This is a genomic window from Chryseosolibacter indicum (assembly GCF_018598585.1).
Classification (GTDB): domain Bacteria; phylum Bacteroidota; class Bacteroidia; order Cytophagales; family Cyclobacteriaceae; genus Chryseosolibacter; species Chryseosolibacter indicus.
In genome coordinates, this window is the sequence record NZ_JAHESD010000008.1 from 1 (window position 1) to 57,671 (window position 57,671).

Below are 57,671 nucleotides of genomic sequence, written 5' to 3' on the forward strand. Positions count from 1 at the left end.
CTAGACTCCTATCTTAATTCGGAATTTCATTGAAATTGCACTTCTGACCTTACTTCTGATGAGGGATTTTGAGGGCAGAGCGGTATTTTTGCCCTTCTTATGAAATTCACTTTAGTCGCTAAAGATCAGCAGTCGTCAGCCAGGGCTGGTGTATTGGAAACTGATCATGGCAAGATTCAAACGCCTATTTTTATGCCTGTTGGTACTGCAGGATCAGTAAAGGCAGTACATCAGCGGGAACTTGAACAGGACGTACAGGCTCAAATCATACTCGGAAATACATATCACTTATATCTTCGGCCGGGTATCGAACTGCTGGAGAAGGCCGGAGGACTGCATCAATTTAATGGATGGAAGAAGCCTATTCTAACGGATAGCGGAGGATACCAGGTCTATTCATTGGCTGAAAACAGGAAAATAGTTGAGGACGGCGTAACCTTTAAGTCACATATAGATGGCTCACGTCATCTCTTTACACCTGAATCTGTCATGGATATCCAGCGCACTATTGGTGCTGATATTATCATGGCTTTTGATGAATGTACTCCTTATCCGTGCGACTACAGTTATGCCAAAACATCTATGGAGCTAACCCATCAGTGGTTAAAACGGTGTGTCGCACGTATTAATTCTACCGAACCTAAATATGGATACGAGCAGGCATTGTTTCCTATTGTACAGGGCAGTGTTTATAAAGATCTTCGGGAGCAGTCGGCAGAGTTTATTGCATCACAAAATCAGCAAGGTAATGCTATTGGTGGCCTATCAGTAGGTGAGCCCCATGAAGAAATGTATGCAATGACAAGCCTGGTGTGTGGTATTCTTCCTGCTGGTAAACCTCGGTATCTGATGGGGGTAGGAACACCCGAGAATATTCTCGAGTGCATTGCACTTGGTGTTGATATGTTTGACTGCGTAATGCCTACACGCAATGCGCGTAATGGCATGCTGTTTACTACACAGGGTATTATTAATATCAGGAACGAAAAATGGAAAGATGACCTTTCACCAATTGATGAGACCCTGGGTGGTTATGCAAGCACGTTTTATTCAAAGGCATACTTGAGGCATTTAATTATTAATAAAGAAATATTAGGCGCACAAATTGCTACCCTACAGAACCTTACCTTCTACCTATGGTTGGTTAAAGAAGCGAGGAAGCAAATTGAAGCAGGCACCTTTACTGGATGGAAAAACCAAATGGTGAAGAAGGTTTCGCAGCGGTTATAATTTAGATAACGGATGAAATTACTTGACAAATATATTATTAAGCAGTTTTTGAGTACCTTCTTCTTCGTGGTGCTCATCCTGCTATCTGTTATTACCGTGATAGACATGACGGATAAGATGGATAAGTTTGCCAAGGCTAATCTTAAGGCTGCTGATATTCTAGGTTATTATGCAAATTATCTTCCCTGGATCGGAAGCTTAATAACGCCGATTACCATTTTTATAGCGACAGTGTATGTGTGTGCACGAATGGCAGGAAGAACAGAAATTATTGCTATTCTTAGTAGTGGCGTGAGCTTTAAAAGAATGCTGTTGCCATACTTTACGGGTGCATTTGTTGTAGCTGTTATCAGTTTTGTGCTGGCAGGTTGGGTTATCCCAAATTCAAATAAGAAAAAGCTGGCTTTTGAAGTTCAATACCTGAAAGGAAAGTTCTACTACGACAAGCGGAATATTCACATACAAGTTGCCCCGGAAATTTACCTTTATCTTCAGAGTTACAATAACACAACCAATACAGGTTATCATTTTTCTCTTGAGCGTTTTGAAAATAATAAGTTGGTGGAGAAGCTAACAGCAAATCGCATTGAGTGGGATTCTGTAAAGCAGAAATGGAAGGTAAGAGACTATACTATAAAGAAAATAGATCGGGTGTTTGAGATGACAAGCTTATCCAAACCAGGTGGAGGTACCATAAGCAAGCTTGACAGTATGGAGCGTAAGGGTAGTTCTATGGATACCGCACTGGTAATTCATCCGAAGGAATTTGAGAGTGATTACCGGAAGTACGATGGTATGACTTTGAATGAACTTAACGATTACATTGAGACACTTCGCTCGAGAGGCTCAGCAGGTGTTGAGGTATATGAAGTTGAAAAGTATTCAAGGTTTGCCTCACCTGTTGCAATTTTTATCCTGGTGTTTATGGGCGTGATCGTATCCTCAAGAAAGAGCAGAGGAGGGACTGGTGTTCAGATTGCGTTGGGATTCGTTCTTTCGTTTATATTCATTTTGTTCTTTACACTCTTCCGAACTTTTGCTGAAAATGGTCAATGGTTACCGGAGATCTCAGTATGGATACCCAACATTGTTTTTGGGGTCATTTCTTTAGTCATGTATAAATACGTTCCGCGATAAATGGCGTCACAAGGCGATTACCTGAAACTTCACTTTATAGTTTTTTTGTGGGGCTTCTCAGCAATACTGGGAAAATTGGTGACAATACCTGCGGTAGAGATGGTATTATTCCGGTCTCTAATTGCAATTGCAGGTATGGGTCTCGTTATATATTATAGCAAGGGCATCTTTAAAGTTACCGGCAATCAGCTTATTAAACTATTGCTTATTGGTTCTGTAGTTGCGCTTCATTGGATTGCTTTTTTTGGATCAGCACGTGTTTCTAACGTATCGGTAAGTCTTGTTGGCTTTGCTACTAACTCGTTATGGGCGGCCATTCTTGAGCCGTGGTTTAACAAGACCAAAATGAAGAAATTTGAAATTGTACTTGGTTTCGTTGTATTAACGGGGCTTTATATCATATTTTCATTCGACTTTCAGTATAAGCTGGGTTTGATATTTGGAGTATTGGCTGGCTTTACATCAGCGTTGTTTTCGGTATTTAATTCAAAGATGGTAAAGGGAATTCCGGCAAGAACAATTACTTTTTATGAGATGATAGGTGTGTTTGTGACAACTGCGCTTTTTCTACCAGTGTACAAGCACCTCTGGGCCGCGAATAACCAACTTCAGCTTATTCCTGGCGCATGGGACTGGGTATGGATAGGCTTGCTGGCTGTTGTATGTTCTGTATACGCCTATACCGTAGCAGTAGAGCTAATGAAAAGGATTTCTGTTTTTATGATCCAGTTAACACTTAATCTTGAGCCAGTTTACGGTATCATCATGGCCGTGATCATCTTCGGTCAACAGGAAAAGATGACTTTAAACTTTTATGTTGGCACGCTGGTGATCCTAGGTGCAGTAGTCTCTTATCCGCTGTTAAAGCGAAGATTTGATCGGGTTATTTTGCCCATGGAGTAGGCAATACTGCTCTGGTAGATGTTGGCATTAAGATAGTTCTTCTGAACTATTTGCTTCCAGGGATGGAACTGACCATATCATATCACTGTGCTCTGATGTAAGTTAGGCATACCTTGCCATACCCTAGGTTAACCCTAGCTAAAGCCTGGGCAAAGGGTCTCTCCACTCTTCCTACACTCTTTCTCCACTCTCTGTGCACCCTTCGCTGTGATTTTTGAATAATTATTGAAGGAATATAATGCGGTTAATTAATGGGGAAATGCCTTCAAGGAAATGAAGAGATAAGATACGAAATAATCGAAATAAATTAAAGGTAAAAGGCAGAATTAAGATCAGTAAAGAAGTTGGCCGGACCAGTGCGCCATTGACTTAAATTTCTCAGGGATACTTTGATCTTTGGAGAATATTCCAAATACGGAAGCTCCAGAGCCACTCATGCTAGCATACAATGCTCCCAAGTTATAAAGCGCTTGTTTGATCCTTTCTATTTCAGGATATTTTTTGAACACACTTACCTCAAAATCGTTCTTGATTAAGTCCTTCCAGGATTGCAAAGGAGTTTGTATAAGTAATGTCTCTAAATCTTGTTCTGGTTTAGCAGGAGACACACCTGCGTATGCTTCTGCAGTAGAAACGTGTATCTCAGGTTTTATGAGAATAAGAAATTTATCTTTCAGCGTGAGTTCTATATCTGAAAGAATTTCTCCGCGTCCCATGCCGAGTTGCGGTTTGTCCTGAATAAAAAATGCACAGTCACTTCCAATTTGAGATGCATAAGCTTGAAGTTGTTGCTGCCCAAGATTCAGATTAAAGATGTTGTTTAGAATTCGGAGACAATATGCAGCATCGGATGATCCGCCTCCAAGGCCAGCGCCGGTAGGAATAGTCTTATGAAGATGAATTTTGACCTCGGGTATTGAGAAGTCTTTTTTAAGAAGACGGTAAGCTTTAATACAAAGGTTATCATCATTATCACCAGGGATAATATTACCACTGGTTGAGAATGAAAATTCGTTTGAAGGGATAACCTCAAGGATATCAGTCCAAGGTACAGGATAAAAACAGGTACTGATGTCGTGATAACCGTCCGATCTTTTACTGATGATATTAAGACCAAGATTGATCTTGCAGGGAGGAAAGGTTATCATGTTTGGTTTTGCGGTTTAATGTCGAAGGTTTAAAGTTCAAAGTGCTTTTAGCCTTGAACCTTAAACCTCAAACTTTAAACAATTTATTTGGTAAGTCTTTCAATAAGATCTTGTGTGATACCGGTAGAAGAGAAACCACCATCATGCATCAGATTCTGCATTGTAACCATACGGGTAAAGTCAGAGAACATAGCAACAATATAGTTAGCACAGTCATCAGCACTTGCATTGCCCAGAGGGGACATCATTTGTGCATAATCATAAAACACATCGAAGCCGGAAATACCTGCTCCCGCTGTTGTTTTGGTAGGGGACTGAGAGATGGTATTAACTCTTACTTTTTTAAGTTTTGCAAAACGGGCACCATAGCTTCTTGCAATAGATTCAAGTACTGCTTTAGCTTGAGCCATGTCAGAATAATCAGGGAAAGTACGCTGAGCAGCTATATAAGTAAGGGCAACTATGGAACCCCACTCGTTCATAGCATCGGTTTTCTCTGCTGTTTGTAGGACTTTATGGAAGGACACACCTGAGATATCAAGTGTTTTAAGGAACCACTCGTAGTTAAGGTCGCCGTAAGGTCGGTCTTTGCGAACGTTAGGACTCATTCCGATTGAGTGAAGCACGAAATCGAGCTTACCACCAAGTATTTCTACTGATTTTGAAAAGAGGTTATTTAGGTCCTGTTCAGATGTTGCATCAGCAGGAATAATTTCTGCGTTACATATTTTTGCAAGTTCATTTATTTTTCCCATACGCATTGCAATAGGGGCATTGGTAAGTGTAAAAGAACCGCCTTCTTCTTTTACTTTCAGGGCTGTTTTCCAGGCGATTGAATTTTCATCCAAAGCTCCAAAAATGATTCCGCGCTTTCCTTTAAGAATGTTATAAGACATGGTGTTGGTTTTTGAATAATTGGGCGGCAAATTAAAAATTCAATTTGATTAAATAAAACTAAGTAGTTTAAGCGAAATTGACGGTTACCGATGACATTGTTAATAATTAATAAGCAGGTGAACTTCTTAAGGAGATTTTTAATAAAATTCGCGAGTCTTTTACAGCATTAATGAAAATAAAGAAAAGAGAACAACCAATAGGAATATTTGATAGCGGTATAGGCGGGCTCACTGTTGCTCATGCTATTAAAAAACTACTTCCTAACGAGCAGATGATTTATTTTGGTGATACGGCACACTTGCCGTATGGTGACAAATCAGAGGCTGCAATTCAGGCATATTCAATTCGAATTACAGATATCCTTCTTAAAAAAGGCTGCAAGGTTATAGTTATTGCTTGTAATTCTGCAAGTTCGGCGGCTTATGAACTGCTGCAGGAGTACGTTAACAGGAACATTCATATTATTAATGTGATCGATCCTATGGTTGATCTTGTTACTCAGAATTTTGGGAATAAGCAGGTAGGATTAATTGGTACCAAGCGTACGGTGCAATCGGGCGTATATGCTAAAAAGATCGCAGAAGCGAGTAAAGGTATTACGCTTAAATCTCTTGCTACTCCGTTGCTGGCACCTATGATAGAAGAAGGTTTTTTTAATAACCAGATCAGTCATGAAATAATAGCACAGTACCTTTCAGATGCCGAACTTCAAAATATCGAGGGATTGATACTTGCCTGCACGCATTACCCGCTAATCAAGAAGCAAATCGATGAATACTATAATGGTAAGATGTCGATTCTCGATTCCTCAGAAGTTATTGCGAAAGCTTTAAAGACTTACCTTGAAAATGAAAATCTTCTCAATACAGGCGATGTATTAAATGATCATTTCTTAGTGTCAGACTATACTGAATCATTTGAATCTTCTGCCCGGTTGTTTTTTCATGAGTCAGTGCAATTGGAAAAGCATGCGTTATGGAATTAATTTAAAGAGAGTTGCCAATTAGTTAGCGACAATTTTACATCTTTATGTGTTTTTTCTATTAGTAATTTGAGTACAATCATTTTCATACTTCCTTTTATTCTTGTCTATACTGTTTTGGTAATTTATGCGGAACGGAAAATATCCGCTTTTATCCAGGACAGACTTGGGCCAATGGAAGTAGGTTATTATGGGATAGCACAAACAATAGCAGATCTTTTTAAACTCCTTCAAAAGGAGGATATTGTACCATCAAACTCCGACAGGACGTTATTTAAAATAGCTCCCCTTATTATTTTCGTCTCTGTATTTGCGGGCTTCTCTGTTTTGCCATTGACAAGCAGTTGGGAAGGTGCTGCAGTAAACACAGGGCTCTTTTTTCTACTTGCTATCATATCATTGGATGTTGTCGGCATTCTTATGGCCGGGTGGAGTTCCAACAATAAATACAGCATGTTGGGAACGATGCGATCTGCGGCTCAGATTATTTCTTATGAAATTCCGATGGGATTATCTGTCTTGTGTATTGCTATTGTTTCTCAATCACTTAATCTTCAGGATATTTCTTTTCAACAAGGAATTTACAGTAAGGAAGCTAAGTATTTATTTGATATACCTTCTTTGGGTGTGAATGTAACTTCGATTGGTGGATTTCTCGCGTGGAACGCGTTCCGCGTTCCTTTTTTATTTATAATCTGGATTATATTTTTTATTTCATCGCTGGCTGAATGTAATCGGGCCCCATTTGATTTGCCAGAAGCTGAATCAGAAATTGTAGCAGGATTTCAGACAGAGTATTCCGGTTTCAGGTGGGCTGTAATTATGCTGGGGGAGTATGCAATGATGCTTTTAGTCAGTATATTAGGGGCGATATTGTTTTTTGGAAGTTGGAATACGCCATTACCAAATATTGGAGTAGTTAAATTGGCGAATTGGACAACCGGGCAAGCCGGAACGTGGTATTCTTTTGCCTGGGGGATATTTTGGTTATTAATTAAGTCACTATTTTTTGTAGCAGTGCAAATTTGGGTGCGTTGGACATATCCACGGTTAAGGGTTGATCAGTTAATGAATTTGAGCTGGAAATACTTAACACCTTTTGCCCTGTTTTTCTTAATACTATGCGCATTTTGGAAGATAATTTTTGTTTAAGAATCGTGCGGACTCTCCTGATAGGCTTTCTCGTGTTTTTTATTTCCGGTATTGGATTTACACAATCTAAAATAGATAGCCTTACAAACGAGCTGCGCAAAACTTCTATTGCTGATACTTCAAGAATAGAGGTGTTATTATCGCTTGCAAAGGCTTATCAATATTCTGATTTTGAAAAAAGTAAAGGATATGCTGAGGAGGCTATTCAGCTTGCCGAATCGAAGGATCTGAAAAAAGATCGTGCGGAGGCTTATCAAACTATCGGCGCCCTTTATACTACCAGCGGAGATTATACTACTGCACTGAAGTACGATAACATGGCTTTACAGCTAAATCTTGCTTTTAAGGATAGTACAGCAATTGCTCGCAATTACAATGGTATAGGTAATGATTACTACGATCTGGGCGAGTACGACGAGGCCTATCACTTTTTTACTCAATCTTATAAAATGGCGAGAGCAATTAAAGATTCGTTGCGAATGATAGTTGCGCTTCATAATGTAGGAAGGGTTTTTAAAGAACTAGGGCAATATGACAGGGCCCAGAATTATTTTAAAGTATCTCAGGCAATGAGTGAAAGAACGGGTGATGCCGAAGGATTGCCTTATACTTTAAGTGAAATAGGTGATGTTCAACTCAGGAAGGGTGATTATGACTCGGCGTTGATCTCTTTGACTAACACTTTAAAGCTAACTAGGGAGCAGAATATTTTGGCTCTCGAGCCCAGAGCGTTGAACAGATTGGCTACCATCTACCTTCATAAGAAAGATTATAATAATGCACTTGCCTACTACGATACAACCAGAAATCTTCATGTGAAAACCAATAACCAGTTCGGTATAGCTGAAGTTGAATTGGGAAGGGGTAGCGTGCTGATGGCGCAGGGTAATTATGATGAGGCTATCAAAAATATCAGTAGTAGTCTTGAGATTGCACAGAAGTCGAACGCTAGAATATTAGAGAAGGAATGTTATGGACAGCTCTCCCGTATCTGGGAGTTGAAAGGAGATTACAAAAAATCACTTGAGTTTTACAAGAAGCATACCGAACTTCAGGATACGTTGTTTAGTCACGATATGCAGGAAAAGCTGTTTCGTGATCAGATAAGATTTGAGACTGAGGACAAGGATTCGTTAATAGCAGCGCTTAGTCGTGATAAAGATGAAAAAGAGGATCAGCTTAAGCGGCAGGAATTCATCCGAAATATTCTTGTCGTTGTAATGGCGTTGAGTGTGATACTACTGGCGACAGTTTACAGAAGCGGTCAGCGCAGGCGCGAGATCAACATGTTGTTACTGAAGCACCAGGAGGAGACGGAAAAAAGAAGTGAAGAGCTTGAAAGATTAAACCAGGTAAAAGACAAATTTTTCTCCATCATTTCTCATGATTTACGTTCACCGATCAATGCTTTAGCTGGCTTGCTTGATCTTTTGGATAAGGGAGCGGTAAAGCCGGAAGAGTTTCCTATTCACATTAGGGAATTAAAAACAAGGTTTAATCATACAAGAACATTATTGAATAACCTGCTCGACTGGACTTTGTTGCAAATGGATAAGTTAAACCTGCATGCAACGAAAATTGACATTCAGAAAATTGTAGACGAGAACATCCAGCTTTTAGGTGCTGTTCAAACAAAACAGATCCAGATGATAAACAATGTTCAGAGCCCAACCATTGCATTTGCAGATTCGAACACAGTTAATCTTGTAATCCGAAACTTAATGACGAATGCCATTAAGTTTACCAATGATGGAGGCTCAGTGGTTATAGCGTCTCAGGAAAAGGACAATGAGTGTATCATCTCCGTTACTGATAATGGTATTGGAATGAATCATGATGTACTCAGGATTCTTTTCGATAAAACTGCACCTTATACAACCAGAGGAACGGCAAATGAAAAAGGTACCGGCCTTGGACTTATTCTCTGTAAGGAATTTGTAGAAAAGAATGGAGGAAGAATTTGGGTGGAAAGTGAAGTTGGAAAGGGAAGTACTTTCTATTTCACATTGCCAAAAGGCTAATTAATTGAATTTTTTACGCGTAAGCCTATCTTTTTTATCCCTATTTTTGTTCAGTTGGTATGGCAAGTGAACAAAAGAAATATTGGTCAGATCTAGGAGAAGCTGTTAAGTCCCTTTCTCAGGGACTTAAGCTAACTTTTAACCATATTTTATCTTCAAGAAAAACACTTAAACCCCTATCAATTGCCGATAAGGATTATTTCAGGGAAACGGAAGGTATTGCTACGATACAGTATCCCCACCAGATAATACCTATTCCTGATAACGGTCGGTATAGATTGCATAATGAAATAGACGATTGCATTGTGTGTGACAAATGTGCTAAGATTTGTCCTGTCAACTGCATTACCATAGAACCAATAAAAGCGGTAGAAGAAATCGGAAAAACTTCGGATGGTACTTCTAAAAGAATATATGCAGCAAAGTTTGATATTGACATGGGGAAGTGCTGCTTCTGTGGTCTATGTACAACAGTATGTCCTACTGAATGTCTTACAATGACTAAAGTATTTGACTTTAGTGTTACTGATATTCGTGAGCATAATTTTGCTTTTGCAGAAATGACAGAAACGCAAATATCAGAAAAAAAGAAAATCCTTGAAGAGCATCAGAAAAGTAAAATAGTTGCTCAGGCCCCTTCAACCAATCCTTTAGAGGTAAAGAAAGGCGACGAGGGAGCAACAACTTCGACGCCTGCAGTGAAGCAACCAGGTGCTCCCAAGCCTGTATTCAAACCGAAGATGAAACCACCAGGCGCACCACCTTCTGCATGAGTAGTTATTCTATAATACTATACGGTTTTATATTGATAGCATTAATTTCTGCTATAGGTATTCTTGCTGTAAATAATGTTTTTAAGGCCGCTTTGTTTCTACTAACATGTCTTCTTTCTCTAGCGGCCATTTATGTATTATGTTTGGCAGAGTTTGTGGCTGTAACTCAAATTCTTGTATATGCAGGAGGAGTTGTGGTGGTTATAATCTTTGGGATTATGCTAACCACAAAATTAACAGGTAAACCTTTGGAAGTTAAAAATGGCAACCTGTTTCCCGGGTTGTTAGCCGCGCTTGCGTTTGCTTCAATGCTTGTAAAGTATCAGAGCATGATGGCAACTTCAACTGCTGAACTTTCTACTATGAGTGAAAATCTTGTATCGAAGACGGGGGTTGAGTTAATGACGAACTATGTTCTTCCTTTTGAATTAGCAGGGTTACTTTTGTTAATGGCTCTGATAGGTGCCGCAGTAACAACACGTTCAACTCCGGAATAAAAACATTATGATTGAAGCTCTTCCGCTCCATATTTTAAGTGCATTTCTTTTTGCAACAGGACTGGCCATTGTTATTATAAAACGCAATGCCATTGTGGTGCTTATGGGTATTGAGCTAATGCTAAATGCTTCGAATGTTAACCTGATAGTTTTTAATCGCATGCATCCATCAACTTTTGATGGACAAATGTTTGCCCTATTTGTTATTATTGTAGCTGTTTGTGAAACTGCTGTAGGGCTCGCAATAATATTAAGGGTTTACAGATTTTATAAGACATCTGTGCCTGATCATATACAAGAACTTAAAGGATAACATTGGAGGATAGCTTTCAACATGCGCACGGTTTTCTTCAAACGGTGGTACTGCTCACCTTGTTCTTACCATTAATATCCTTTGCTCTATCTATAATTATCTCGTACCGGTACGCCTGGATTGTTTCAATAAGTGCTCCCTTGTTTTTACTTGCCAGTGCTGTATGTGCTACAATAGCATTATTTAGCCAGTGGAATGCACCTGACGTGTTGATGAAGTTTAACTGGTTTACACTGGGGAAGGATGTCTTTTCAGCAGATCTGTTGATCTCTAATCTCGTTTTGCTGATGTTGTTTGTAGTCGCACTTATTTCTTTTCTGGTACATCTATATTCTGTAGGATACATGGCAGGTGATAAGAATATCAAAAGATACTTTGCCATGTTAGGGTTCTTTACTTTCTCTATGCAGGGGATTGTTCTTTCTGATAGTCTGCTTGTATTGTTTGTATTTTGGGAGCTTGTTGGATTCTCATCCTACCTTTTGATAGGACATTATAGTGAAAGTATAAATGCAGGACGTGCTTCAAAGAAAGCTTTTATACTAAACAGAATTGGGGATATAGGATTTCTTGTTTGCCTGATGTTGGTGTGGTCAAATCAACATTCGTTCAATATAATTGAGATAGTTGGAGGAGAGCCAAGTGAATGGAAGACTTACGCCTCACTGTGCCTTTTCTTTGGTGTGGTAGGTAAATCAGCACAATTTCCCTTGTTTACCTGGTTGCCTGATGCCATGGAAGGCCCCACTCCTGTATCCGCCCTAATGCACGCAGCTACGATGGTAGCTGCGGGCGTATATTTAGTTATAAAAGTGTTTCCTTTTTTTACCCCTGTAACATTAGAGGTTATTACTATTATAGGACTTGTCACTGCATTAATTGGTGGGTTTTCTGCCTTAGCTCAATTTGATATAAAGAAGATACTTGCTTATTCTACAATTTCACAGCTGGGATTAATGCTGATAGGGGCAGGCGCGAGCATGCCAGAAGCTGCGTTACTTCACTTATTAACGCATGCCTTTTTTAAGGCGTGTTTGTTTTTGGGAGCTGGTGCAGTGATACATTCATTACATCAAGCGCAACGACAAGCCCATGCTCATTTTGATGCTCAGGATATCCGTTGCATGGGGGGATTATCTAAAAAACTCCGATGGACATTTGCCACCTTTGTTGTTAGTGGTGCATCATTGGCAGGTATTCCATTTTTCTCCGGTTTTTTATCGAAGGAAGCGTTGCTTACTTCTGTCTGGATGCAACAAGGGTATTTCTCTGCGATTGTCTTCTTAGGCTTTGCAATTGTTTCTGTTCTTACCGTGCTGTACACCTATCGTCTAGTATATTTTGTGTTTTTAGGTGAGAGCAGGATGGTTAAGGAACTACCTGTTACGGAGATTCCTTTAATTATGAGAATTCCACTAACAATTCTTGCTGTAGGCTCGTTTTGGTTTGTTGTTTCATGGAGCCCTTTCGACTTTAGCGGTTGGCTTTTTGAGTATTCAAAGACACGCGCACCTATCGAACTAACAATAGGCTCTTCGGTAATTATTCTGGTTACACTTTTTTTCAGTACAAAGATTTACAGGTCGGGCGTTGCTCATACAAGTGATGTTCTCAGAAACGGTTTTTACGTTGATTCTTTTTATAACAAAGTGAGCTTATATGCGCTCACGCCAATTTATAGGGCTACACTTTTTTTGGACAGAAAAGTGATAGATGGAGGAATTCACTTTAGTGTATACGCACAAGTTACATTTGCACATGTGGTAGCCTGGGTAGACAGACAAATTGTTGATGGATTGGTTCACCTGGTAGCCGGCGTGGCTTCAGGCATTGGATCGTTAATAAGATCTTTTCAAGGTGGAAAAATTCAGCATTATGTGTATTGGGCAGTTTTTGCAATCATTATTTTTCTAATTTGCGTTTTAAAATAACGATTAAAGTAATCAGATAAAGTTCTTGTAAACTGAAATGCAGCAGTATCTACTCTCTCTTCTGATATTCATTCCACTCATTGCTGCGATTGTTGTTCTTTTTGTGCCGTCTGTCTTTCAGCGGAGCTTTCGCATGATCACATTGTCTGCTTCAATTTTACAAGCAATTATTTTTACAATTATTCTTAGTAGCTCTTCAGCAGATGCATCTTTTATAATAAAGGAACAAACGACATGGTTTTCTATTGATATCGGTTCATGGGGCATATTAAAGGCGGAGTACTTTGTATTACTTGATGGTTTAAATGTTTCTTTAGTGGCCTTATCTATTGGTGTGATGCTTATTGCAACCATAGCATCGTGGAAGGAAACAAAGAATCAAAAGGGATATTATGCTTTGCTTCTTATCCTGAATACGGCGATAGTAGGAAGCTTTACTGCACTTGATTTCTTGTTGTTCTATCTTTTTTTCGAGTTTATGTTGCTTCCTATGTTTTTCCTGATCGGGATTTGGGGAGGGCCAAGAAGAGAATATGCTTCGATTAAGTTCTTTTTATATACATTATTGGGATCAATTTTTATTCTGATAGCACTTATCGCTTTATATATCTCAGTTCATGACCCTTCTGCTGTACCTGGCAAACTTGTACATAGTTTCAATCTGCTGACCATGGCAGATCCGAAAAATTATATCTCGAACTCTATTCTTGATCCTAACAATTTATGGATGGTAGGGCCACTCAGCGCCCGCACGTGGATTTTTCTATTGATATTCTTCGGCTTTGCTATCAAACTTCCGATGGTGCCGGTTCACACGTGGTTGCCTGACGCACACGTTGAAGCATCAACTCCGATTTCGGTCATTCTTGCTGCATTGTTGTTAAAGATTGGAGGCTACGGAATATTGAGAATTGCTTATCCTATTTTGCCAGATGCGGCGGTTGAGCTCAGCTGGATTGTTGCAACATTTGGTGTGATCTCAATAATTTATGGTGCCCTCAATGCACTAGCGAGCAAAGATCTAAAAAGACTGATAGCCTATTCGTCGGTGTCCCATATGGGCTTTGTTATTCTTGGCATTTCATCAGTAACGAGTGAAGGCGTGACAGGAGCAATCTATCAGATGTTTAGCCATGGGATAATTTCTGCCATGTTATTTCTTATTGCTGGAGTTTTATATGATCGAACCCATGATCGTATAATCAATAATTATTCCGGGCTGGCTTCTAGAATGCCTGCTTATTTTGTAATGGTTTTAGTCGCATTTTTTGCGTCCCTGGGCTTACCTGGTTTTTCGGGTTTCATCGCTGAAATTATGGTTTTCCTCGGGGCATTTAGATCTGCTTCAGCTAATGGACTAATACATGAAAGCTTTGCTATAATTGCTACTAGTGGCCTTGTATTAGGGGCGGCATATTACCTTTGGACAATTCAAAGGATGTTCTTTGGTCCATTTGATTTAAAAGGCATTGCTTCTAAATCAGAATTATATGACTTAACACCCAGAGAATATATTCTTTTACTACCATTGGCATTTAGTGCATTAGCATTCGGTATTTTCCCTCAACTCATTTTAAATTGGATTAATCCTTTTGCACAGCAGTTTATAGAGGCTGTTCTAAGTAAAGGAGCTAGTTTAACTTCTAACCTTTGATTGTGAATTTACAGGAAGCGCTACATATTATTGAGAAGAGCCTTTCCTATCTCTATCCGGAGTTGATACTTACAGGAGGAATTCTTGTGCTAATAACAATTAGCCTTTTCAAACGGATAAGCTCTATTGTCTTTTCTGTTGTATCAATTAGTATATGTCTCGCAACAATTAGCTTATTAGTTGAAGAGGGCTTGCTCCGCGCATCATTATTTTCTGGGATAATTGTTAAAGAATCTTTTTCGACTTACCTAAAGATACTGGCAAACATCGGGAGTTTAGTAACGTGTGTAATGACCCTAAGTAGTAATAATCAGCGAATGAAAAGCGCTGAGTTCTATGCATTGCTTTTGACCATTGTTCTAGGGGGACATTTCCTTGTGATGAGTAATAATCTTCTTATGGTGTTTATCTCTATGGAGATTATATCAATATCATCATATGTGCTAGCTGGGCATGCAAACACAAAAGAAGCGAGTGAAGGAAGTTTAAAATATTTTTTATTTGGCTCTGTGGCATCTGCCATCATGCTCTACGGTTTTTCACTTCTCTATGGCGTAACAGGCACGCTGGATTTTGCAACAGAAGGATTTGTAAAAGGAATTACAGAATACAACAGCCCAATTCTATTGATAGCAGGTTTTATGGCACTTGCTGGTTTTTTATTTAAGGTAGGGGCAGCGCCAATGCATCCATGGGCACCTGACGTTTACCAGGGTGCCTCTGTTCCTGTAGTAGCTTTTTTGTCTGTCGTTCCTAAACTTGCAGGTATTGGCATTCTGATCAAATTCATTCTTGTTATAAGCGCGTACGGTCAATCCAAATATGATTGGCAGGCCATTATTTCTGTTGTGGCGATACTCACTTTAACCGTAGGGAATTTCTCTGCGTTAGCACAAAGAAATTTAAAACGAATGATGGCATATTCTTCCATTGCCCAAACCGGTTTTTTACTTGTTGGTATTGCAGCATATCTTCCGGAAGGGATTCAGTTTATGCTTTTTTATGCGACCGTATATGTTGCAATGAACTTTATTGTTTTCATTTCATTGCAGTTCTTTGAACAACGAAATATTTGGAATACAGAACATTTCGCGGGAACAGGTAGATTATTATTGTGGCCCTCCATATCCATGCTAATAGGTTTAATAGCTCTAACAGGACTACCACCTACGGCAGGATTTACCGGTAAACTTTTTATTTTTTCCTCTCTTTGGGAAGCATATCACCTTTCTGAAAAAAATATTCTTCTCTGGTTGTTCGTTTTTGGCTTATTAAACACGGTTGTTTCCCTGTTTTACTATTTGAAAATACCCTATTATGCTTTTTTAAAGGAAGGGCAATCGGTTGAGAAAGGAAATTTCAACTTGTGGGAAAATCTTTTGAGTTTAATTCTGGTTTTAGTTGTACTTGGGTTGTTCTTCGCTCCCGGACTGTTGATGTGTTGGATTAATAGCGTTAACTTTGTATTATAAAGTTCATAGTCGGAGCTGTGAACAAACCGAGCGGTGAACAGATAATAAACTACGAATGAGTGACCAGATTCTTCATGAGTGCGGAATAGCCATGATCCGCCTGCGTAAGCCTCTTTCTTATTACATCGAAAAATATGGTACTTCCTACGCCATGAATAAGATGTATATCCTGATGGAAAAACAACACAACAGGGGACAAGATGGGGCAGGTATCGCCAATATTAAAATAGACGTAGAGCCTGGACGCCGATATATCAGCAGATATCGTTCTATAAAAGCACAGCCAGTAGCTTCGCTGTTTAGAAAAATCGCCAAGAAATATAAGAAGGCTCAAAAGTACGGTAAGGATAAATTTAAGGATGCCCACTGGCTAAAGGAAAACGTTGCTTTTACTGGTGAACTTTGGTTAGGTCACTTAAGATATGGCACTCATGGTTTGAACAGCATTGAAAACGTTCACCCGTTTTTGCGTCAGAATAACTGGAGAAGTCGTAATCTGGTTATGGCTGGTAACTTCAACATGACAAATGTTGAAGAATTGTTTGACATCCTGGTTAACTTAGGCCAGCATCCAAAAGAGAAAGTAGACACCGTAACAGTAATGGAAAAAATCGGTCACTTTCTTGATGAGGAAGTCCAAACGCTTTTCGAAAAATATAAAGACAAATATTCTAACAGGGAGATTTCCGAAATCATTGAAGATGAACTGGATTTTCATCGAATTCTAAAACGTGCTTGTAAGGATTTTGACGGTGGTTACACTATGGCGGGCTTAACAGGCTCTGGTTCCGCTTTTGTAGTTCGCGATCCTAATGGCATTAGGCCGGCTTATTATTACGCTGATGACGAAGTAGTGGTAGTTGCTTCTGAAAAACCAGCTATTAAAACCGCTTTTAATATAAACTATAACCAGATAGATGAAATAAAGCCGGGCCATGCATTGGTAATTACGAAAAGTGGTGAGTATTCAATGCAGCAGGTAATTAAGTCGGGTGAGAAGAAACCGTGTAGTTTTGAAAGGATTTACTTCTCAAGAGGTAATGATCCCGATATTTATCAGGAGAGAAAACAACTTGGCCGCCTGCTTGTTCCCCAAGTGCTTAAATCGATCAACTTTGATTTAAAAAATACTGTATTCTCGTACATTCCTAATACCGCGGAAACTGCTTTTTATGGTATGATGGCTGGAATTGAAGATTATCTGATCAATAAACAGAAAGAAATTATTGTTGAAGGAAAACCTTCCGTTGACTCAGTAGAACAAATTATCTCCTTCCGACCACGTATTGAAAAGCTAGTTCTTAAAGACGTGAAGTTACGCACCTTCATTACTGATGATCAACATCGTGATGAAATGGTAGCTCATGTTTATGATACTACCTATGAAGTAATTAATCGGGGGAAAGATACAATTGTCGTAATAGATGATTCAATCGTAAGAGGAACTACATTAGAGAAGAGCATTCTTAAAATGCTTGATCGCCTCGGCCCTAAGAAAATAGTTGTTGTCTCATCTGCTCCGCAGATTCGATTCCCGGATTGCTATGGTATTGATATGAGTAAGATGGGCGACTTTGTTGCTTTCAGAGCAATGACAGCACTGTTAAAGGAGAGAGGGTTGGATTACCTGTTAGGAGAGGTTTATGAGCGTTGTGTGAGAGCAAGAGGACATCAAAGCCAGCAGAACTATGTGAAGCAGTTATATGAGCAATTTACAGATGAAGAAATCTCTGCAAAGATTTCGGAGATTGTTAAACCTGCTGATATGAATGCGGAACTTCAGGTTGTATTCCAAACAGTAGAAAACCTTCATAAGGCTTGTCCTAATCATAAAGGTGATTGGTACTTCACAGGTAATTACCCTACCCCTGGTGGCATGAAGGTAGTAAACCGCTCGTATGTTAATTACATGGAAGGAAAGCTGGTAAGAGCCTACTAAACTGCGGTTAATAAGGCGTTACCATTTTCTAATTATTCTTTTAGTATTGCCCTTTGTTATTGGTTTCCATATTTTCGGTAAACATTTACCGACAATATGAACTATTGGCTAGTTAAAACAGAACCAGATACTTTTTCGTGGGATGATCTTGTACGAGACAAGAAAACAGTATGGGACGGCGTCAGAAATTTTCAGGCTCGTAGTCATCTCAAAGCGATGGAACAAGGTGATCTTGTCTTCATTTATCATACAGGAGATGAAAAGGCTATAATAGGGATTAGTACGGTGTTAAAAGCAGGATATCCAGAGCCGGCTGATAACGAATGGATAGCTGTTGATCTTGCTCCTAAGCAAAAATTAAAAAATCCTGTTACTCTTGCACAAATAAAATCAGACAAGCGTTTAAGTAACATGGTGCTGGTACGTGCTTCCCGTCTCTCTGTTCAACCTGTAAGACCAGAAGAGTTCGATATCGTTGTTGCCCTTAGCGAAGAAAAATAACATGAGAAATTTGTTCCTTTATATTATTCGTAGAAATGCGGGTATTCTTTGTGCTTTACTTTTTGTGTTTGTATCCTTTTCATTAAAGGCTCAAATCTTTCAGACGCAACGCTATGAGAAAAAGCACAAAGGGAGTGATGAGTATTACCATTTAATATCACTGAAGGAAACAGGATTAGCGCTATTGCGTGAACGTGACAAATACGAAGGTAACAAAAGGTTATGGGAGATTACCATACTCGATACTGCTTTGCATGAAAAGAAAAGTGTTGAGTATTACATTGAAGAGCGATTTCCAATGGTAGGATATGAAGTTGCTCCCCAGCGGCTTTATATGTTGTATCGTACTGGAGAAAATTCGCGAAATAGCTTTCGGTTAATTGAAATAGACACAGATAATGGTGTTGAAATAAGCCGCCATGAAATTAAGCCTGAAGTTGATTTTAAAATAACTCATTTTATTAAGGTAGGCCTAAGTGTTGCGCTTGGGGGATACGTTAGCGATGAGCCGGCAATTCTGTTGTACCACCTCAATGATAAAAACATTAAAGTTGTTCCCGGATTTTTTCAGAAGGATAATCAGCTGGTGGATTTAAGAGCTAACCAGAATCAGACTTTTAACACTGTGCTTATTGATAGAATTTCCAGGGCTGAGCAGAAGGTGGTCTTCAAAACTTTTGATGAGTCAGGAAAGCTGCTGTTAGATGATGTTGTTGCTATTGATAATAATCATTCTTTACAAGCAAACATCAGTAGTACATTGCAACGTGAAGAATTAATGGTTTTTGGTACTTGGGGCGACAGGCAAGGAAAGCAATCCTCTGGCTTCTTTTCACTTCCTGTTGATCCGTTTAGTGATCAGAAGATAAAGTATTTTCATTTAGGATCATTAGAGCATTTTCTGGATTACTTAAATCCTAAAAAAGCACAAAGAATAAAGGAAAATACAAAGAATGATGTTGAGGCGGGCAAGAAGCCGTCGTACGCTGCATACGTAATGCCTTATAAAATAGAAGAGCATAAAGATGGTTATCTCTTACTTGCTGAAGTTTACAACCCTGTAAATAATTCTAATCCCTATTATTCAACACCATTTGGTAACTCATACAATACAAATCCTTTTTATTATTATAATCCTTTTTGGCCGGCATACTTTCCGGGTATGCGCACCTACCGACCTTATTACTTTAATAATAATAATGTCAAGAATTCAAATGAGGTAAAAACGCTATCAAGTGTTGTTTTGGCTTTTGATGGCAAAGGCGATCTTATTTGGGATCAAAGTATTAAATTAGATGATATAGAAAAGCCATCTTTAGAACAAGTTGCCGACTACTACTATGACGGATCTGCTTTATCTTTAGTATATAAAAAGGAATCGGAGTTGAAATTTAAATCAGTCAATTTCAGTGATGGAAGTGTTTCGGAGGCTGTAGAGAAAATCAAATTAAATGATCCATTGGATGAAATACGTAGTGAGAAGGAAAGTGAAGGCGGACTCATGCATTGGGTTAATAATACTTTCTTTATTTGGGGATATCAAACAATACGCAATCAAAGCAATAAAGATGACCGGGTTAGGGACGTCTTTTATATCAATAAAGTGGTTGTCAGATAGGGTAATCCTTTCTGTACTGCTCACACTTCTGCTTTTCTTATCTGCAGATGTGAGGGCACAAGTACTACAACCAAGAAGATTTGAAATACCTATCGGCCAAAATGAAACTAACTTTGAAATCATTCCCGCCCAAGACGAAGGTTTGTTTCTTTACAGGGCCTTTACTGGTACAAGAAGCGGTCAGTTGCATCTCATTCATTTGGATACTGCGTTTGCTGAAAAATGGAGTGGGTTCTTACCAGTTGAGAAGAACTATTTTGTAATTGGCAAGAAAGCCTATAATAGTCAACTCTATCTTCTGCTGCGCTATAAGGATTACAGTAAAAATGATTTCATACTTATAATCGTAGATGGGGCCACAGGGAATTATACAAGACGCATTATTAAAGGATATATTCCCTTTTCACCGACGGAATTTCAAGTGGCACGTGCAGCTGTTCTTATAGGAGGATATTATAATAAAGTACCAATTGTTCTTCACTTCTCTTTGGCTAATTTTCAATCAAGAGTGTTGCCAGGAATTTTTAATGAATCAGGAGAACTAAACCAAATACGCGTAAATGAAGATGGTAACTTTGATGTGCTTATCAGCGCACTTAATTTCCAGAAACAGCGAACACTTTGGGTTAAGAATTATGATGTACAGGGAAATCTGTTACGCAATTTTACATTAGATGTTCAGGACAACAGGCATTTGATCTTTGGACGATCGTTAAAAGCAACCAATGATATTCAGATCATTGCGGGAGTTTATGGAAGCCGGTCTGCTGAGTTTTCAAGAGGGATATTTATTGCAAGCATTGATCCTTCGGGTTTGCAGAAAATACGATATTATAATTTTGGCGACCTTGAGAACTTCTTTAAGTACATGAAGGCAAAGCGCGAAAAAAGAGTTAAAGACAGAATAGAAAGAAGAAAAATTAAGGGGAAGAAAATCAAGTTTAACTACCGGTTTCTGGTTCATGAATTAGTGTCCTATAAAGATCAATTTGTACTATTAGGAGAGGCGTTTTATCCTAAATATTCTAGTGTTTCGCCTTATGGTAGTTTCTTCTCTCCTATTGGCAGACCTGCCAATGGTATGATTCAAAATGGAAGAATCTTTGAAGGCTACTTTTATACTCATGCTGTTGTCATGGGCTTTACTCCAGAAGGCAACTTGTTATGGGATAATAGCTTTGAGATTAATGATGTACGAACATTTACCTTAGAGCAATTTGTTAAGCTGGATGTTGACAACGATGAAATAGCCTTGTTATATCTATATGAAAATCAGCTACGCACAAAACTCATTAGAGATAATGATGTAATTGAAGGAAAAACAACAGATCCTATTATAACAGGGTCAGTGAATGACGTTGTCAAGAAAAGTGGTTCTACCAACAAGCTGGAATATTGGTATAGTGAATACCTATATGCCTATGGCGTTCAGGAGATTGAAAGCCAGGTAAAGGGACAGCGAAACAAAAGAGTTTTTTATATTAATAAAGTCAAGCATGTTGATTAATCCTGTTTAAAATTCAGAATAAGCGGATATTAGCATTTTCAATGAATTGTCTCATTTTGAATTATTCCTATATTTGTGCCTGCAAAGTATGCAGAAGAAACTCATCTTAGATTCCGATCTCCTCAATATCACGATAAATCGCCTTTGCCAGCAATTAATTGAAAATCATGATGATTTCTCAGATACGGTTATAATTGGTATGCAGCCAAGGGGTATTCATCTTGCGGAAGCAATACATAAAACGCTGGAGAAGAATATAAAGCAGTCCATCCCATTGGGTTATTTAGATGCTACTTTTCACAGGGATGACTTTCGCAGAAGGGACGTGCCGGCAAAAGCTAGTGAAAGTAGGATTCCTTTTATTATTGAGGGTAAGCGTGTGGTTTTAGTAGATGACGTTCTTTTTACAGGAAGAACAATAAGAGCGGCATTAGATGCGCTTATTACGTTCGGAAGACCATCTAAAGTTGAGCTTCTGGTGCTTATAGATAGAAAGTACAATAGGGAGCTTCCAATTGAGGCCGATTACGTAGGAAAAGTAGTAAATACAATTGCTTCTCAGCGCATATTGGTTGAATTACAGGCTCAAGGACACAAACAAAATAAAATCTGGTTGATCAATAAGGATTAAGCTATGTCTAAATTAAGTCAAAAACACCTGCTTGGAATTAAAGACATCACCAGGGAAGACATAGAACTTATTTTTGAAACAGCTGATACTTTTAAAGAAGTAATAAACCGTCCGATAAAGAAGGTCCCATCTCTTCGCGATGTTACCATAGCCAACATATTTTTCGAAAATTCTACCAGAACGAGGCTTTCATTTGAGCTTGCTGAAAAAAGATTATCAGCCGATGTAGTAAACTTTTCAGCATCTAACAGTTCTGTTAAAAAAGGAGAAACACTTTTAGATACCGTTAACAATATCCTTGCAATGAAGGTAGATATGGTGGTGATGAGGCATGCTAGTCCTGGAGCACCATACTACTTGGCAAAGCACATTAATGCAAATATTGTAAACGCAGGTGATGGTACCCATGAACATCCAACGCAGGCATTACTCGATACTTTTTCTATTCGTGAAAAACTAGGCGATGTGGCAGGAAAAAAGGTTGCGATTATTGGAGATATCCTTCATTCGCGAGTGGCTTTGTCTAACATTTTCGCACTTCAAAAACTAGGGGCAAAGGTAATGGTGTGTGGTCCTCCAACGCTGCTTCCTAAATTTATAGGGCAACTTGGGGTGCAGGTTGAGCTTGATGTAATGAAAGCACTCCAATGGTGTGATGTTGCAAATGTTCTCAGAATTCAGCTTGAACGACAGCAAATAAAATACTTTCCCTCACTCAGAGAATATTCTCTGTATTACGGCATTAATAAAAAGATGCTTGATAATCTTAAAAAGCAGATCGTTATCATGCATCCCGGGCCAATAAACAGGGGTGTAGAACTAACAAGTGATGCTGCTGATTCATCTCACTCCATTATTCTTGATCAGGTTGAGAACGGAGTTGCGGTGAGGATGGCGGTATTATATCTCCTTGCAGGCGCAGCATAGTTACCTCTAATTATAATTTAAGGAGACCCTTTTCCTGATTGCCTCAAATTTTGGGCTCCTTTAGGTCAGATTTTCTTAATTTTAACTCTCAATAAACTGGTTATGATCTACGATTCGATAGTTGAAACTATAGGAAATACCCCTATAGTAAAATTAAACAACATTACCCGGGGGATAAGAGGTACAGTATTGGCAAAAGTAGAATACTTCAATCCTGGAAATTCTACCAAAGACCGAATGGCCTTAAAGATGATTGAGGATGCAGAGAAGCAAGGTAAATTAAAACCAGGCGGAACAATTATCGAAGGTACTTCTGGTAACACAGGTATGGGGCTGGCGTTAACGGCCATTGCGAAAGGCTATAAGTGTATCTTTACAATGGCAGATAAGCAGTCACAGGAGAAAATTAATATTCTTAAAGCCGTGGGCGCAGAAGTTATCGTTTGTCCAACGAACGTTGAGCCAGATGATCCAAGATCATATTATTCTGTAGCCAGAAAATTGAGCAAAGAGATTCCAAATTCTATTTATCCCAATCAGTACGACAATCCATCCAACGCACAGGCGCACTATGAAAGTACAGGGCCTGAAATTTGGAAACAGACGGAGGGAAGAATAACACATTATGTAGCAACAGTAGGAACAGGCGGGTCGATGTGTGGTACTGCTAAATACCTGAAGGAGCAGAACAAATCATTGATTACCGTTGGTATTGATACCTACGGATCTGTTTTTAAGAAGTATAAAGAGACCGGCATCTTTGATGAAAATGAGATATATCCTTATTTAACTGAAGGCTTTGGTGAAGATATCCTTCCTAAAAATGTTGACTTTGATACAATTGATTTATTTATCAAAGTGACAGACAAAGATGGAGCAATTATGGCCCGTAAACTTTCTCGTGAAGAGGGATTGTTTGTAGGTTGGTCGAGTGGCTCAGCAGTACATGGCGCTTTGGAATACGCACAAGATAATTTAAAGAAAGACGATGTAATGGTTATTCTGTTGCCAGACCATGGCACAAGGTATCTTGCTAAAGTATATAATGACCAATGGATGAAAGACCATGGTTTTCTTGAAACCCGCACTTTTGCTTCTGCGAGAGATATCATAACACAACGTAACGGTAAGGATAGCTTACATACTGTACAACAATCAGCAAAAATTAGTGAAGCAATACAAGTGCTTAACCGTGAAGGGATAGATCAGATTCCTGTTACTGAAAATGGTCATTTTGTCGGTAGTGTAAGCTCAGCATCACTACTCGAAAAAATTATCCAGGATCCTAATATTCAGAATAAGGCAGTCGGCGAAATTATGGATAAGCCAATGTTATTTGTAGCACCAGATAGTACCTTAGATGTACTTTCTTCGCTGTTGAATAGGGATAATAAAGCAGTGCTTGTTCGTGATACAGATGAAAAAGTTCACATTATTACACAGCATGATGTTTTAAAGGCAATGGCCGCTCAGTAAGGTTATTGCTTTGTATAATGTATAAGTTCGGGTTAGTAATAGTTGTTTTTTTATTGATTCAGGAGCTGACCGCCCAGGTTCTGCCCGACAGTATTGCTCAAAAATTTAAGGCATTTCCTGAAGACCGTACTTTAGTAGACAAATTGAATGAGGAAGCTTCTAATAGCCTAGGTGTTAACACCGATCTGTCAAGAACCATTTGCTCCTATTCAATGAATGTAGCAGGCAGAATTAAATACACAAAAGGATATGCTCGTGCGTTCACCGTAATGGGAAACTCCTATTGGTATGAAGGGGTTTATGAATTTGCTCAGAATTACTATTTGTTAGCAGTAAGACAGTATAAATCAATTTCTGATAGCGTTGGATTAGGTCAAACTTATAACAACATTGGCGAGGTCTACAAAAAATTATCTGAACCTCATAAAGCCCTTGAATACCTTATAAAATCAATTGAATATTTAAAGAGAGACTCTTTAGCGCAAGCCTTGGTGTTGTACAATATAGGAGAACTATATGTGAAGGTCGGTAATATTGAAAAAGCAAAGGAATACATTGATGCATCCTTCGAAATGGCTGCCAGGCATAAGGATGAAAAAGTGATTGCATATAATTACTGGACGTTAGCGGAGATTAAGATAGGGGAGAAAGACTATAATGTAGCTATTGATTATTTGAAAAGAGCTGAGATAATATGGTCTCAACTTGGAGAGGTAAGATCATTGGTGCAGACTTATCAGAATATCGCAGATGTGTATAGGCATCTTGAAAAATATAATGTTGCTGAGCAGCATCTTTTAAAAGCCATTGAACTTGCCGATAAAATTAAAGTAGCAGATTTACAGGTTAAGAATTATCTCGAGTTTGCACATCTCGATTCCGCGCGAGGCAACTATGAGAACGCATTTCAGCATCTTTCCCGACACAACAAACTAAAAGACAGCGTTTATAATCTACTAAAAGCTGAGCAAGTTGCAAGGCTTCAAACTATTTATGAAACAGAAACACGCGAGGAGGAGAACAGGCAGTTACGTACTGAGCGGGAATTTAAAGATGCTCAGTTGAAATCCCAACGCTTATCACTGGTAGCTATTTCGGTATGCCTGGGGGCAGTAGTAGTCTTGGCTTTGACGCTTTATAGGCAACGCAAAAAGATTTTGCTTCAAAAAAATGCTATTGAAATGCAGGCTACTGCATTAATAAAGCTCAACGAAGAGCTTCAGGAGTTTAATAAAAACCTGGAAGAAAGAATCAGAGAGCGAACGTCACAGCTCACGTTGCAAAATCAACGATTAGCAGAATACACTTTTATCAATGCGCATAAATTGAGGGCTCCTGTAGCAAGTATTTTAGGATTGATTAATCTGCTGAGTCATGCTGATCCTTCTGAGAAAGAAGATATATTGAAGCATCTTTATACTTGTAGCGTACAACTTGACAATGTAATACGTGAAGTAAGCAAAAATCTGGAGGCTGCAATAATCGTTACTGAAGTTGATTCGCACGGTAAAGAGCATTAGTCTTCACGAATTGATTTCTATCAAACAGCTTTGGCAGCCAAGCCTTGCATGAAGCAAAGTTCTGTTTAGTCGCCTACGCCCTTCGACAATACTTCAAATTCTCTTTTTAGCGACTCTCCATCCTCGTCCACCACAACAAGTGTGTGTTTCCCTTTTTTTGGATTAATGGGAAAATGATGTGTTTTTTTTGTTACACCTAAAAAATTACCATCCAGATGCCAGTATACAGTAGTGTTAGGGTTTCTGTGTGCTAATTCGAAAATGGAACTTCCTGCGTTGCCATCAATTTCTTTTGGGATGTAGATCTTTGTATTTTCTTTGGGGTAGATCATATCCATCGTGCTGTTTGCTTTACCTGTCTCGCAGCCTGTTCTAAAGGGAGGCAGCGCTTTGTACGAAATAGTGGCGGCTTTGTAATAATACTCCTGTATGGGAGGAAGAATAAACCAACTTAGATGTGTTATATTTTGAAGCGCCATGCATCCATCGTGAACCTGATATTTTTGGTCTTTGGTTAGGTGTACCATTTTATGATAGGGACAGGAAGACGATGAAAGTCCTTGTTTCACAACCCAGATGGTATCTGTCGGAGTACATAGAGGTGAAGCTCTAAAACCGCTTATTCCACAGGTAGTAACTTCATGCATTTCCGGTTTAGGGAAATCAAACCACTTGTTTTGCGGAAGCTGGGCGAAGATGTCAAACATTACTGGGGCTGCGGCATCGGTTCCTGTAAGTCCAGGTCTTCCTTCACCATCGGCGTTGCCTACCCATACACCCACCGTATAGCGAGGTGTAACTCCAACAGCCCATCCATCGCGAAAGCCAAAACTTGTGCCCGTCTTCCATGCAATTTTTTTAGCGTTATGAAAGTATCTCCATCCTGTTTCTTCACCTGGGCGATAAACTTCTTTTAAAGCCTCAAATGTTGAATAGATGGAGGCTGCGCTTAACCATGAAGTTAACTCAAGGTCTCTTTTAACGGAATCCTGTTGACTCTTTAAATAATAGGGGGCATGAAAATCCGACTTTAAGTATCGATGTGCTCCCGGGTGTTCAAAGTAATTGTTTAGTGTGCGCGCCATAGAAGCATATATCCCTGTAATATCCCAAAGCGTTCCTTCTGCGCCACCTAATATAAGGGACAGGCCATAGTGGTCAGGAGCCTTGGTAAGGGTGTTCATTCCCATGTTTTTCAAGAGCGTATGAAACTTCTCATAACGATAGTCTTTAAGCATGTTAACAGCGGGAATATTCAATGATCTGATCAATGCTTTATCCGCTGGTACTGCGCCATCATATGCATGTGAAAAGTTTTTAGGTGAAAAACCATTGATTAAAACAGGAATATCAGGAAGCAGTGATTTTGGTAGAATTTTACCTTCATCAAGCATGGCTGCGTACAAGAAAGGCTTTAAAATGCTTCCGGTACTTCTCGGCGAGTTAATAATATCAACATCATTTTCATGTCTTTGCTTGCCATCGATATTACCCACATATGCGAGAATTGATCCTGTATTAACATCAATAACAATGGCTGCGGCGTTATGAATTTCATTTGCTGATAAACGCTGATGGTGCAGTTGTAAAATTTCTTCAACACGAAGCTGCAAGCTGTAGTCAATGGTACTTGTTGTTTTCTTTTCTGCGAATTTATCTTTGGCTACTCGCGTTAATAAGTGTTTGGCAAATCGTGGTAGAGGATAAGGCGAATCAGGTAGTGGTTCATCTTTAGCAAGCGAACAGGTAAGTTTATCAATTTTATTAGCGCGTTCGAGTTTGTCAAGCAGTGTGTCTCGCTTTAACTTAAGAGTCTTCCTGTTCTTACCGGGATGAATCAATGATGGTGCATTGGGTAAAACAGCGAGTAGTGCGGCCTGAGACCACGATAAGTCATTTGGTGTAGTGCTGAAATAGCGCCAGCATGCAGCTTCAATGCCAACAACATTGCCTCCAAACGGTGCGTGAGAAGCATATAAGGCCAGAATCTCTTCTTTACTATATCGGATTTCAAGTCGTGTAGCAAGAATAATTTCAATAAGCTTCTCCATGACGTTACGTGATTGACCTTTACGGGAGAGCCTTATCACCTGCATGCTGATGGTGCTGCCACCACTTACAACTTTTCCTGCCTTTATATTCTGCTTAAACGCCCTTGCCAATGAAAGTAAGTCAATACCAGGATGGTTATAAAATCTTTTGTCTTCAAAAGTGATAAGGGCATCAATGAATTTTGAAGGCAAGGTGTCAGTTTCAGGAAAACGCCATTGGCCGTCTCGTGCAATGGAAGCACTTAAAAGCTGTCCGTCTTTTGATTGAAGTACGGTGGAGTAGGGGTCGTTAAAGAGTGTTTTACTTAAAGAGAACCAATAGAATATTATTAGAATTGAGGTAAGCAATATCCACTTTTTTATCCCGCTGATCGCGCCAATTATCGCAGATTGAATTCTATAAACCATTTACTTTTCTGATTATAGAATTTGAAATATTAGTCGTGTTAAAATTTACAAGTAAGGCTAATTTTTTATTGGAAAGTCTTAAATATGTCAATACTTGTTTGTGATGGACTTCGTGTAGCGATTCAATGGACTTTACTTCAATTATGACTAAGTCATTAATCAATATATCGATCCGAAACCCTAGATCCAGATACTCCGTCTCATATTGGACCGGAAGCGCTACCTGTGTCTTTACAATAAGCCCCTCCTTCTTTAACTCATACGCTAGAGCGGCAACATATACTGATTCAAGTAGGCCAGGGCCGAGGTGATTGTATACCCTGAATATGGCTCCTCGAATTTTATATGAAAGCTCGTTCTCCGTCATGTATTTAATTTGCGACTATCAGCGAAATCTGCGGGCAAACGCTTATTGTCCGCAGATTTCATACTGCTTATTATTGTGTTTGCTCTTTCACTACTTCAACTACCTGACCCTTCTTGCGCGCGTAAATGCTTCTGTCGTACATAGCCTCGCAGCTTAATGCCGGCAAATAATAACTTCCAGAATAGCTCGCCGTCAGCATTACTTTGAAGACTTTTCGTTGTCCTGATGCAAGGTCAAAGTAAGTATAAACACGATCATCGCGTATATCCTGATACGTTGGCTTGTCTCCGTTCAATCTTTCTTCAGCCTGGTCTAACCTTAAGTTGTTAATTTCCCAACCTGAAGGGAAAATCTGATTTAATGCCATGTTTTTATACTCTCCTCGCATTCCTGGATTTTGTATCGTTACCGAAGCTATAAATTCAGTTCCTTGTGTTAAGCGCGTAGGATCAACCGCATTTCCATCTGTATCGGTATAAGTTACAGAGAGATTTAAGTTATTGTTTTCTTCTTCTTCGGTGCCTCTTGCTGGTGTTCCTTCTGTAATAAGGCGTGCAAACAACGTACCTTTTGACTTACTTACTACTTTCAAAGAACGTGCACTTACACCATCTACGGGTAGTGATACCTGCGCTATTGGTAACTCCGTGCTTGCCTCAACTTCTTTTCCATTGTAGGTATATGTAAATGTAAGTGAGCCTCTCTTTTCTGTACTTGCAAAGGCTCCGGCTGATTTTAAACACCAGGCAGTAGTTTGCGTGCTCATCCAGTACCCTGAATTACTCAGCGATGCTGAAATGTCCTTTAACAATTCAAAACCTTTTGATTTTTCATTTAACAGGATTAGGGTTTCAAGAATGATGGCTTTGTCACGAAGATCAGAGCCATAAGAATATCCCATTTCCTGGTAAGGTTTCACATTCGTTGAGAGATTTGCTATAATCTTTTTCGCTGCCTCTGGTTGTCCGGCTTTTGCGTAAGCAGAAGCCAACATCCATGAAGCTGTTAATGATAGGTTTTGTTGTTCGCGCAGTCTGTTCATTCCACCAAGTTCGGCGTCTCCTGCTAGTGCCAGTGCGTATAATCTGTAGGCCTGGATCAATTCGCTGCTTTGATATTCCTGGTTCTTTCTCCATGATTGTGCTTTATTTTTCTGGAATTTTTTCCAGCGCCTGATCATGTCGTTAGGAATAAAATATCCTTTTGCTTCGGCTTCTATAAGAAAATGACCTGCATAAGTAGTAGACCAGCTATCAGCATTTTCAGCACCAGGCCAATATGAAAATCCGCCGTCGCGTTGTTGAAAAGATTTTAGTCTTTCAATTCCTGCACGAACATTTTTTTGAATCATGGCTTGCTCACCTTCTGTAATAACCTTTATCTGATCTACATATAGCTGAGGGAAAACCGCAGAGGTTGTTTGTTCAATGCAACCGTAAGGATATTGCAACAAGTACTTTAGTCTTTGTCCAAGGTTAATTGGAGGAATACTTGAGATTTCAAGAACAGCAGTATTCGTTCCTGCCATCCCTACGGGAGAAACATTAACGTTCCACGTTTTACCTGCTTCTACTATTGACTCCTGTGCACGGGTAACCGGAGGGTTCGGATTACGAACCTCAATCTCAATCTCATCTGTAGCCGTATAGCTTCCCGAAGTAGCGGTTACTTTTATTTTTCCTACACCTAACAAGCTCTTTACATCAAGATCGAAGTCAACTGTCATGTCATTGCCACTCATTGTAATGCGCTGGGAATTTTGTAATACAGTAAGCGGACCTGTGGCTTTTACCTCAATATTAATATCGCGGATATTTTTCTCCATCGTAAACAGCGTAACAGGTAGTTTAACTTTTTCCTCCGGACCAAGAACACGGGGTAATGTTGCCAATACCATTAAGGGCTTACGCACAGGTGTCGCCTTTTCTGCTGAACCATAAGCGCCTTCATATCCTGCCACCACCATTGTTTTTACTGATCCAATGTATTGAGGCATAATGAATTTGTGTTCGTCTCTTCCCCCATTAGTAGTAAATGGGCCAAAGAATTTTACAACAGGTTTAAAGCGATTTGATTTTGCATCGTCTTCTTTGCTGGCGGCTTCCATGTCTCCACCTATCGCTAACAACCTTTCAATCTTCGATCCGAAAGCTCCCATTACATTGTCATACAAGTCCCATGTTTTTACGCCTAGCGCTTCGCGAGCATAAAATCTATTCCATGGATCAGGAGTTTTAAATCTGGTTAAATCAAGAAGCCCTTCGTCTACCACTGCAATGGTATAGGTCATCTTTTTCTTTGATTTTTCAGATACACTGATTTTTACTTCCTTTCCTGGTTCAAGCACATCAGGCATTTCTATAACAGGTTCAAGATGTGTTTCTGGATTCTCGACCTGCAAAGGAATAACACCGTATAGCCTGATAGGTAAATCGTTTACCGTTTGCGAATGAGGTTGTACAAGTGTTATATGCACAAATACATTAGGCGTCATGTCTTTCGTGATATTGAAGCTGAAAGGAGTATCACCTTTTTGTGTTTGCACCCAGTTACTTTCAATAACGCGACTTCCGTTTTCAATGCTTACAAGAGCGCGACCTTCCCCGCTTCCAGGTATTATTACACTAGCCTTATCACCTATATTGTAGGCGGGTTTATCAGAAGAGAAAGATAACATGGTCGCACCTTCATTTCCTCCGCGCGATCTTCCTGCCCAACCTGGCCAATCAATATAAACTACTTTCGCGGTACTATGGCCAGATTGCGGATCAAGCGCTTTTACAAGATATCTTCCCCATTCAGGGTAATTGATCTTGAAACTCCATGAGCCCTTTCCGTTTGTTGTTCTTATCGTACCCTCACTTATTAACGTGGCGTAAGAGTCGCTTAAGTACGCAGCATTTTCTTCGCTGTTATCCCACCACCATTTCCATTGCAGTTTGTAGATAGACATTTCTATCTTATCCCGCGAAAGCGGTTTACCATCTGCGTCTATGGTTACTACATCAACCCGGTGTGTGGTATCGGTAAGAAGCATACCTCTTGCTTTATCACCTTCAGGTACCCTTATGCCGGTAAAGGATTCATACGGATAATACGGTAAGCTAAAACGATCGATAGAGAAATTGCCACTTTCTTCAAATACCTTTCCTCTGAACACAGCATTTAACATTCCTGGTGAATTCTCTGAAGCCTCTAAAGTAGCGTTGATAGTGGCTTTACCTTCTTCATTTGTGTAACCTTCAAAAATTGTTTGTGCTTCGCTTGAAAAAGTACGGGACGGATCTTCAAAAACATAGTCAGGGTAACGCGAAAATTTCGTTTCTCCCCGGGTGAGCAATACTTCAAACTCAGCCTTAAGGTTTCTTCCTACTGCACCGTGAAGCCAGTTCACCTGAAGTGTACCTGATACGTTATTGTTCTCTGCTGTGATCTTGTCTTTCCCAAAATCAAGATTGATTTTAAGCCTGTTCGGCTTTACAGTTTCTATTTTTATAGTTTGAGCGAACTCAGCCCCGCCTACTTTAACACGTGCCATCCAGTTTCCGGTAGGTGCATCGGTGGCAGTTGCTGTAGCAAAGTTGTAGAATCCATTCTCACCGTTGGCACGTACAATTCTATTTACTACCTGCCCTTGCGGATTTTGCAACTCCATCACCACAGGATGCGTTGACGGAAGCAGTTTAAGTTTATCTTCAAGTAGAAACGTAAGATATAAAGAATCGCCTGGCCTCCATACGCCTCTTTCTCCGTAAATCAAACCCTTAAGTCCTTTGCTTATTTGCTCGCCACCAATATCAAAATTACTTAGAGAGAGTGATTCTCCATCCTGGAGTTTAAGATAGCCGCGTTGCGTACCACTCTTTGCAATCAGAACAAACGGTTTTTCCTTACTCTCTATTACCGCCTTCCCATCTGCATCTGTTGTTGCATTGCCGATAAGTTGTTGCTGGAAATCATACAATTCAAGCATCACACTGCCTAAAGGCTGCGTTGTCTTTAAGTCGTTGATAAATACAATTGTCTTTCCGTCTCCACCGCGTTTAGCGATAATACCCAAGTCAGTTGCGAGTACGTTTTTCTTGATGTTTTTATTGCCGGTGTAGTAAGAGGAGTGGCATGGGTTGTCGCGTTGCTCCCAATCGTAATCTTCACTGTAATAGTACTCTTCATAAGAATCCCAATAACTCGATTCACCTTCACCCTCAACCCATTCTTCTGTTTCAAATGAAGTAAGGTCTGATTCACCTGCGGTTTCTTCACCACCTTCACATACCAGTGCTACATCTTTTCGCTTGAAACCTATACTTACCTGATAGATAGCACCTGGTTCTGTGCTGATCATTTTTGAAAGGTCTATTGTAAACCGGTTCCATTTTCCAAGATCAGTAACACCAGAAGTTTCAAGAGACACATTCTTTTTAAGAATTGGTTTTCCTACCCTGCGTAGTTCCGAACTTCCGTTGTAATCATTAACCTGTAAGAATTGTAGTACATTGCTTTCATAAACCTTAATGATTTTTACATCAACTGATTTAAGGTTCACTGCTTCAAAAGGAAGAATTAGCCCTTCAGATGAAGGAAGGATATTACCTTTTCCGGTAAAGCGCACCGCGGGGTTAAGCTGTTCAAAGACAATTTCAAGACTATTTCCTTCTTTCATCTTGTAGTCAAGAATATTTTTAATTCCTGCCTCTATGGTAAGTGTTTTAGATCCTGTTTGTCTAACAGGAGGATAAACCCATATTTCATTGTCATGAATATCAAAATCAAGATCAGTCAGTCCGCCTATATTAATTAAGCCCTGAAGGTTTTGTTTTGGTTTTAACGGATCCGTGAACTGAAGAACCACATATTGATTCGGATTCTGAACAACCTTTGTGTTCATGATCTTGAAATCACTAAGCGAAGGAATTTCAATCACCTGTTCTTCACTCCGTTCAATTCCAATAGATTTCCCGTTAATGGCAAGGTCTACTTTACTTGCTTGCTCCTTGCGTGCAACTTCCTCAATAATAAAATTATGTTCTTTGCCGTCACCCGCATGGGTCCATGAAATTTTTAACACCTTGCCTTCCTGAGACGCAGTAAACGACTTCTCAATCAACTCGTTCTCAGCAAAATCAGCAGTAGAAAAGATACCCTCTATTTTTTGTTTCTGTAATTCAGTGCTTACATAAGGTTTAATATTCTCAATGCTTACTTCAAAGTTTTGTGGTATTACCTGGAAGGTGTAAGAAAACGTTTTTAATTCTGAGGGCAGGTTTTCGACAAGTTTTGATAAAGAGAAATTGACTTCGTATACGTGGCCGGAAGTTAATTTCTTCTCGGGTCTGAACTCAACCGTTTTTCTGTCTAGCCAAATGGTTTTTCCGTTAACGCCCGGATTAAAGTTGAAAAGCTTAACTGATGATTCTGTGCCAACCTGGGAGGAGTCTACCGCTTCCGTTGATAGAACAATGCGTATGGTTGAACCGGAAGAAACAATTCCTGCGGTGTACGACGAAATGTACTCGCCAAAAGCAGGGTTGATAAAGGCTTGTGTTTGTTTTTTGCCGATACTATTCGTGAAGTAGAATACTCCGGTCACAACTATTCCAAGTGCTATGGCTGCGATAGCAATTCTTTTCCAGGGCAGCGTTTTCATATGTGATTTTGGGGTTTATAAAGAGAGAAACCAATTGCAATATCCATTAATTGGTATGGTTTTTTAAATGATTTTGCCGAAAAAATTGCATCCTCGCAAATTCGCATCATATTCTATTAAAATTAGGTCTAACTCCGACTTTTACTTATGAACTCAATTTTAGAGCAAGTTTACTTCCATAATTCTGTGCGAGACTACCTCGTTGCTCTCGCAACCATTCTTCTGGGTTCACTTATTTTGGCTATTATTAGAAATGTTGTATTAAAACAACTGAAAATTTGGGCAGAGCATACGCCAGGCACTAATGACGATATAGTGATAAGAAGTATTGGACGTTTTGGATTTGCTGCATTACAATACGCTATTATTTATTGGGGAATCTCTACGCTACAGTTATCGCATAAAGCAGAACGGGTAGTAGAGGTTGTCATATCTGTAGTAATCACATTTTTTATAGTCCGTCTGTTTTCCAAGTTAATCCTGCTTTTTCTTAATAATAGAATCCGAAAGCAGGAGCGGGGTGAAGAAAAAATCAAGCAGCTTGGTGGATTAATGCTTATCATTAACATGATTATCTGGATTTTAGGAATTGTATTCTTGATCGATAATCTTGGTGGTGATGTTACCGCTATTGTCACTGGTCTGGGAATTGGTGGTATTGCCATTGCGTTAGCAGCTCAGAATATTTTAGGTGACTTATTTAACTACTTTGTTATATTTTTTGATCGCCCCTTTGAAGTAGGTGATTTTATTATTGTTGATGATAAACTGGGCACCGTAGAATATATCGGAATTAAAACCACACGCATCAGAAGCCTTTCCGGCGAGCAACTCATTATGGGTAATAGTAATCTTACAACAGCGCGTATCCATAACTACAAGAGAATGGCTACCCGTAGGATAGTTTTTACCATTGATGTTGAGTATGGAACGCCTCTTGATACGTTAAAGGAGATATCTGTATTATTGAAATCTATTGTATTGGAGCAAAAAAATGTTACTTTCGATCGTGCGCATTTTGCTGTTTACAAAGATTGGAGCCTTCGTTATGAAGTTGTTTATATTGTCGGAAGTCCTGACTTTAATATCTACATGGACATCCAACAGGCTATCAATTTCAGGATCTATGAAGAATTCACTAAACGAAAAATAAACTTTGCCTTCCCTACACAAACTTCTGTTTTTAAAAATCCTGATGATTTCAAAAGAGAACTTGAGGGAATTTCAGACGGAAGTACAAGATAAATTTGTGAATACTTATTTTTAAATTGAGGCATGTATATAGCATGTCTCATTGGTTTGATGATGTTGATTCCACCATCCTTTAAAGAAATACAGCTTAAAAATAGCCGCGTAAAAGTAGCTTATGATGAAAAGGAAGAAGTTGTTAAAAAACACTTTAAAGATCGTAATCTGAAATACAAAGGTTTCAACCTCTTTGTAAGAGCTTTTAAAAAAGAGAAGAAGCTTGAAATCTGGATAAAGGAAAAAGGAAGAGAAACATATTCTCTCCTGCATACCTACAACTTCTGTTCAAGTTCAGGAACTTTAGGTCCTAAAAGAAAAGAAGGTGATCTGCAGATCCCGGAAGGCATATACTACATCAATCACTTCAATCCACAAAGTAACTTTTACCTATCTCTTGGTATTAATTATCCTAACGCATCAGATAAGGTTTTAAGCGATCCTAAACATCCAGGCGGTTTGATCTATATTCATGGCAACTGTGTTACCGTTGGATGTATTCCCATCACAGACGATAAGATAAAAGAGCTCTATGTACTTGCTGTAGAAGCAAGAAATAACGGGCAAACTGAAATTCCAGTTCATATTTTTCCATCAAAGCTCAATGATAAACAACTGACAGAGCTAGAAGAGAAGTACGGAACAGAACATAAGGATTTTTGGTTAAGTCTGCGGCCTATCTACAACGCCTTTGAAACATCAAAAAAGCTTCCGGAAATAACCGTCACAGGTAAAGGCAGATATCAATTGCACTAAGTATTATCCCGGGCTTTTTTTTACTACCTGACTTTCTACTAATAATCTTTATCATTCAAAATAATCTTTTTTCTTCAGTAGCCTTTTAAGTTAAATAACCGAAACTATCAGAGATTCAATAGAATAGCATAAGAGTGATTAGGGGCTGACTATGGGGTGGCTCCGGTGGCATTTGGTTAGAAACGTTTTGACCGAAGGACACCGGGAGACATCAATACGCACTTCCCAGTCACTCTGATGCTATTCTAAAGGAATGCTTATTGGCTACAATGAAGTCCCCAGGGCTCCTTAGACCACCAGGAGGGGAATTCAACCGGCTGATTTGATTATTATTGAGTTAAAGACTACACCTATCGTTTATTTTATCTTCTGAAAATAGTGTTTAAACATTAGGTAAGAATAGCTAGGCTGAAAGACATAAAAGCTATTGTGTTTAGATAGCTTAACTATTTAGAGCGCTGTGAACTTTGTAAATGGCCGTGAAAACTTTGTAAAAGGAGTTGTTTGATAAAAGATTTTAATAACAGGTAGGGTTAGACTTGAAAAACGTCTACTTGAGTTAGCGTAAGGATTAAGCCAAAAATACAGTATCCGTTTTACATGCCCTTAGTACCTTGCATGAGTATTATTTGACCTATGCACCCCACTCTATTAAAGATTATACTCTTGTCAGTATTATCTTGCCTTACCGGACTTCTATTTGGCCAGAACCTGGCTTCAATAGGTAAGGAAAAACCGCTTCAGGTTAGCGGCGGGCTTTCTCTCAATCAAATATTTTATTCTGTTAATGGCATAGAGTCGAGAAGGGATCCTTATACTTACTATGCTTCTGGTAACATAAATTTCTCACTCTATGGTTGGAGTGTTCCCCTAAGTTTTAGTGTATCTAACCAAAACACCTCTTTTCAACAACCTTTTAATCAATATAGTCTTCATCCCACCTATAAATGGGTTACTGGTCATTTCGGATATACCAGTATGTCTTTTTCTCCGTATACAGTAAATGGTCATATTTTTCTTGGTGGAGGGGTTGATGTGGCACCAGAAGGAAAGTTTAAGATAAGCGCATTATATGGAAGGTTTCTTAAGGCAGTAGAGCCAGATACGTCAAATCAGAATGCGATGCCTTCTTATAAACGCATGGGCTATGGCTTTAAGGCCAGCTATGGTGAAGGGGGCGACTTTGTAGATCTTATTGTATTTCATGCACATGATGACATTAACTCTGTAAGTTTTATTCCTGATAGTCTTGATGTGCTGCCCGAGGAAAACCTGGTAATGAGTATTAGCGCAGGAAAAACGGTATTAAAGAATTTTCTCTTAAAAGCAGAGCTCGCTGGAAGTGCGCTTTCGCGTGATACAAGAGCTGAGGAGGCTAATCACGGCAGTATATTAGCAAAGCCTAAATTTATATATATACCACGTTTATCCTCCTCCTACTATAAAGCATTTAAGACCTCCTTCAATTACCAGCAAAGTTTTTATACCCTTGGCGTGGCCTATGAAAGGATTGATCCCCTATATAGAACGTTAGGCTCTTACTACTTTAACAATGACCTTGAAAACATTACTGCCAACGCAGCAGTAGCAATCTTAAAAGGCAAGGTAAATGTAGCGGCAAGTGGTGGTACGCAGCGTGATAATCTTGATAGGAGTAAAGTGAGTACGATGAGAAGAATGGTTGGATCTCTAAACCTTGCGTATGCTCCGACTCAGAAATTAAACTTCTCCGCTTCCTATTCTAATTTTCAAACCTATACCAATATTCGTTCTCAATTTGTTGATATCAATCAGCTCACACCTTACGACAATCTTGATACATTAAACTTTACGCAGATTTCGCAAAACGCAACACTTACTACCATGTATATGTTTGGCGGAAATGAGAAGAAACGCCAGTCTGTAAATCTCAATCTTACTTTTCAGGATGCAGCGGATAAACAAGGAGACGTGGAACAAAACTCGGGGGTTCAATTCTATAGTGTGAACGCTGCCTATGCATTGAACATCGTTCCTCAGAACTTAATGCTCTCGGTGTCATTCAATGCAACGCTTAATGAAGCTCCAGGAAACACATCACGTACAACGGGGCCAACAGCTTCAGTAAGTAAATCATTTTTCCAGAAGAAGCTGCGTGCAACACTCTCATCGTCCTATAACAATACTTACGCCAACTCTGTAAAGGTTAATTCAATTATTAATGGGCGATTGAATACAAGTGTGACTTTACAGAAGAAACATAACATCAATTTTAGCCTTGTAGCAGTAAACCGGTCGAGCAACAGAGAAGGCTCGGCTCAGGCCTTTACAGAATTTACCGGAACATTAGGGTATAGTTATTCATTCAATTATTAATACGAATGCTCAACAGCTGGATATCGATTGTTAATATGATCAGTAAACTGAAAGGAAGCATAGTAATGAGAAATGTTATCTCATTACTATGCTTGCTATTTGTGTTTTCTGAAAATTTATATTCTCAGGTGTATCCTGTACAGGCTACTGTACAAATTTCACCGCCGTACTCACTGTATCTGGCAGATTATGTCGAGTCAGGTTCGGAAAGAGTGGCACTGAATGTCTTCCTTACCGACATCGCTAAGCCTGAATTGAATGTAAGATTCAAATTGAGGATCGTTGGCCAGGGTATTACACTGGAAACAAAACCCGGTTATATACCAGCACCTGTTGCCATTCAAAGTGGTGTTCCGTTACGTTTGATCAGTACTGACCTGGCTGAATATTTCAATCCTAAAAATCTCAACTTTCAGGGGATTTCCCAACGCCAGTATGAGCAGCGTGGTATGCTTCCCGAAGGAGTATATCAGTTCTGTTTTGAAGTTCTTGAATATAACCGCGGTATTAAGATCTCAAACGTGGGATGTGCAACAGCATGGCTGATCTTAAATGATCCTCCTATTATCAATATCCCACGCCAGAACGAAAAGATTAAAGCGCAAAGCCCACAAAATGTTTTGTTCCAGTGGACGCCCAGGCATACTGCATCTCCTAATTCTGCTTTTACCACTGAGTATGAAATTAAGATGGTCGAAGTTTGGCCTGAAACACGCAACCCCAATGATGCGATACTTACTTCGCCACCCATACTTGAAGAGACAACACAAAATACAACGTATGTCTACGGCCCGTCTGAAACACCGCTTGAACCTGGTAGGCGGTATGCTTTCAGGGTAAGGGCTAAGAGCATCGCTGGAGTTGACGAGATGGATCTGTTTAAGAATAACGGATACAGTGAAGTGTTTACTTTTGTGTATGGTGACGCCTGTGACCTTCCAACAGGAATATCAATATCCTCCGTTAGTAGTTCACGCTTTAATCTTTCCTGGGATCCACAATTCAATCACACTGCTTTTAAGGTACGCTATCGCGAAGCCGGTACAACTAACTGGTATGAGAATACTTCTACAATACCAGAAACACAGTTTAATTCACTTAAGCCAAGCACAACTTATGAGTACCAGGTAGCAGCAACCTGTGGTTTTTTTGATGGAGCTTATTCAACCATTGCTAAGGTAACAACGAATGAAGAACCACAGGATGATTATTCCTGCGGTGTACCTCTTTCACCGTTTAACCTTGATCCCTCTGAGCTTGTTGGTTCTCTTAAACCCGGTGATGTCATTCAGGCTGGAGATTTCCAGTTAAAGCTTGCCTCTGTAACAGGAAGCAACGGCATCTTTAGTGGTGAGGGTATTATTGAAGTTCCTTATCTCAATAATGCGAAAGTTAAAACGTCATTCACCAACATTAAGGTTAATAAAGAACTTCGTCTTGTTGACGGTTTTATGAATGTGACTGGTGCCGGAATTGATGTTATTCCCCAAGGTGTAATGGATTTAATGGACGACCTGACAGAGACATTAAACACCATTGACTCAGCACTTACTACTATTGAAGAAAACATTCCTGAACAGGTTGACTGGACTTCTTTCGTTCCGGATAGCTCAATCAATTCACCACTTGAAATAGTTACCGTATATCCGGCTACAGATGGCGGTGGGGGAGTAGTAATTGTAACAAGTGATGGGAAAGAGCAGAGGCTGCCGGAAGGAAAGAACTATGCAGTAAAAGACGATGCTGGTAATGGGTACTTGATCGACAAAAAAGGAAATATTCACAAGACAACGGCAGAGGCGGTAGCCAAAGTTGCTAACCGTGAATATAACTTGGTGCTTACCTTCAAAGATAATGCACAATCGAAAGGAGGGTTTGATGCAAGTAAGTTCAATCCGCCTTCTGATACAGAGGTATTGAAGGGCTCTTATAAGGTAGCATGGAAATCAGTAGAGAGTGCTTCGTCAGACCCCGTTGATGCAGTACTGCAACAAACAGATATCGATAAAAGCAAGCTTCGTTTTGAAATAGGAGGAAGACCGATACAGGTGCCTGCGATGGGCAGTGGGCAGACAGCCAAGGTGTTGGTTCCAGGTCAGGCTGACGGTATTGCAGAAGACCTTCTAGTACTTTATACACCTTCAGATACAAGTAAAGATCAGGTGCTGGGAAAGTTAAAGGTTGCAAGCTATAGTAAGATAAACCGTACACTTGTTGTTGTACCTGTTAATGAAGCTGCACCACAAGGGCTATCAGCAACATTAATAGCTGACTCCATTAATGCCATCTACAACCAGGCCATTGTTAACTGGGCCGTAAGCATTCATCCAACTCCCATTACTGTAGCACTAGACGCGCAGTTCGATGATGGGGAAAGTGGTCTGCTCACCAACTATACCGGTGACATGAAGAAGGTCATCAAAGCTTTCGGAAAGTTGCAGGATGACACCTATTATTTATTTCTTGTAAAAAATCCCAAGAGTGGTAATGCGTTAGGCTATATGCCACGCGGCAAACAAGCCGGATTTATTTTTGCTGACAAGCATAGCTCAAACCAAACGCTCATTAGAACAATGGCCCATGAGCTTGGTCACGGTGCTTTCAACCTCCACCATACATTTAAAGAACCAAACTTCCCTATAGCAGAAGGCACAACAGATAACCTGATGGATTATCCATCTGGCAATAAGCTATACAAATATCAATGGGATAAGATAAGGTATCCTGATATAGTGATTGGGTTGTTTGAAGAGGATGAGGAGGGAGAGAGCGTAATAGCAATATTGGATAGTAAATCTTCTATTAAAGAAGAAGGTAACTACTTTGGGTTCATGACACCAGGGGGACAAAGAATTATTCTCTCTAAGGATCAGCATCCCATCTTTTACCATGGAATAATTGATGATAAGTATAATGATGTTATTCCAGGTGTTCTTATAGGTTTCAGAGATAAGGCGGCTCCTGGAGAACCTGTTTTTAGCGGGAAACAGTATTGGGCTGAATTTGAAGGTGGTACTTTCGTAGGGTACAAGGGTTATGAATATAAAAAGCCGACGATAGCAAGTGACGATAACAGCGTTCTTTTAGGTTTACCCAATGCAAGGAATGATGGTAAAAATTTCGCGATTTACAAATTTAAGAATCAATCCATTGAGGATTTTAGTAATAAGTCAATACCAGTTTTACCTGTAATCTCAGATAAGTTTAAAAGACTCGGATTCTTTACTTCTGCAAACCAATATGAGCAATCGAGTGTACATTATCGAGATGCAGGTAATTTAATAGGAGATGGGCAATTGCAGATAACTGACTTTGAGTTAGAAATGCTCAAAGGTAAGTATGTTAATATAGAAGAGTTTTTTGGTAATAGAATTTCCCTTCCAGGTTTCACCAGTATTCCTCACGATGAATACCCAGAAATTTTTCAAATTGTTAAAATATCTGAATATTATAATCGTTACTCAGTCTTTTTCAAAGAATACAGCACTTGGTTTGATAAGTGGAATGTGCTGGCACTACTCACTAGGGTTTCTAATACTGCAGCTATAGTTGTTCCAGAAGATTTAGTTAGAGAAGCATTAAATAACTTTGGTAATAGTGGCGAGTGGGAAAAATTGAATATAACATATGGGTATGTTAATAGTTCCTCCAGCGAATTTACTAAATGGAACAACAATCTTATAAAGCATAATGAGGAATTAGTTGACTTTTATAATCAGTTTTTAATTGGTCTTCAGATTTCCGCTGCGGGAAAGGCAAAAGATAATATCGATTGCTTAAAAAACATTTCACTAAAATCAGATGACGAAATCTATCAATGCCTTATCAGGGCCAGCGAAGATGAATTAGCAAGAAGCGGGGTGTTATCTGACGAAGACCGATTGGTAGCCATTAAATCTGTATTAAAGAAATTTTGGGTAAATGGGGAAAGTGAAAAGGTACTGGTTAAATTAATAAAATTTACTCCTCCCGATTTTGATTCAGATAATTTCGTTACGCAACTAGAGAGTGACTGCTTCGAGATTACTGTTTATACTGGTGATGAAGTCTCTCCTGATTCCTATAAGAAGACAATTTGCTTATGGGAAATGCTGTTCACTAAAATAAATGATGGCAGCTTCCTTTTTAGTGGTGATAACAGAAAGGATCTGATGCTTGCTTTTTTGAAGCACTTTTATAGATCAGAAAAGTTTAAGACGCAACTTGCGGAGTACAAAACTAGCCTTGAAGCCTTTGATTTAGACGTCACAGAGACAAAGCGATTTGAGTTTGATTATAATTATCAAGGGATATTCAGAAGATTATGGACTGAGATTAAGCAATCTTATTCTCCAATCTATTTTGGAAATCCTAATGATTATTATGTTACGCTAAATACAACAGTTTTAAATGAGGATATTGGTGGTGTCGCGTCCAAGATAAAAATCAATCAGGATCTTCAAAAGGGCTTTTTCCTTTCAGAAACTAAGTACACGCAAAACCTGTATCCTTTTGACTTGGTAATATTTACAAATAAATCAAACCAGGATCTACTCAAAGATTTTAGCTTAAAAGATGAGAATGGGAAACTGCTTGCCCTACCAGTTCCTGCTTTAGCATTGCACTACTCAAGTGTAGTAGGAAATAATGAAACAACAAGTCAATTAATACAAACCGGTTTTGATGTTGGTACCCTTTTAATTCCTGGTGGACAGTTAGCGCAACTTACTAAGTTAGGAAAAGTGATTTACTATGCTGATAAAATAAGTTCCATTGCTAGCATAGGAGGAACAGCGTTTAAGGATGATAATCCAAAACTTGCAAAATTATTCAATTACACTAGCATTGCTACAGGTGTTGGAAGCTTAGCCAGTATTGTAATAGGATCAAAAGTCAAAGATGTAAATAAAGTTGAAGCCTTGCTTAATAATACTTCTAGACAAATTGTAAATAATTCTTTAGATGTGGTAGGGGAGATAAATAGATTAGATGGCGTTGGTGAATTATCTGAGCTTTCTTCCAGACAAGCAGATCAATTGAAGCAAATACTTGATAAGGATAGAAAGGTTCTTTCAGAAATGGGACACCTGGATGAAGCTGCAAAAGTTAGGTTTGATGATGCCATAAAATTACTTAGTCGTGTATCTGTCACTGTTAAAGAGATTGAGAATTCAATAAGGGCAAGTCTTATTGCAAGAGGATTTTCAAATTCACTTATTGATGATATAATCATACGAGCGTTGTACATAGATGATGTTCTCAAGGACAATACAATGCTCAAAATGGTCGACCGACTTACTGGAAATCCTAAATTCTCTAATGCTGATGATTTATTTAGTAATTTGGATAACTGCTTTACTAAACCAAAGCTTGCAGGAGAGGTTGATAGGTTAAAAGCAAAAACATTGTTGAACGAATTAGAAGAGGGAGAATATTGGATTAATCGTGGAGAAGATGTCTATATATCAAAGAAATTTACTCCTGGTAAAAAACCAGAAAACGAAGTGGATGTTGTTTTAACTACTGGCCAAAATAAGGGTATTGTTGAATGTAAATTTGCTGGCGTGGAAGGTGCAAATGCGCAAAACAACGTATATGCTAATTTAAAAGAGATTGTTTTGAAGTTTAAAAGCGATAGCAAATTAGAATCGATTTGGAAAAACCAGTACCCAAAAAGATACGGTCAGATTAACATAAGTAATGGTGCTTTTCCTAATCTCAATACTCCTCAACAATTTGTTGAAGCGGCAAGAAAAGCTTCTATTATAGGGGATGAGGTTGGTGTAAGCCTATTCTCATTAGAGGAACTTAAAGGATTAGATGAGTTGCATCTATTAATTGGGAACAAAAGGATTATTATTAAATCTAGTGATTGGTAATTCAAATGATAAGTGTTTTAGAATCGAATTTGTATTGGACAGCTCAACATGCAGCCGTGTGGGGTTTCTATTGGTCTGCAGAATCAAGCCAACTGTTACTTAATAATAGAAGTGAGTTTATTAATAAATATATAAAGATTTGTGTCAGGTATGGCATCTGCGTACCAATTGATTATTTATTAGGTATGTCAATTGAAGAGCTAGTGATTTCTTGTTTGAAAAAGCAAGTAGACCCGTCTCGATGGTATATTCTCCATAGCCTTTACACAAAAAGTGAATTTAAGACGTCTTTGTTTCCTTGTAGGATGTATATAAAGCAAAATAACGATTTAGTAGGTGATTTTTACTTCAGTGTTTCTCCATTAATAAAGATGCAAAGAGAATCAGAATTGATACTTGATGATGATGTTAACTCTCTTGTAAAGGTTTGGTCTTATAGCAATATTGATGGCAGTAGAAAATCAATTTTGTTCTATTTAGACACGGATGCTTTTTTTAGTGCATTATCAAATCATTCACTTGAAGATAATATAGATAATTCAAAATTGGCTTTCCTGAATGCTACAAGATTGAATAGCTTTATCAGGGATATCGCTGCAGTGATGTTTGAGTTTGGTGCCAATGAGATGGCGTTCAATAATTTATGCGAAGCAGACGAGGATGAACATAAGTCTAGATATTTTTCTAATTATTTTTTACAAGTTGATGGTGAGATTCTTTTCTATGAAGATGTGTATAGTTTGCTGCCAGTAAAGGATAAGCACAAGGACTTTGAAGTAATACAAGTGGGAATTGATCATACTAGGTATAAAAAGTACTTACATAGTAAAGAGAGTAATTTGTGACTTATGAATAAATTAATGTTTAAGTCCCAGTGCATTTTAGTTCTATTGCTGGCCAATTTTACTATTACCCAAAGCCAGGATAAGGATAGAGCATTAAGTATTTATTTTGAGACGGTGAGAAAGTATAAAGATCAGCCTATACCTCAACATATATTTTATGCTGGAAATATAAAAAATACATTGCTTGAGGTAATGTTATATCTAGAGGATACATCTGTCGTTGTTCGTTCTAAGGCATATGGTGTAGTACGAACCGTGGGCGTTAGTGGTCTTAATGTGTCTACACGTGGTGAGGCTACATCAAAGCTTGTTATGGGAATAAGAGACAAAGACTCAGGCAACGTAGGACTAGTATTAGACTACCTAACTGATTTCTCTTCATCTGATTTTTCGCAAGTAGCAAAAGATACACTTGTTGTAATCTTCAAAAGAAGATCTGCCCATTATGAAAGGCTTATTCGCTTAATTGGCTATGTTCAACTTACACAACTCCGTGATGATTTAAGAGCGTTATCTCAAAGTCCTACAGAACCAAAATCAAATCGTTGGGCGGCTCTGCTTGCCTTAGCTCGTATGGGCGATAGCTATGCTATAGAAAGCATCATGTCTCGTGTTCCAAGGTTACCGGTTAATGACGATGTCGTGTATCAAATCTTTCCTGATCTTGTTTATACCAGGCAGCGTCCTGCTTTTGATTTGCTATTGAAAGCATTGAATAGCGATGAGAAGAATTGCGAGTCTGCGAATGCTGAAAGCGCTGCTAAAATTCCTTGTGCTTATAGAGTAATGGAGATGCTTGCGCCTGCGGTAGCTTCGTATCCGTTAAAACTAGATGACACAGGTGATATAGATGCAAAGAACTATCCTGAAGCTTTACAACTGGTACGTGACTGGTTTAAAGCGAATAAGGATTATACGATAATAACAGACAAGTACTGACGATTTAGAAAACCACATACCCCACAATCATGGTTTCTTTTAATACAGTAAGGAATTATATTATACTGATCTCACTACTTCTCGTTTCAATACAGGGATGGAGTAATAACTTGCGGGACAGTATTTTTACAGCTAGGAAGGACTCCCTATTTATCGTAACATCAGAAGTAAATAATGAGGAGTTCTATTTTGAAGAGCCTGCTGATATCCTTGAAGAAGGAGCTTTTCCTTCTACCGTAAATAATGATTCTATCCAACGTTATATAGACCTCGCAAGAACAGTACTTGATAAAGTTAGGGCAACACAAAATTTTATTACCAATATCGATGAAGCCACTAAGTTTGAGTTGCCGGTAGGTATTACAAAAACAATTGGTGGTGTTACGTATGACATTGCTATTCATGCTATCCGCTTTAAACCGGCGTATGCAGAAATCGATGTGTTCATGGAATTTGAGGTTCCTCAAAATGGTCAGAAGCTTACATTCATGGCAAGAGGTATCAAATTCACAAAGAAGGGCGGTATTGTAGGTGATGCAAAGCTCGAACTTCTTGGCGACTATGGGATCAACTTTAATGGTGATAAAGTACAGTTGATCTTAAAGGGAACAACGTCAGGTCAGGGTACTTATGCCGTTATGGATTGCGATGGCTTTCGTGAATTGTCAATAGATGCCTCTGTGAAATTCTCTCGGGATCTCTTAGTACCTGAGAACGCGGACGGAAGTATAGGGCAAGGCAATGTGATGACGAATTTCAAAACAGTCATGAGTAACTGGAATGACCTTGTCGTCCAGCTTGATCTCCCAAACTTCCAGGTTAATGGTTTAAAAGGTGTTGGCTTCAGTGTAAGAGATGCCGTCTTCGACTTCAGTGATCTGCGCAACGCTCCTGCTGTTGTTTTTCCTGCTGGTTATCAGTCAACCCAAATGTTACCGGATAACCCAAATTTATGGAGAGGTTTCTACTTGCGTCAGCTTACAATTAGCCTTCCTCCGGAATTTCAAAAGAAGGGGACAACAACAAGAACTTCTTTTGCAGCAGAAAGCGTGTTGATCGATAATATGGGTGTATCCGGGAAGTTCAGAGGAACTGACCTTATCCCATTGAACCAGGGAGATATGAATGGATGGGCTTTCTCACTTGACTCTCTAGGCATAGAGTTGCAAGCCAATCAGCTAGTTGAGGCTGGTTTTTCAGGTGGTATTGTCATCCCGGTAGGGAAAGAAGATAAACCATTTGAATACAGTGCTATTATAAATACAGGAGGCAATTACCTTTTCAATGTTTCTCCTTCTAGCGATATGCAGTTTCCATTATGGGGCGCTGGTAAGGTTGAAATCTACGAGGCATCTTATCTTGATATAAAAATTCAAAATGGAAAGTTTCTTCCTAAAGCGAATCTACATGGAAGAATGGCGATTAATGCCAAGTTAAGTGAAGGAGGTCAGGGGGTAGAACTTGCTGACATCAGTTTCGAAAACCTGGAAATACAATCTGTAAAGCCATTCATTAAAGTAGGAAGTTTCTCATTTGGCTCCGAAGCGCTTCAGCAAAAGATGGCCGGCTTTCCGATCAGCATCCAGGATATAGGTTTAAGAAATTTGTCTGATACACAAGTAGGCCTTGACTTTACACTAAAACTTAACCTGGTAGGCGAGAACTCAGGTGGTTTTGCAGCGGATGCAGGTCTTACCGTTATAGGAGCAATAGATCCCAGTAAGGGAATGCAAAGCTGGCGATATAAAGACATTAATGTAAAGGAGATCGGCGTAGACATTGATGGTGGTGCCTTTAAAATGAATGGAAGGCTCATCTTCTATAAGAATGACGCAATGTACGGAGATGGCTTTAACGGTACAGTAAAAGCTGAATTTACACCAGGCATCAAGGTGACCGCTACCGCTATTTTTGGTAATGTTACAGGTATGCGCTATTGGTATGCAGACGCAATGGTTAATTTCCCTTCTGGCATACCGGTGTTTACAGGTATAGGTATCTATGGTTTCGGTGGTGGGGCATATTATGCAATGAAGATGGATAACCAAGGCGTTGGTAGCGCATTGGGAAAAACTGCTTCTGGTGTAGTCTACGTTCCAGATACAAAAGCAGGGCTTGGGCTAAAGGCTATTGTAAGTCTTGGATCTCATCCTAAACCTGAGGCATTCAACGCAGATGTAACTTTTGAGATATCATTCTTTAAAGGAGGGGGTGTCAGACATATAGCGTTTGGCGGTAATGGTTATATGGTTACACCCGGCCTTGATGTAAACCTTGACAAGCTGAAAGCCGCAACTGGTAAAATGGCTGGTGTTGTTAAGAAAATGGAAAGCAAGATGTCTGATGTTTCCATGGGCTTGGTAAAGAGTGGTGGAAGCGAAAATTCAATGACAGAAATATTTGGTGAGATCGGAGACAAGGCGGGTCAGAAGGGACAGATCTCAGCAAAGGTGATGATCGATTATGATTTTGAGAACCGTGTGCTTCATGGAAATTTTGAAGTGTTTGTAAATGTAGCTGGGGGAATTATCAAAGGCATTGGCGCTGGTGGAAGAGCTGGCTGGGCGGTACTGCACTTTGCACCCAAGGAATGGTATGTGTACGTTGGAACCCCCGATGATCGTGTTGGTATTAGTCTGGGGATTGGTCCTATAAGGGCCAGTGCTACTAGTTATTTTATGGTTGGAACTAAGATTCTTGACAGCCCTCCACCTCCCTCAGAAGTATCAAGAATTCTACGAGGAGCAGATGTGGATTACATGAAAGATCTTAATTCAATTGGAACTGGTGGCGGTTTCGCTTTTGGAGCTGGCTTAAGTATTAGTACAGGAGACTTAAGCTTCCTAATGTTTTATGCTCGTTTTGATGCAGGAGCAGGTTTTGATATTATGTTAAAGGATTACGGTGATCTGCGTTGTAAAGGAAGTAGTAAGCGAATTGGTATTAACGGATGGTACGCAAACGGCCAAGCCTATGCGTACTTTGATGGAACAATTGGAATTCGGGTGAAGGTTTTTGGGAGAAAGAGAAATGTAGAGATATTAAATATAGCGGCTGCAGCACTGCTACAAGCACAGTTACCTAATCCTTTTTGGTTACAAGGAACTGTTGGCGGAAGGTTCAGAGTTTTAGGAGGCTTAGTTAAAGGTGATTGTAAATTCCAGGTTACACTAGGGGAAAAATGTGAAATAGAAAAAGATCAAAATGCAATTCTTGATGATATTAAAGTAATAGCAGAGCTTACTCCTTCTAATGGAGAGCAAAACATCAATGTGTTTAATAATCCGCAAGCCGTGTTTAATATGCCCGTCGACAAGGAATTTGAACTTGTAGATGAGGGCGATGTGCGAAGAACATTTCGCATAAAGCTTGACCACTTTAAATTGTTAGACGGTAAGACATCAATTGTTGGGAGTCTTGAGTGGAATGACAACCATGATGTTCTTGCTTTTAATTCATATGAGATTCTTCCCCCTAAGAAGGAAATTAAAATGTTAGCGCAGGTATCTTTTGAAGAGCTCAAAAATGATTCTTGGTCTGCTGTTGTTTCCGATGGACAGCGCGTGACAGAGAAAGTTGAACAATCTTTTATTACTGGAGAAGCTCCTGACTTTATTCCACACGAAAATGTAGAATATAGTTATCCTGTAATAAGCCAAACTAATTTTTATAAAAATGAGAGTAATGAAGGTTACATAAAATTGAAAAAGGCGCAGCCTTACTTGTTTCAAGTTGGTCCTGAGTGGAAGCAAAAGGGGAGATTTAAGGCTGCCGATGGAACCATATCTTTCTTTGATTTTATTTATACTTATTCAAGCAACACGGTAAATTTTGTAATTCCTGAATTAAAAACCAGCCAGGCATATGTGTACGAATTGCTAAACCTTCCAGCACAAAATGCACTAGCGATCGATAGGAATGTGAGTGAGGAGACTAACAAGGTGAAAGGTGAAAATGAAATGTTGAATACAGAGATTACAACGAAGAAAGCTGAAGGTACAATAGAATCATTGCAGGAGAAATCAATATTCAGCGTTGATTTTAAATCAAGTGATTACTCTACTTTTTCACAGAAACTTGATCACTTTAGTTATTCACCGGGATGGACATGGGCGGTTCAAACAGGAGTAAATGAATTAGGTACGACATTGAATGGAAGTGAATATTTTGAAAAGATTGAAATTCATAGAGAAATATTAAATAGTAGTCTAATACAATTTGAAGCTGACCTTTCAGATAATTACTGGTTTCAATCGCTAGTCTATCCGTTGGTATACGAGGGATATCCAATTAGTGGTTCTGTAAAGCTTGAACGCGATCATCAGATCTTAGGATTGATTCCAGCAAAATCAATTCACATCCGTCAGACTCCGGCAGATATAGTTTATAGAAGGGATGCTACCATCTCCCAACCCTCAGTCTCAGCGATAGTTTATAATCTTCCTTTGGAAATGTATCGCGATTATCTGGATATACAATCTAAGTGTGCCAACTTGTCGATAAATACAGGTAGTGAACGTATCAATAAAATTATAACGACACCATTCCCTGTATTAAGGCAAGGCGACTACAAGATCTCGATTCGGTATTCGCTTCCCGGATTGAATAAGATCACTACGAATAAAAATAAGACAATCAATTACAGTGTGACACATATTAAATAGGAGTAAGATGAAATTGAGATGGATTTTTGCACTGTGCGCTATACTTATAGTTGCCGAGCATAATGATGTTAAGGCACAATCGCACCCTTCGATAAAGGTAAAGGCCAGTGTTTATGAGGACTCTATAATATTAAGATGGGCACCTTCTTCAGCACTGGCTTGGCAACTTTTAAATAAATATGGATATAGAATTGAACGTTACACCATCGTTAGAGATTCTTCTGTTTTAGCAGATAAACCAATAAAAAACTTGACGGAAATTCCCTTGAAACCTCACAATCCGACCGAGTGGGAAAAGTATGTTGATACGGACGATTATGTCGCTATTGCTGCACAGGCAATTTTTGGAGAAACATTTGATTTGTCTAACAATGCTTCCCAAGATATCGCTCAAATAGTGCAAAAGTCAAAGGAGCTTGACCTACGTTTTTCCTTTACTTCTCTGGCTGCAGATTTATCTCCAAATGCTGCTCATCTGTCTGCTCTTCGATTCGTCGACAGGGATGTAAAGCATAATGAGAAGTATTTATATAGAGTTTATTCGATGGTTCCTGAAAAAATATTAAATGTTGACTTTGGCTTTGTATACAAAGGCGGTGACGAAAGGAATGTACTGCCAGTTCCTGCCGCACCTCAAGTGCAATTAGGAAATGAGGTGGCGCTGGTAAAATGGAGTAATGCGAATCTAAAAGATGTTTACACGGGGTATTATGTTGAGCGATCCATTGATGGAGGACAATCTTTTAAACGACTTACCAAGTCTCCTGTTGTTGCCACTAGTATGGAAAGTGACGTAAATGATGACTTCGAGTTTACAAAGATCGATTCTACATTAACAGGTATTCTCTACTATTATCGAATTATTGGGATTACTTCTTTTGGTGAACATGGACCTCCATCAGGTAACGCAACGTGGCTTAATGAAAAACCGCTAAAACCGGTTCCAGCAATTATAAGTACAGTGGTAATTGATAATGCGTCGGTGAAAATTTCTTGGAGCTTCTCAAATGCAGCAGAAAATGAAATAGAAGGTTTTGAGATACAAAGAAAAAATAAAGTCGAAGCTGACTTTGATGTTATTAATAAAGTACCAGTCTTTGCTTCAGTTCGTGAATTTATTGATGATAATCCAAAGTCAACAAATTATTATCGATTAGCTGCCTTTACTAAAGGAGGGCAAAGAACATATTCATTTCCTCAATTAGTACAGTTAGTAGACAGTATACCGCCTGCCGCACCCTTAGGATTAAAGGCAATTACTGATTCTACTGGTATAATTAAACTGCAATGGGAAAAGAATCTTGAAAGTGATCTACTAGGGTATAGGGTGTACAGGTCGAACTTTAAGAACTCAGAATTTAGCCAAATAACAATTAGCCCAATTATATTCAATAATTTTATAGATACCATTAATATAAAATCGCTATCCACACATATGTGGTATAAAGTGGTTGCGATTGATAATCGTTTTAATACATCTTTATTTTCTGATGTAATTCAGGTAGAAAGGCCGGATATTATTCCTCCCGTTGCTCCTGTTATTAAAGGTGTTAAAGCAAAGGATGGTGGTGTTGAGATAAAATGGATTAAAAGTAGCAGTAGCGATGTGGTTGAACATCAGATTTATAGAAAACATCAATACTCGTCGTCCTGGAACATATTAAAGCGAATTCCCGTAAGCGATACCACATCTGTTTTTTTTGATGCTATAAATGGGAAGCACACATACCAATATTCGATATTAGCAGTCGATAAAACATTCTTGAAATCCTTAATGTGTAAGCCAGTATGGGGAACGCCACTTGTTAATAGCAAAAAAGCAATTATCGAGAAGTTTACAGGGGTACCAGATCGTGCTAACAAACGGGTTGTTCTTTCTTGGTCTTATAAGGAACCTAAGGTTACTAAGTTTTCTATATATCGCATTGCAAATGGTGAAAGTTTGATGCTTTATAAAACGGTAAATGGAAGTACTACTAGCTTCACTGACTCTAATATAGCTATCAATAGTAGTTATGGTTACAGAGTTAAAGCCATATTTATCGATGGAAATGAATCAGAATTTTCGAATGAAGTGATTATAAATTATTAATATATGAAGTTCTTAGGATATTTGACTTGTGCATTCATTCTTACCTCAACAATTGCATTGCGAGCTCAAGTAGCTCCTTCTATATCAAGTACCTACGGAAAGACTGTTTGTCCTGGCGAGTCATACAATTATGGTCTGATTAATATTCCGTATTGTACATCATCCATCTCGTGGTCGATCTCGGGTGGCGGTACTATAGTTGGATCTGCTACGGGTGGTAGTATAAATGTTATATGGAATCATAGCGCCTCCGTCGGATGGGTGTATTGTAATGTTTCAGTTAATTCTTCTATACCTAATGCTACATTTCCATGTACGTATAGTCATTCCTTAAGTTATAGTGTGTCTTTAAAAATTCCATCAACTACTCCTGTTTCTCCCACATCCATTACTTTTCCTTCCGGCAATCTTTGTCCAGATGAACAGATAACACTAACTACAAACTCACTTAATGCTTCTCATAATTATGTTTGGCAATATAATATTAATAATACAGGATGGAGCGGTATAGGAGTAACGTCATCAAATACGACAACTTTTACAGTTCCAAAAATTAATGCCTTTACAAGCAACTATCATAGAATAAAATTCAGGGTATATTCAGTTTATTCAGCTTGTTCTAACATTAGATCTTCCTCCGAAGCTGTCTCAGGAGATCTTTTTGTCTATCCACCAAGTCCGGTAATTACTTTAGTGCCTAAAGGTAAAGTCTGTACTGCTTCTGGAGGAGTTACAATTTCCGGCGTAACCAGTTATTATCCTGAATTTAAAGTGAATATTAAAAATACCGATACTAATATACCTGTTGTTTCAAATCAAATATACACCACTGCTACTGCCTCCAATAAAGTAATTGACTTGCCTCCTGGTAATTATAGTTTCCAAGTGGTTAATTTTAGCTCGTCCGATCCCGAGGTCGAGCAATGTTTTCAGAATAGTCAATCTTTTACTGTAGCTTATTCAAATCCTGTCATTAATATAACAGAAAATGTTCAGCATGAAGCTTGTTATAACCCCAATGTCGGAACGGGAGCTATATCACTCACTGTGTCCGGGGGATCCAATTCATCTTACAGTTATTTGTGGTCGGCGGCAAACTGGACTACTTCAGGTACTTGGACTTCAAATACAAAAGACATCTCTGGGTTACAGGGTGGAAGGACATTTAATGTAAAAGTAAACGATACGAATGGATGTACCGGAGAAAAAAATATTATAGTAAATGAAGAAGATGAGATAGTTGTTAGTGCATATGTATCATCTAATTATAATGATGAGGATGTTAGCTGTCCAGGTGCAGCAGACGGTAAAATAACGGTCATTGCGTCCGGCGGTAGCGACTCTTTTACATACAGCACAGATGGTTCCAGTTTTCAATCAAGCAATATATTAACTGGGCTTTCTGCCAAAACATATAATAGCATTACCGTAAAAGATAATAATAACTGTTTGAAGGTTGGAAATTCAGTAACCATTAATCCAGCTCCTTCTATACTACCAGGTACAGTCGCAGTAACTGACCTTACTTGCTATAATACGCCTACAGGTAAGATTGCAGTCTCTGGATTTTCAGGGGGTACAAAAAACTTAGCGTACTCAATTGATGGAATTAATTATCAGTCTGGCACTACTTTTTCATCCTTGTACGCTGGTAATTATTCATTGATAGTAAAAGATGCTAACAGTTGTACAACAGCTATTCCTTTAATTGAAGTAGATCAGCCAACAGCTATTACATTTTCAGCAATTGAATTACTCCCTCAAAGCTGCGATGGTAAAACAGATGGGGTTATTAAATTCAAAGGTGTTGGCGGTATGGGGTTGTTAAATTACTCTATTGATGGGATAAATTATGTCTCAGGTGATCCTGCTGTCTTTACTAATCTTCAAACAGGTAATTTTACCCTTTCCATTAAAGATACAAGTGTTCCAAATTGTATCGTTACTACCTCTAGGACTCTTCCTATTCAACCAGTGATCACAGGAAACATTGTTGAAAACCAACCCATTAGTTGCAATTCAAGTAAAGATGGCGCATTAAATCTTACTCCTGGCGGAGGTACAGCACCTTACACATTTACATGGAGTAATAGTTCGTTAAATGAAGATATTTCCGACTTGGCGGTAGGTCTTTATGAAGTAACAATTAAAGACAGTAAGGGCTGCGAGAAAAAATTCAATTATAATCTACAGGAACCTGACGTATTAACACTCAGTAGCTTAATTAAGGATTATCATGGTTTTGGTGTCTCTTGTATTAATGAATCTGATGGTGAAATTGATATTACGCCACATGGGGGAACAGGGCCGTTTACCTATGTATGGTCGGATGGGGGTGATTTAGAAGATAATTCTGGATTATCTCCCGGAGCATATAGGGTGGATGTTAATGATAGTCATGGTTGTAAAGCTTTTCTTGATGGTCTTACGATTACGAGCCCTACGGAGTTAAACTTAGCTGTAGATAGATTTAAGAACATCTCTTGCCACCAAGGTAATGATGGTGAAATTGAATTAGGAATTTCAGGAGGAGCGGGAGAGTACAGGTTTTCTAAAAATAATATTGACTGGCAGCAGGAGAAGATTATTAAAGGTTTAACTGCTGGTGTTTATACTGTTTATCTTGAGGATGCAAATGGTTGTCAAAAGCAAGTCAGTAAAGAGTTAACAGAACCGTCTGCACTTACATTAAATCTTGTTGACAAGGTTGAGACCATATGTGGAGAAGCTAACGGAAGCGCTGAAGTAGTCGCCGCCGGAGGTGTAGGAAATTACAGGTATGAGTGGTATGATGGTAACAATCAACTCATTGCTAATACTGCAAAGGCTATTAGCTTAGGCAGTGGTGACTATACTGTAGTGAGCGTTGATGGTAATAATTGTACCATTTCAGATGAGATTAGTATTAACGATTCGAATGGTCCTAAAATTACACAAGAGCTTCTTCAAGGGTTGACCTGTTATGAAAGTAATGATGGTAAGATAGGTATAAGCATTACACAAGGCGCCCCACCTTATAAAATTACATGGGATATAGCAGGTGAACAATCAACTCAAGTTGCTAATGTAACAGGAGGAGAACATTGGGTGGAGGTACGTGATAAGGATGGCTGTCGTGATAAGGAAGTCTACAACATTCCGTACCCTGCTCCACTTAAAATTAACTTTAACCATACGCTTCCATTATGTAAGGGGAATGCTGATGGTCAGATATCGTCAGTTGTTACAGGCGGAAATCCCGGTAATTACTCTTACGTATGGAGTACAGGTTCTACAGAATCTTTCTTGAAGAATATCCATGCAGGCACTTATACGCTTACAGTTAAAGATGTAAGAGAATGTTCGTTAGCACAGGAGGTTAAATTAGATGACCCAGCACTGTTTACCATTGATCTCGGAGGCGACAGAGTAATCTGTGTTGGTCAAAAGGTACCTGTTTCAGTAAAGGAGGAGGGAACCTATAAATGGACGTCAGACAAAGGTTTTACGAGCGCGGATCGAAATGTTGTGTTATCTGTGCCTGCTATATATAAACTAGAAGTAGTAAGTCCTTATGGATGTTTTGCTGAAGATCAATTTGAGATAAGGACGTCAAGCGATCTGTTACAAGCCGACTTCTTAATGGCACCTGAAGCATTTGCAAGTGATACCGTGGTTGTAATCGACATTAGCTGGCCGGTGCCAGATCGTATTGGTTGGAGCTTTCCTCCTTCTGTAAAGGTTTTAAATCAAACTGACATCTATGCGGAAGTTGTGTTTAGTGCTGCAGGCCAATATGATGTGTTGCTTAATACCTATCTGGGAGAATGTATAGATTCTCTTTCAAAGATGATTGTAATTAAAGGTGATGCAATTGATGATGCAGGTGGAAGGGTTAAAAGTTCTTCTATCATTTCAATGTTTGAAATCTATCCTAATCCCAGCAGCGGCGACTTCAATTTATTCATTGATTTAAGTGAAAATGCTCCTGTTTCAGTAAAAATCTTTAACACTTTTGGCGGAAAGAAAGTGTTTGATTTAATGTTAGATGGTAGTTCGCAGTATGACTATCAGGCAACTTTAAAGAACCTTACAAGCGGTTTATACTTTATAGTGCTTGAAACAAAGCGAGAAAGAGTGTTGAAGAGGTTAGTGATTAAATGATGATTATAACCTTTAGATAAATAAAAGAGCCTGGTAGAGTAAGCCAGGCTCTTTTTATCTTGAGCAATTGAT

Annotated in this window: 33 protein-coding genes; 28 read left to right on the plus strand and 5 right to left on the minus strand. The window is 39.0% G+C overall.

The features are described from left to right. Window positions 1-99: 99 nt before the first annotated feature. From tgt to KK060_RS05445, 3 genes are read left to right on the plus strand one after another with little or no spacing between them, the layout of a single operon-like run. Window positions 100-1,230, plus strand: a complete 1,131-nt coding sequence (gene tgt / locus KK060_RS05435; RefSeq protein WP_254152682.1) for a tRNA guanosine(34) transglycosylase Tgt — start codon at window positions 100-102, stop codon at window positions 1,228-1,230. A gap of 12 nt (window positions 1,231-1,242) precedes the next feature. Continuing rightward, window positions 1,243-2,367 carry an LptF/LptG family permease gene (locus KK060_RS05440; protein ID WP_254152683.1) on the plus strand — a complete coding sequence of 375 codons (1,125 nt, stop codon included), beginning with the start codon at window positions 1,243-1,245 and terminating at the stop codon, window positions 2,365-2,367. After that, complete coding sequence (locus KK060_RS05445; protein ID WP_254152684.1) at window positions 2,368-3,270, plus strand: DMT family transporter; 903 nt, start codon at window positions 2,368-2,370, stop codon at window positions 3,268-3,270. A 332-nt stretch (window positions 3,271-3,602) separates the two neighbouring features. On the opposite strand, the gene ispE is transcribed toward KK060_RS05445, so the two are convergent. Next, on the minus strand, window positions 3,603-4,418 hold the full coding sequence (gene ispE, locus KK060_RS05450) for a 4-(cytidine 5'-diphospho)-2-C-methyl-D-erythritol kinase (RefSeq protein ID WP_254152685.1): 816 nt from the start codon (window positions 4,416-4,418) through the stop codon (window positions 3,603-3,605). An 83-nt stretch (window positions 4,419-4,501) separates the two neighbouring features. After that, window positions 4,502-5,314, minus strand: a complete 813-nt coding sequence (locus KK060_RS05455) for an enoyl-ACP reductase FabI (protein WP_254152686.1) — start codon at window positions 5,312-5,314, stop codon at window positions 4,502-4,504. Window positions 5,315-5,484: 170 nt separating this feature from the next. On the opposite strand from KK060_RS05455, the gene murI reads away from it, so the two are divergent. The 16 genes from murI (at window position 5,485) to KK060_RS05535 (ending at window position 26,229) form a co-directional block, all read left to right on the plus strand. Beyond that, complete coding sequence (gene murI, locus KK060_RS05460) at window positions 5,485-6,300, plus strand: glutamate racemase (protein ID WP_254152687.1); 816 nt, start codon at window positions 5,485-5,487, stop codon at window positions 6,298-6,300. A 66-nt stretch (window positions 6,301-6,366) separates the two neighbouring features. Further along, complete coding sequence (locus KK060_RS05465; protein WP_254152688.1) at window positions 6,367-7,449, plus strand: complex I subunit 1/NuoH family protein; 1,083 nt, start codon at window positions 6,367-6,369, stop codon at window positions 7,447-7,449. A 5-nt stretch (window positions 7,450-7,454) separates the two neighbouring features. Continuing rightward, window positions 7,455-9,470 (plus strand): tetratricopeptide repeat-containing sensor histidine kinase, encoded by a 2,016-nt coding sequence (locus KK060_RS05470; protein WP_254152689.1) that lies wholly within the window; start codon window positions 7,455-7,457, stop codon window positions 9,468-9,470. Between the two features lie 59 nt (window positions 9,471-9,529). Continuing rightward, on the plus strand, window positions 9,530-10,243 hold the full coding sequence (locus KK060_RS05475) for a 4Fe-4S binding protein (RefSeq protein ID WP_254152690.1): 714 nt from the start codon (window positions 9,530-9,532) through the stop codon (window positions 10,241-10,243). Further along, complete coding sequence (locus tag KK060_RS05480) at window positions 10,240-10,740, plus strand: NADH-quinone oxidoreductase subunit J family protein (RefSeq protein WP_254152691.1); 501 nt, start codon at window positions 10,240-10,242, stop codon at window positions 10,738-10,740. Before KK060_RS05475 ends, KK060_RS05480 begins: the two co-directional genes overlap by 4 nt. 7 nt (window positions 10,741-10,747) lie before the next feature. Next, window positions 10,748-11,053, plus strand: a complete 306-nt coding sequence (gene nuoK, locus KK060_RS05485) for an NADH-quinone oxidoreductase subunit NuoK (RefSeq protein WP_302180014.1) — start codon at window positions 10,748-10,750, stop codon at window positions 11,051-11,053. Window positions 11,054-11,097: 44 nt separating this feature from the next. After that, the gene (locus KK060_RS05490; protein WP_254152781.1) at window positions 11,098-12,984 is read left to right on the plus strand and encodes an NADH-quinone oxidoreductase subunit 5 family protein; all 1,887 of its coding nucleotides are present in this window, start codon (window positions 11,098-11,100) and stop codon (window positions 12,982-12,984) included. A 37-nt stretch (window positions 12,985-13,021) separates the two neighbouring features. Then, on the plus strand, window positions 13,022-14,638 hold the full coding sequence (locus tag KK060_RS05495; protein WP_254152692.1) for a complex I subunit 4 family protein: 1,617 nt from the start codon (window positions 13,022-13,024) through the stop codon (window positions 14,636-14,638). Between the two features lie 2 nt (window positions 14,639-14,640). Then, complete coding sequence (locus KK060_RS05500; RefSeq protein ID WP_254152693.1) at window positions 14,641-16,110, plus strand: NADH-quinone oxidoreductase subunit N; 1,470 nt, start codon at window positions 14,641-14,643, stop codon at window positions 16,108-16,110. A 55-nt stretch (window positions 16,111-16,165) separates the two neighbouring features. After that, a complete protein-coding gene (locus KK060_RS05505) occupies window positions 16,166-18,049 on the plus strand; it encodes an amidophosphoribosyltransferase (protein ID WP_254152694.1) in 1,884 nt (627 codons plus the stop codon). Window positions 18,050-18,145: 96 nt separating this feature from the next. Next, window positions 18,146-18,550: an EVE domain-containing protein gene (locus KK060_RS05510; protein WP_254152695.1), complete on the plus strand. Its 405-nt coding sequence runs from the start codon at window positions 18,146-18,148 to the stop codon at window positions 18,548-18,550. A 1,463-nt stretch (window positions 18,551-20,013) separates the two neighbouring features. Beyond that, window positions 20,014-21,675 (plus strand): hypothetical protein, encoded by a 1,662-nt coding sequence (locus KK060_RS05515; RefSeq protein ID WP_254152696.1) that lies wholly within the window; start codon window positions 20,014-20,016, stop codon window positions 21,673-21,675. 88 nt (window positions 21,676-21,763) lie between these two features. After that, window positions 21,764-22,306 carry a bifunctional pyr operon transcriptional regulator/uracil phosphoribosyltransferase PyrR gene (gene pyrR / locus KK060_RS05520; RefSeq protein ID WP_254152697.1) on the plus strand — a complete coding sequence of 181 codons (543 nt, stop codon included), beginning with the start codon at window positions 21,764-21,766 and terminating at the stop codon, window positions 22,304-22,306. 3 nt (window positions 22,307-22,309) lie between these two features. Further along, entirely contained in the window at window positions 22,310-23,233 is a 924-nt protein-coding gene (locus tag KK060_RS05525; RefSeq protein WP_254152698.1) for an aspartate carbamoyltransferase catalytic subunit, read from the plus strand. A 102-nt stretch (window positions 23,234-23,335) separates the two neighbouring features. Further along, window positions 23,336-24,709 carry a pyridoxal-phosphate dependent enzyme gene (locus KK060_RS05530; protein ID WP_254152699.1) on the plus strand — a complete coding sequence of 458 codons (1,374 nt, stop codon included), beginning with the start codon at window positions 23,336-23,338 and terminating at the stop codon, window positions 24,707-24,709. 17 nt (window positions 24,710-24,726) lie between these two features. Then, window positions 24,727-26,229 carry a tetratricopeptide repeat protein gene (locus KK060_RS05535; protein ID WP_254152700.1) on the plus strand — a complete coding sequence of 501 codons (1,503 nt, stop codon included), beginning with the start codon at window positions 24,727-24,729 and terminating at the stop codon, window positions 26,227-26,229. Between the two features lie 65 nt (window positions 26,230-26,294). On the opposite strand, the gene pbpC is transcribed toward KK060_RS05535, so the two are convergent. The 3 genes from pbpC to KK060_RS05550 form a co-directional block, all read right to left on the minus strand. Then, entirely contained in the window at window positions 26,295-28,688 is a 2,394-nt protein-coding gene (pbpC, locus tag KK060_RS05540; protein ID WP_254152701.1) for a penicillin-binding protein 1C, read from the minus strand. Continuing rightward, a complete protein-coding gene (locus KK060_RS05545) occupies window positions 28,678-29,055 on the minus strand; it encodes a GxxExxY protein (RefSeq protein ID WP_254152702.1) in 378 nt (125 codons plus the stop codon). Before KK060_RS05545 ends, pbpC begins: the two co-directional genes overlap by 11 nt. A gap of 70 nt (window positions 29,056-29,125) precedes the next feature. Beyond that, window positions 29,126-34,702 carry an Ig-like domain-containing alpha-2-macroglobulin family protein gene (locus KK060_RS05550; protein WP_254152703.1) on the minus strand — a complete coding sequence of 1,859 codons (5,577 nt, stop codon included), beginning with the start codon at window positions 34,700-34,702 and terminating at the stop codon, window positions 29,126-29,128. A gap of 147 nt (window positions 34,703-34,849) precedes the next feature. On the opposite strand from KK060_RS05550, the gene KK060_RS05555 reads away from it, so the two are divergent. The 9 genes from KK060_RS05555 to KK060_RS05595 all read left to right on the plus strand — a co-directional run bounded on the left by KK060_RS05555 (window position 34,850) and on the right by KK060_RS05595 (window position 57,599). Then, window positions 34,850-35,947, plus strand: coding sequence for a mechanosensitive ion channel family protein (locus KK060_RS05555; protein WP_254152704.1), 1,098 nt, complete (start codon window positions 34,850-34,852; stop codon window positions 35,945-35,947). Between the two features lie 30 nt (window positions 35,948-35,977). Continuing rightward, entirely contained in the window at window positions 35,978-36,703 is a 726-nt protein-coding gene (locus KK060_RS05560) for a L,D-transpeptidase family protein (RefSeq protein ID WP_254152705.1), read from the plus strand. Between the two features lie 666 nt (window positions 36,704-37,369). Continuing rightward, window positions 37,370-39,058, plus strand: a complete 1,689-nt coding sequence (locus KK060_RS05565) for a porin family protein (RefSeq protein WP_254152706.1) — start codon at window positions 37,370-37,372, stop codon at window positions 39,056-39,058. 35 nt (window positions 39,059-39,093) lie between these two features. Further along, window positions 39,094-44,916: a fibronectin type III domain-containing protein gene (locus KK060_RS05570; protein ID WP_254152707.1), complete on the plus strand. Its 5,823-nt coding sequence runs from the start codon at window positions 39,094-39,096 to the stop codon at window positions 44,914-44,916. Window positions 44,917-44,945: 29 nt separating this feature from the next. After that, window positions 44,946-45,761, plus strand: coding sequence for a hypothetical protein (locus KK060_RS05575; RefSeq protein ID WP_254152708.1), 816 nt, complete (start codon window positions 44,946-44,948; stop codon window positions 45,759-45,761). A gap of 3 nt (window positions 45,762-45,764) precedes the next feature. Further along, window positions 45,765-46,700, plus strand: coding sequence for a hypothetical protein (locus KK060_RS05580; RefSeq protein WP_254152709.1), 936 nt, complete (start codon window positions 45,765-45,767; stop codon window positions 46,698-46,700). Window positions 46,701-46,729: 29 nt separating this feature from the next. Continuing rightward, the gene (locus tag KK060_RS05585; protein WP_254152710.1) at window positions 46,730-51,364 is read left to right on the plus strand and encodes a hypothetical protein; all 4,635 of its coding nucleotides are present in this window, start codon (window positions 46,730-46,732) and stop codon (window positions 51,362-51,364) included. 7 nt (window positions 51,365-51,371) lie between these two features. Next, the gene (locus KK060_RS05590; RefSeq protein WP_254152711.1) at window positions 51,372-53,456 is read left to right on the plus strand and encodes a fibronectin type III domain-containing protein; all 2,085 of its coding nucleotides are present in this window, start codon (window positions 51,372-51,374) and stop codon (window positions 53,454-53,456) included. Between the two features lie 3 nt (window positions 53,457-53,459). Beyond that, complete coding sequence (locus KK060_RS05595; protein ID WP_254152712.1) at window positions 53,460-57,599, plus strand: T9SS type A sorting domain-containing protein; 4,140 nt, start codon at window positions 53,460-53,462, stop codon at window positions 57,597-57,599. The last annotated feature ends 72 nt before the right edge of the window (window positions 57,600-57,671 follow it).

Excerpts from the sequence above, each read along its gene's own strand:
- tgt (WP_254152682.1), top strand. The coding sequence starts at position 100 with ATGAAATTCACTTTAGTCGCTAAAGATCAGCAGTCGTCAGCCAGGGCT.
- KK060_RS05440 (WP_254152683.1), top strand. The coding sequence starts at position 1,243 with ATGAAATTACTTGACAAATATATTATTAAGCAGTTTTTGAGTACCTTC.
- KK060_RS05445 (WP_254152684.1), top strand. The coding sequence starts at position 2,368 with ATGGCGTCACAAGGCGATTACCTGAAACTTCACTTTATAGTTTTTTTG.
- ispE (WP_254152685.1), bottom strand. The coding sequence starts at position 4,418 with ATGATAACCTTTCCTCCCTGCAAGATCAATCTTGGTCTTAATATCATC.
- KK060_RS05455 (WP_254152686.1), bottom strand. The coding sequence starts at position 5,314 with ATGTCTTATAACATTCTTAAAGGAAAGCGCGGAATCATTTTTGGAGCT.
- murI (WP_254152687.1), top strand. The coding sequence starts at position 5,485 with ATGAAAATAAAGAAAAGAGAACAACCAATAGGAATATTTGATAGCGGT.
- KK060_RS05475 (WP_254152690.1), top strand. The coding sequence starts at position 9,530 with ATGGCAAGTGAACAAAAGAAATATTGGTCAGATCTAGGAGAAGCTGTT.
- KK060_RS05480 (WP_254152691.1), top strand. The coding sequence starts at position 10,240 with ATGAGTAGTTATTCTATAATACTATACGGTTTTATATTGATAGCATTA.
- nuoK (WP_302180014.1), top strand. The coding sequence starts at position 10,748 with ATGATTGAAGCTCTTCCGCTCCATATTTTAAGTGCATTTCTTTTTGCA.
- KK060_RS05495 (WP_254152692.1), top strand. The coding sequence starts at position 13,022 with ATGCAGCAGTATCTACTCTCTCTTCTGATATTCATTCCACTCATTGCT.
- KK060_RS05505 (WP_254152694.1), top strand. The coding sequence starts at position 16,166 with ATGAGTGACCAGATTCTTCATGAGTGCGGAATAGCCATGATCCGCCTG.
- KK060_RS05510 (WP_254152695.1), top strand. The coding sequence starts at position 18,146 with ATGAACTATTGGCTAGTTAAAACAGAACCAGATACTTTTTCGTGGGAT.
- KK060_RS05515 (WP_254152696.1), top strand. The coding sequence starts at position 20,014 with ATGAAATACGTAGTGAGAAGGAAAGTGAAGGCGGACTCATGCATTGGG.
- pyrR (WP_254152697.1), top strand. The coding sequence starts at position 21,764 with ATGCAGAAGAAACTCATCTTAGATTCCGATCTCCTCAATATCACGATA.
- KK060_RS05525 (WP_254152698.1), top strand. The coding sequence starts at position 22,310 with ATGTCTAAATTAAGTCAAAAACACCTGCTTGGAATTAAAGACATCACC.
- KK060_RS05530 (WP_254152699.1), top strand. The coding sequence starts at position 23,336 with ATGATCTACGATTCGATAGTTGAAACTATAGGAAATACCCCTATAGTA.
- KK060_RS05535 (WP_254152700.1), top strand. The coding sequence starts at position 24,727 with ATGTATAAGTTCGGGTTAGTAATAGTTGTTTTTTTATTGATTCAGGAG.
- pbpC (WP_254152701.1), bottom strand. The coding sequence starts at position 28,688 with ATGGTTTATAGAATTCAATCTGCGATAATTGGCGCGATCAGCGGGATA.
- KK060_RS05545 (WP_254152702.1), bottom strand. The coding sequence starts at position 29,055 with ATGACGGAGAACGAGCTTTCATATAAAATTCGAGGAGCCATATTCAGG.
- KK060_RS05550 (WP_254152703.1), bottom strand. The coding sequence starts at position 34,702 with ATGAAAACGCTGCCCTGGAAAAGAATTGCTATCGCAGCCATAGCACTT.
- KK060_RS05555 (WP_254152704.1), top strand. The coding sequence starts at position 34,850 with ATGAACTCAATTTTAGAGCAAGTTTACTTCCATAATTCTGTGCGAGAC.
- KK060_RS05560 (WP_254152705.1), top strand. The coding sequence starts at position 35,978 with ATGTATATAGCATGTCTCATTGGTTTGATGATGTTGATTCCACCATCC.
- KK060_RS05570 (WP_254152707.1), top strand. The coding sequence starts at position 39,094 with ATGATCAGTAAACTGAAAGGAAGCATAGTAATGAGAAATGTTATCTCA.
- KK060_RS05580 (WP_254152709.1), top strand. The coding sequence starts at position 45,765 with ATGAATAAATTAATGTTTAAGTCCCAGTGCATTTTAGTTCTATTGCTG.
- KK060_RS05585 (WP_254152710.1), top strand. The coding sequence starts at position 46,730 with ATGGTTTCTTTTAATACAGTAAGGAATTATATTATACTGATCTCACTA.
- KK060_RS05590 (WP_254152711.1), top strand. The coding sequence starts at position 51,372 with ATGAAATTGAGATGGATTTTTGCACTGTGCGCTATACTTATAGTTGCC.
- KK060_RS05595 (WP_254152712.1), top strand. The coding sequence starts at position 53,460 with ATGAAGTTCTTAGGATATTTGACTTGTGCATTCATTCTTACCTCAACA.